The organism is Chitinophaga terrae (ex Kim and Jung 2007), assembly GCF_900107795.1.
In the GTDB taxonomy this organism is placed as follows: Bacteria; Bacteroidota; Bacteroidia; order Chitinophagales; family Chitinophagaceae; genus Chitinophaga; species Chitinophaga terrae.
This window is the reverse complement of the sequence record NZ_FNRL01000002.1, coordinates 230,686-288,356: the sequence shown is the minus strand read 5'-3', so window position 1 is coordinate 288,356 and position 57,671 is coordinate 230,686. Positions and strand designations below refer to the sequence as shown.

Here is a 57,671-nt window from a genome sequence, read left to right as displayed (position 1 = left end):
ATGATATTGCCTGATTCGTCTGTACGCAGGTTTGGATAAAAGAAGGCTGTTTCCTGGAAGTTGCTGCGAAGCGGAACTTCAGCGGCAGGCGCAGGAGCTGCAACCGTATCTAAAGCTACGGCAGAGAGGTCGGCAAGCATGCCCTGTGTTTGTATATTTGAATTGCCTCTCAACATTACTTTTTCCCTGGCCTGAACTGTCATGCGTGTAATCGCGGCCGGCGCCGGTGCGCCCGCTGCCCTGGAACCGTAAAGATTCGGGCTCATTCTCTCCAGGTAAACATAAGGGGTGAGCGTTAGCAGTTCATCATACCGGATATCGTAGTTCCCGTAGTCGACAGCGGGATAGTTAATATGCAGGCGGGATGTACTTTGCGTAAAATTATTAGTGCCTGCAAACTGGCCAGGGAACGTCACAAACGGCGTCCAATCGGGAACGCCCCAACGATTTTGAACGAACGCGTCCAAAGAAGCGTCATACATATTTGCTACCATCTCGGCGGCTACTTTACTGCCTTTATTCCCGGTAATATTTACAGTCCATTTTTCCTTTTCACCAGGCAATAATTTGTCCCTGTGCGTGGCCAGCTTTACATCAAGCATCTTGTTGGTCCAGGGCACCATCACTGTATGCATCACATTCAACACCCGGTTATCCCTGACTGCCGCATAGGCAACAATGATGTTCCCGCGATCCGATTCTTTAACAGGTATGCTAAACTGCCTGCTGCCATCAACATACAGGTTGTTCCTTTCCAACTGGTTATCCCGTCTTGCTTTTAATTCCAGTACATACAGGTCTTTAACCGATGTTGCCAGCGAATAGGTAGCAGTATTTCCCGGTTCCACGGCTTTATCGCTTGCCTGCAGCGCAAGGTAGGCCGGTACTGTCAGCGTTTTCGCTGCCGGATCAACCAGTTCAAAAGTAGTTTTCTGTGTAACCGATTCGTTATACTGATCTGTAGTCGTTACCTGAAGTTCATAAAAGCCGGGAGCGAGTTTGAGCTTTGTCCAGTCCACCGATCCATCGGCCTTTGTAACGATGGTTTGTTTCACTACCGCCTCTTTCCGTGGCCAGGTAGCCGGATCATTTTCATTCCTGTAAAGATCTGCCGGGAAGTTCCGGATATACGAAGCCTCATCCATCACAAACTGGTCGGGCATCTGCCAATACCGTGGGCGGATCAGTCTTTTCACCGGTTCCAGCGGGCTGATAGTGAGCGTAACATTGCTTTGAAGGAAGTTGCCATTCAGTCCCTGCGAAAACACCTTCACTGCGGCCAATTGTTCTTTATCCAGTTTATCCGATGCTTCTATTTTCAGTTCCAGGGATTGGTAACCAACATTAAGACGTTCATCGGCGCTTCTTGTTTCTCCATTCAGGTCGGTAACATCGGCATGAATAGAATAGGTGAATATCGGTTTGGTAGATTTATCTACCGATTCGTCAGGTAATGCAGGGAAACGGATCTCGAAGCTGCCATCTGCCTTTGTTACAGCTTCGCCATTAGCTATTTCCCGGCTGTTCCCAACAGGCGCTATCACCTTCCAGAACATCCACGGATAAGGATATCGCACGCTTCTTGAAACAGTATATTTAACAGTTGCGCCATCGATATTATTACCGGCGTATGCTACTGCTTTTCCTTTAACTGTAACGTTATCGCCTAAACGAACCTGTTGGTTCAGCGTATCGAAATTCACATAAAACTTAGGGCGTTTATATTCTTCTACCTGGAAGCCGGTATTGGCATTTGCTTTCTCATCAGCCAGGCGGAAATAGCCATTGAGCTTACCTTCCGGCAAAACAAACTTCCCGGAGTAAGAACCGTATTCGTTAGTGACCAGTTGAATGGAATCTACTTTCGAAGCATTTGCATCAAACAATGTTAAGGTTGTACGGTAATTAGGTTGTATGGTGCTTGTTCCATCCACCCCCTTCTCTGTTACAATCCCTTTAAAATAAACCGTTTGTCCGGGTCTGTAGATCTGGCGGTCTGTGAACAGAACTGTACGAAATTCTTTTTTTGCCTTCAGGCTTGGCGCATATGGCAAAGCATCGTCCAGCGCCAGTTTATCGTTCCCGTAATTCCAAACGAACAGCCGGTTCTGGTAATAATTCAGCCTGGCTCTTTTAACCTTCAGGCTACCATCTTTACCGGCAACATAGGAAGTATCTTTAACCGGCGTTTTGCCCCTTTCCTGGATGTAGATATCCAGTTGGGCGCCGGCAAGAGGTTTACCGGTTGTTCTGTCGAGCACATAATATGTATCCTGGTTAGAGATATAACTGATGGCAGATACCCAGAAAAGTTGAGTGGTCACTGCATCGCTTTTCAGGTTAAAATCCCTGCCGTTGCCCGAAACCAGGGCATATTGGCCCACCGGCAGTTCATCTATCTTTATTTCCGCGCTATGTTCCCGGTAGTCTTTAGGTTCAGGCAAATCCTGCTCCCATGATCTTACGGGGTTTTGTGCGAGAAGTATCCTGTAATACTCTTCGGGGTCTTTATAGTTTTCGCTGGCTTTATCTATTTTCTTTTTCAGATCTTCAGAAACTTTTACCAGGCGGAGGTATAGTTTGCCGACGTTCTTGTAGGTTACCAGGGCCCTGAAAGGTTTACCGGGTACGTTTACCTGCTCCGTTGTGATATTCAGGTTCTTTTCATCGATGCCTGCAATGATCTGCCGGCATTGTACCGCTCCGGCGGTTTTAGGCGCCAGTTTCGCTCCTTTCTCTGCATACTCCCTTGCCTTGATCAGCGAGAGGCTGTCCTGCTGGTTTTCATAACTCAGGGTAAGATAATGATTGGCCAGCAGTGCATAAATGCCGGTAACGCCGGGTTGATCGCCATACTGCTTCATTACTGTTTCGAGGGCTGCGAGGTATAATTGATTCTTGTCAGGCATTACGGCTACGGTGTTCATGTAGCCGATCCTTTCTGCATCTACATCCAGCAATGCCGCTGCATCGCCGGCATGGAAACGGATCAGGTCCTGGAAGATCAGTATCGCCTGGTATTGTAAAGAGCTGCTATCGGGCGTCTGGAAAGTATGAGCGGCGAATTGAGCGGCAGGCGCAAATGCAGCCGGGTCTTTCACCTGCAAAAGGTTGGCCGGCTGGCGTATTCCGGCTTCCCCTGTTTTAAAGAACCCGAGGGCGCGGTGAGCAAGCAGGTCGTATAAGGTAGGACGTACCGCCCTTCCGGTGGCTGTTCCTTTAACTATGATCGTATCATAATCGGAGACTTTCACTTTCTTTAAAGTAGCGGCATTGGCGATAGATGCCTGGTAATCGGTCCCGATCTGTTTTAAGAACTTTTCTGAAGTCCAGGTAGTGATATCGGCATCTTTATCGTCTCTGACGGTTGTACGGTTATAAAACTTATACCTGTTGTTCTGGAAATACCAATAAAGCATTTCTGCTTTCAGGCTTTGTAAAATAGCTTGCGGGGTTCCGGAACTTGCGGCTATCTCTTTATTGATCCGTTCATAGTTTATGAGCAGGCTGCTGTCTTCCACCAGCGAGGCATAGTTCAGCAGGTTTACCAGGGCTTTGATCTGTTCGGGATAATTCTTCTCTTTTTTGGCGTGGTTGTAAATATCGTCCACTACTTTAGCAGCCGATTTGGGCAATTGCTTTTCGTTATACGCGTCTACCTGTTTCCAGGCGTCTTTAAAATTAAACTGGGCCATTATCGAGTTGCTTATGAAGAATGAAACAATGAACAGTTGAAAGAATAACCTCATAGACTTGTTATTTACAGAATAGATTGTCTTTTACTTTTTCAGGATGCGGGGAAAACGTTAATTCCATATCCGGGTTAAAAAAAAGGTGAAAAGCGACGGAATGCCCTCACTTTTCACCTTTCTGAATATTGATTTGCTGACTAGACTTATGCTTTCACTTTAGACAGTACTTCTGCCATTGTTTTACCGATGTTGGCAGGGCTTTCTACAACATGAACGCCGCATTCAGCCATGATCTTCATTTTAGCAGCTGCTGTATCGTCGGCGCCGCCGATGATAGCTCCGGCGTGGCCCATACGGCGGCCCGGAGGCGCAGTCTGACCAGCGATGAAACCAACTACCGGTTTGGTACCGTGTTCCTTGATCCATTTAGCTGCATCCGCTTCCATGCTACCGCCGATCTCACCGATCATGATGATGCCTTCGGTTTCAGGATCGTTCATGAGCAGTTCCACTGCATCTTTGGTTGGAGTACCGATGATCGGGTCGCCACCAATACCGATCGCTGTAGAAACGCCTAAACCGGCTTTTACAACCTGGTCTGCCGCTTCATATGTTAAAGTACCTGATTTAGATACGATACCGATCTTACCTTTTTTGAAGATAAAGCCAGGCATGATACCCACTTTCGCTTCTTCAGCAGTGATAACGCCAGGGCAGTTAGGGCCGATCAGGCGGGTTTTGGTACCTTGCAGGAAGTTTTTAGCTTTGATCATATCCTGAACAGGGATACCTTCTGTAATACATACCACCAGAGCAATCCCAGCTTCGGTAGCTTCCATGATTGCATCAGCAGCAAAAGCCGGAGGTACAAAGATGATAGACACATTTGCACCGGTTGCTTTTACAGCATCAGCTACGGTATTGAATACCGGACGCTCCAGGTGAGTAGTACCGCCTTTACCAGGGGTAACGCCACCCACTACCTGGGTACCATATTCAATCATCTGTGTAGCATGGAATGTACCTTCAGTACCGGTAAATCCCTGAACAATCACCTTGCTATCCTTATTAACTAGAACACTCATCGCGCTTGTTTTATTGGTTTAATATTATATATCGGATTCTGGACGGCAAAAATAAGCCGATTTCACTAATTCTGCAATTTAGCACCTTTAAGGTTATGCTACCAATAGAAAAAAGCCTTTTATGGCTGCTTTCCTTCCCCTTTATTGAGCTGGTTCCGCCAATTTCCATCTTTGAACATCTCCAGCTGGCGGATCTCTTTAGCTTCCCGGAGGAACTCGGAGGCAAAGATGAAGTCATTCAACCGCTGATCCTTGCTGAAAACAATATCCTTATTGCTTCCTTCCCACTGTTTCAACCCCTGGTACATATATACAATATGATCGCCGCTTTCCATAACGGTGTTCATGTCGTGGGTATTGATAACCGTAGTGATATTGTATTCTTTGGTCAGCTCAGTGATCAGCTTATCTATCAGCAGGGAAGTCTGGGGATCGAGCCCTGAGTTAGGCTCATCGCAGAAAAGGTATTTAGGATTTAGCACAATGGCCCGGGCGATACCTACCCTTTTTTTCATACCGCCACTGATCTCGGCAGGGAATTTTTTGGCGGCGTCTTTCAGTTGCACCCTTTCCAGGCACTCGGCTACCCTGTTCTTCTTTTCCTTCAGTGTTCCGGTGCCGAACATTTCCAACGGGAACATCACGTTTTGCTCTACCGTCATACTGTCGAACAGGGCAGATCCCTGGAACAGCATGCCGATCTGCTGCCTGATCACTTTTTTCTCTTTCTCATCCATAGCAGTAAAATCCTGGTTATCGTACAGGATCTTTCCACTATCTACCCCCATCAGGCCAACAATACATTTCATCATCACGGTTTTACCGCTTCCGCTGGACCCAATGATCAGGTTCACTTTACCGGATTCCATAACGGCCGATACGCCTTTTAATATCTCCTTGTCGCCAAAGCTCTTTCTTATGTCTTGCAGTTCGATCATGATTACAGTAAAATAGCCGTTAATGCGTAGTCCATGAATAATATCAACACACAGCTCACTACCACTGCAGTAGTGCTGGCCTTACCAATTTCCAGGGCTCCCCCGCTTACATTGTAACCATAATAAGCGGAAACGCTGGCAATGATAAACCCGAAAGTATATGATTTGGCCATGGCAAAGAATACGTTGTAAGCTTTGAATTCCTGCCTCAGGCCCTGCATAAATTGTTCTGATGATATGACACCGGATAATACCCCCGCTTCCTTTCCGCCGTAGATACCCAGGAAACCCGCGCAGCATACCAGGATCGGGATCATCAATACCCCAGCCAGTATTTTGGGCATAATAAGATATCCTTTGGTATTGATGCCCATGATCTCCAGGGCATCGATCTGTTCTGATATACGCATGTTACCCAGTTCCGAAGCTATTTTGGAACCTACCACGCCTGCCAGCACAATACTGGTGAGGGTAGGCGCAAACTCAAGGATAATGGTATCCCTTACAACCTGGGCAATAGTACTTTTAGGAATGATAGGGCTAACCAGCTGATAAGCTGTTTGCAGGGTTGTAACCCCTCCCATGAACAGGGAAATAATAAACACTATACCAAACGACCCTACGCCTATATCCACACATTGCTGCATAAATTGCTTCCAATACATTTTCATGTTTTCCGGCCGGGAAAACATGCCTTTTAGCATGATCAGGAAGTTTCCGAAATGATAGAAGAATCTGAACTCCATAACTGTTCAAAGATAGGAAGGACTTTTTAATTCATACCTTAATTTAAGATATATCTTGCCGGGTTAGCGCAAACTACTGACCAGCAAACGTTTCAGGCTGCGTTCAATGATCTCTCCCATTGTTTTGCAACGGGCAAATATCGGATCATGATAATATTCTGCCAACTCGCTCCCCAACTGCTGGATCTTTTCCGGGAAAGAGACCCTGTCGGTCATAATAACATCCCTCAGATCTTTGATCCTGTGCCGCTGGGTTTTAATACGGCGGGCTATAACGGCGCGTTCTTCCTGCTGGTACTGTTTCACCACTTCCGCATTCAGATGCCTGATAGCCAGTTCCACAAAAACCCTGTTCTCTTTAAAGAATTGCGGCATATACAATGTGCGCCGGCCTTCATAGAACTGCTGGTCAAAATCGATAGCGCGGATACGGAACTGTACATCATCGAAATCCGGCGTAATGTCGAAAACGAAATTATAGGATCTCATATCTCCCAGCAACCTGACAAAACAACGCTCGTTGAACTTCACAAATTCCTTGGCTATACGTTTCGGGTTAAACTCCGGCCTGTTCAGGTAATGCTGGATGAACTGGTCGCCAGGCACGCCTGCGATATGCTCTTCCACCAGCGTAGTACCATCTACCAGGAAGTTGATCCAGAAAGGCGAAAGAATATGTTCCAGCTCCAGGCCATATATCCTGCTGGCATCTGCTTTCTTGATATAGAAGTAGTCGTATACCTCGTTATAGGTATTCACAATTTTGATCCTGAACGGATGGGAATTACCGAAAATGCAATAGTCGACCCGCTCTATAAACAGGTGTTCTTCCGCCGTCTGATCTCCCCCCGCCTTCAGGATAGAATAGATCCTTTTCAGACCCGCATGGATGTTGGCTGCCATACTCTGGGGGTAAAAGACGGTTTCCCATAAAGTATCCACACCATTCTTATCGTATACGGCCACAGACTGATCATAGTACCTCAACTCTTCATACGACAAAGGTAACCTGACCTCCCGTTCGTATAACTTCAGATAGTTGCGGAAAGCTTTGTTGATGGGAAAAAAGATCTTTTTTCGGGAGATGGTTTGCATGGTATAAAGATAAAAAAAGATCAGCGAGAACATTGCATTTCCCGCTGATCTTAATTATAGTAATGTTAAAGCAAAAACCTGTGGTTCTATTTTTTCTTTTTCTTCTTGTCTTTCGCCGGCTCCAGGGCTGCTTCCACTTTCGCTTTGCAACATTTTTCCTGGGCGTCCACCACGGCAATGTTCACCATGTTCACGATCTGCCTTACCGTACTGCCCAACTGGAGGATGTGAACGGGTTTCTTCATTCCCAGAAGGATTGGCCCGATAGCATCGAAACCAGCTACTTCCTGCAACAGGTTATAAGCGATGTTTCCTGCGGCGAGGTTAGGGAAGATGAGGGTGTTCACTTCTTCCTGCAACAGTTCTGTGAACGGATAGTTATCTTTCAATATCTCCTTGTTGAAGGCCATGGCTGCCTGGATCTCGCCATCTACGATCAATGACGGCTCACGCAATTTCACTATTTCACGCGCTTTGCTCATCAGTTGCGCTTCCGGCGTCTGGCTGCTGCCAAAGTTGGAGTAAGACAACATCGCGATACGCGGCGTAATATTGAAGTTCCTTACTTCCTTCGCTACCATGAGGGTGATATCTGCAACTTCTTCCGCAGTCGGGTTGAAGTTTACGGTAGTATCGGCCAGGAACAACGGTCCGCGCTTGGTTTGGATGATGTACATACCAGCCACGCGTTTAGCTCCGTCTTCCATTCCTATCACCTGTAAGGCCGGGCGGATGGTATCAGGATATTTGCGCGTCAGACCTGAGATCAGGGCATCTGCTTCGCCGGTTTCCACCATCATGCAACCGAAGTAGTTGCGTTCTCTCATTATTTTACGCGCTTCATAGAGGTTCAAGCCTTTACGCTGGCGTTTTTTGAAGAACAGGTCTCCAAACCGGTGACGCATTTCTTTCACCTGCTCGCTCTTCGGATCGATGATCACAACGTCGTCAATTTCGATGGCATGTTCTTCCATCAGTTGACGGATACGCGCTTCATTACCTAACAGGATCGGGAAGGCTATACCTTCGTCATTCACCACCTGCGCGGCTTTCAATACCTTCAGGTTGTCGGCTTCCGCGAATACTACTTTCCTTGGATCACGACGCGCCTTGTTACCGATCATCCTGAACAACTGGTTATCCAGTCCCAGTCGGTGGTTCAATTCATGTTTATATGCTTCCCAGTCGGTGATCGGCCGGTGCGCTACGCCGCTATCCATAGCTGCTTTTGCAACGGCAGGAGCTACGGTACTTAATAAGCGCGGGTCAAGCGGTTTTGGAATGATATATCTTGGACCAAAGAAAAGGTTCTTTTCATTGTAAGCAAGGTTCACAATATCCGGAACCGGGGATTTAGCCATTTCCGCCAATGCATGTACAGCGGCCAGCTTCATCTCTTCGTTGATGGTAGTGGCGCGAACATCCAATGCTCCGCGGAAAATGTACGGGAAACCCAGTACGTTGTTCACCTGGTTAGGATAATCAGAACGTCCGGTAGCCATAATGATGTCCGGGCGTGCAGCAATTGCAGTATCGTAGGCAATTTCAGGATCAGGGTTGGCCATGGCAAAAACGATAGGATTTTTAGCCATTGACTTGATCATTTCTGCAGTTACTATGTTGCCAACAGATAAGCCGAGGAATACATCCGCGCCTTTCAGGGCTTCTGCGAGGGTAGCTATTTTTGATGATGTAGCGAATTGTTTATGCCTGTCTGACAGGTCTTTACGGGATTTGTTCAGCACACCGTCCTTATCAAACATGATAAAGTTTTCAGGCTTTGCGCCCAATGCAACATACAATTTCACGCAAGCCATAGCAGCGGCTCCTGCACCGCTTACCACGATTTTCACTTTCTCTATCTTCTTCTTTACCAGTTCCAGTGCGTTGAGTAATGCGGCAGAAGAAATGATTGCCGTACCATGCTGATCATCGTGCATGATCGGGATGTTCAGTTCTTTACGCAGCCTGTCTTCAATTTCAAAACATTCAGGACTTTTAATGTCTTCCAGATTGATGCCGCCGAATGTCGGAGCGATCGCTTTTACAGCAGCAACAAATGAATCGGGGTCCTTAGCATCCAGTTCGATGTCGAAAACGTCGATATCTGCAAATATTTTAAACAATACAGCTTTCCCTTCCATTACTGGTTTTCCGGCTTCAGGGCCTATGTCTCCCAGGCCCAATACTGCGGTACCATTACTGATAACGCCTACCAGGTTGCCTTTAGCGGTGTACTTGTAAACATTTTCCGGATCGTTGTAGATTTCTTTGCAAGGCTCTGCTACTCCGGGAGAGTAAGCGAGTGAGAGGTCCCATTGTGATTTGGTGTTCTTTGTAGGTATAACTTCAATTTTACCCGGCCTGCCCATAGCATGATAGTCTAATGCATCCTGCTTATTCAGTTTCTTTGCCATATCAAGTTTAGATTGTTGTTGTTGGGCGTGCAATATACGAAGTATTGCATTACCGCCATTTCCCCCTAATGTGTCAGATAACCGGTAGAACAGGTATATTAACCGTTAAAAAATACTTACTTTTACAACGTTAAACATTCACAAATAACATGATACAACGCATTCAGAGTCTTTATCTGCTCTTAGCTGCAGCTGCCTGCACTGCCGCTTTGTCTTTCAATATCTGGAAAGCAACCCTCTCCGGCAACCCTAATCCCGTGACTGTTAATGCTTCCAGCAACTATTTGCTCTTTGTATTATATATCATTATTATATTGTTGAGCGTGGTAACAATTTTCCTTTTTAAGAAGCGGAAATTACAGTTCCGGCTCACGATTTTTAACATTCTTTTTGCTATTGCTGCGTTGGCTTACCAATATGTAGTAGTTCAAAATACTGCCAATAAACTTAGCCAGGGAGGTACAACTATCGTTTCAGCCTCATACCTGCCCGCCTCCTTCCTGCCAATCGTGGTCATCATCCTTTTATTCCTGGCCGCACGCGGCATCTACAAAGACGAGAAGCTGATCAAATCCCTCGATCGCCTGCGGTAGTTTCACGCGGAGGTTTCACGCAAAGGGGCATAAGAAAGCAAAAGAGGCAAAGATTTTTTTTTAAGAGAAATTAAGATAGCAAAGGGGTTGAGGATTATGTTATATAACAAATCTTCAACCCCTTTGCTATCTTAAAATTCGCTTCGGTCCAATTTCTTTGTCCCTTTGCTATCTTAATTTCTCTTAAAAAAAAATCTTTGCCTCTTTTGCTTTCTTATGCCCCTTTGCGTGAAACCTCCGCGTGAAACTATTTTAGGAAGCGTGCAGTATAGCTTTCTTTCACGGATTTGAGGCCTTCGGGTACGCCGGCGTAGAGCAGGTTTCCTCCGTTGGCGCCGCCTTCAGGGCCAAGGTCTATCAGCCAGTCGGCGCTGCGGATAACGTCCAGGTTATGTTCTATTACCAATACGGTGTGGCCCTGGTCTATCAGGGCGTTGAATGAATCGAGCAGTTTCCTGATATCATGGAAATGGAGGCCGGTTGTTGGTTCATCAAAGATGAACAGGATGTGGCCCTGCGCCTTTCCTTTACCCAGGAAAGAAGCCAGTTTTACGCGTTGCGCTTCACCGCCTGATAGGGTATCGCTGCTCTGGCCGAGTTTTACATAACCCAATCCTACGCTGCTTAACGGGCGGATCTTATTGCAAACATCCTTTTCTTCTTTAAAGAATTCCAAGGCTTCATCCACTCCCATTTCCAATACGTCGTAGATGTTTTTGCCTTTATAAGTGACTTCCAGCACTTCGTCTTTAAACCTTTTTCCGCCGCAGCTTTCACAGAGCAGGTGTACATCGGCGAGGAACTGCATTTCCACGATCACTTCCCCTTCCCCTTTACAGGCATCGCAACGCCCTCCATCTACGTTGAACGAGAAATGTTTAGGCTGGAAGCCGCGCATTTTGCTCAATGGCTGACGAGCAAAAAGATCCCGGATCTCGTCGTACGCCTTGATATAGGTTACCGGGTTGGAACGCGACGATTTACCTATCGGGTTCTGGTCTATCATTTCAATGGCGGTGATGTCATCTACCGCGCCTGTCAATGCTTTATAGTTCCCTACTTTTTCTGCAAATTCTCCTTTGAGCTTCATCAGCGCAGGGTAGAGTATCTGCTTTACCAGGGTGGTTTTCCCCGATCCGCTAACCCCGCTGATCACTGTAAGTACCCCCAACGGGAAATCGACGGTGATGTTTTTCAGGTTGTTCTGCCGGCACCCTTCCAGTGTGATGGCCTTTTTCCATTTTCTTGTTTTAGCAGGAGGATCGATGCTGAGGTTTCCGCTGAGGTATTTACCTGTAAGGCTTTTAGGGTCTTTCAGGATCTGCTGGTAAGTACCAGCAAACACCACTTCACCCCCTAAATGGCTGGCAAGAGGCCCCATGTCGATAATGTAATCGGCTTCCTCCATCATCAGTTCATCGTGCTCTACTACCACTACCGTGTTACCCAGGTCCCTCAATTCCTTTAGCACGCCAATCAGGCGGTTGGTATCTCTCGCATGCAGGCCTATACTTGGCTCGTCGAGGATATACATGGAATTGGTAAGGTTGCTGCCCAGGGTCCGGGTAAGCTGGATACGCTGGCTTTCGCCGCCACTCAACGTATTGGCTACACGATTCAGGGTAAGGTATCCTAAGCCTACGTCCAGCAAGGTTTTGAGACGATGATTTATTTCCAGCAGGATACGTTTGCCGATTTGCTGATCAAATTCGTTGAGAGTGAGCTGATCAAACCATTCTTTCAGGTCTGACACCGGCATTTCTACCAGTTGCGCAATCGTTTTATCGTTTATTTTGATGTAGAGCGCTTCCTTTCTCAACCTCGCCCCTTCGCAGGTAGGACAAACAGTGCGCCCCCTGTAACGCGCCTGCAGCACGCGGTATTGCACCTTATAGAGGTTCTGTTCTACCATTTTGAAGAACTCGTTCAGCCCATAGAAGTATTCATTCCCGGTCCAGAGCAACTCTACCTGCTCGTCTGTTAATTCTGCAATTGGCTTGTGTACAGGGAAACCGAATTTACGGGCCGATTTGATCAGGGCCTCTTTGTATTCGCCCATTTTCTCTCCTCTCCACGGTGCGATGGCGCCTTCGTATACGCTTAACCGTTTGTCGGGAATTACGAGGTCTTTATCCAGCCCCAGCACTTGTCCAAAACCTTCGCAGGTCGGGCATGCGCCGTAAGGGTTGTTAAAGGAGAAGAGGTTGGGAACAGGTTCTTCAAACACAATTCCATCCAGTTCAAAACGGTTGGAAAAATGTATAGGCTCTTTTCCGTCAACTTCTATAAAGCAATCGCCTTCGCTTTCATAAAAAGCTGTTTGAACGCTGTCTGCTATCCGGTGCTTATCATCTTCCTCAAAGTCCTTTGCTACAAGGCGGTCTATCAATACCCAGGCTCCTTCCGGCACAGAAACTTTCTTCTGTTCCAGCAGTTCTTCTATCCTCAGCAAACTGTTGTCACTACCGGGAACGTATAAACGGGAAAAACCTTTCTGCAAGAGTATATTCAGTTCTTCTTTTGCATCACGTTTGGCGTGGCGGCGGAAAGGAACTATGATAAGTACTTTGCTCCCGGTTTTCAGTTTCAGGATAAAATCAACAACGTCGCTTACCTCGTGTTTTTTTACCAGCTGGCCGGAAACAGGCGAATAGGTTTTGCCTATGCGGCCGAATAACAGGCGCAGGTAATCGTAGATCTCGGTCATCGATCCGACGGTTGATCTTGGAGTACGGGTAATAACTTTTTGTTCTATCGCGATAGCGGGACAAATACCTTTGATGTAATCGACATCCGGTTTGTTCATCCGCATGAGGAACTGGCGGGCATAGGAGCTGAGACTTTCGGCGTACCGGCGTTGTCCTTCTGCGTAGAGGGTGTCCATAGTCAGGGAAGATTTCCCGGAACCAGACACACCAGTTACCACTACCAGCTTATTACGGGGAATACCAACGCTTACGTTCTTAAGATTGTGTACCCTGGCCCCTTTTATAAAAATATTGTCCTGCGGGCTAACTTCCTGAGGATCAATTGCACTCGTTTGTTTCTTAACTTTTGTTGCCATGACAGAACAAATTTACGTGAAAAGATGTTAGTTGAGGAGTTAGCCTTTTACAAACAGAACCCTAAATCGACGGAAGCTCACACCTGAAAAGGAAAAGCTATTTTTAATATTTGTTTTATTGAACTATTCTGTTATATTTGCATAGGACCGGATCTATCTCGCATGGGTTTACCGTAACAATTTTTATTCTAAACCAAAAACTGCTACTTATCGCTTAAACTCTACTTAATCAAACAACCGAACTGGCTGTAAAGTCTGTAAACTTATTTACTAACCCGCCTAGTTGTAGAAGTTTATGCAAGTAATGTACAAATTGTGCGATGAGCAGTTGATCACCCTATTCAAAAAGGGACATTCTTCCGCATTAGAAGAGTTGGTTCACCGTCATAAAGACAAGGTGTTCACCTCCATCCTGTTACTGGTAAAAGATCCCTTTCTGGCCGAAGACATCTTCCAGGACACCTTCATTAAAATTATTGATACAATCAGGGCAGAACGATATACTGAAAAAGGCAAGTTCTTACCTTGGGCAATGCGTATTGCACACAACCTCTGTGTGGATCATTTCCGGAAGATCAAACGTACGCCCATGATCAGAACAGGTGATGATAAAGATATTTTTGACGTGTTAGGTTTCAGTGATAGCTGTGCTGAGGAAAAATTGATTACCCGCCAGAGTCATGACCGTGTTCGCAGGATGTTGGACATGCTGCCGGACGAACAGCGGGAAGTCATAATTTTACGGCATTACGCGGAACTTAGTTTCAAAGAAATTGCCGATCTTACGCAAGTAAGTATCAACACAGCATTGGGCCGTATGAGATATGGCCTGATCAATCTCCGTAAAATGATGACGGAGAAACAAATCTGTCTATGATGAACCCTTTTTTTGCTTGCCAGCAACGAGCGGCCGGATGTAATGTCCGACCGCTCGTGTTTTATGGGGCGCCCTCATTATACTTTTTCGAATATAATTGCTGCGCCCTGCCCTACGCCCACGCACATGGTTGCCAGCCCGTAACGCGCCCCTGCCCTGCGTTTCATCTCATGCAACAAGGTTGTTGAAATACGTGCGCCGCTGCATCCGAGCGGGTGCCCCAATGCAATAGCCCCCCCGTTTACATTCACGATCGCCGGGTCAATTTCCAGGTCGCGCACACATGCTAACGCCTGTGCAGCAAAAGCTTCATTAAATTCTGCCAGGTCGAGCTGCCTGATACCGATGCCCGCCCTGGCCAAAGCCTTCCTGGTAGCGGGAACCGGGCCAATGCCCATGACAGAAGGATCTACGCCGGCAACGGCCATGCCTATCACTTTCGCCATCGGCTTCAATCCATATTCTTTCACTGCGTTCCCCGACGCTACCAATACCGCCGCGGCCCCGTCGTTGATGCCGGAAGAATTGCCCGCGGTTACCGTACCGTTCTTAACAAAAGCCGGTTTCAGGCCTGCCAGTTTTTCAATGGTAGTAGCGCGGGGATGCTCATCTTTCGATATCAGCACCTGCTCTCCTTTATCGCTATTGACCTCTACAGGAATAATCTCATCGTTCCATTTACCTGCATTGTATGCCTGCTGATACAGGGTTTGACTGCGCAGGGCAAAAGCATCCTGCTCTTCCCGGCCGATCTTCCATTGGTTAGCAACGTTTTCCGCTGTTTCGCCCATGGAATAAGGATGATAGAGTTCTGCGAGTTTGTTATTGATGAACCTCCAGCCTATTGTGGTATCAAATATTTCTGCTTTACGGCTGAAGGGCGCATCCGCTTTGGCCATTACAAAGGGGGCCCGGGTCATGCTTTCCACTCCCCCGGCGATAAACAGGTCGCCGTCGCCGCACCTGACAGCTCTTACAGCGTCCATAATTGCCTGCATGCCCGAGGCGCAGAGGCGATTGACAGTATTTCCTGCAACTGTAACCGGCAACCCGGCCAGCAAAGCGGCCATGCGGGCTACGTTACGGTTGTCTTCTCCCGCCTGGTTAGCTGCACCGGCTATCACATCTTCCAGTAAATTAACATCGATACCTGGTTGACGCCGGATCAGTTCCCGGATAACAATGGCCAGCAGGTCATCCGGCCTCCGGGTGCTTAACGCCCCGCCATAACGGCCGATAGGCGTACGCACCGCGTCAACAATGTAAGCTTCTTGCATTTGGTTGTTTTGGTTTATATGAAAATAAAGTATTTCCCCCGATCTGGTCAATTTTCCTTCCCGCCCTCCGGGATGTGCATAACTTTGTGGCTTGCAAGAAACAACGTATCTTTGCAGCTACTTCCGACTGCCGTAAGGCAGCCAATTGCTCATTTAACGGTCAATAATGAAATCTGACAATCAAAATATCCGACATCTTACTTTACCTGCATTACAAGAATATTTCGGTTCTATAGGCGAAAAAGCCTTCAGGGCCAAGCAAGTGTACGAATGGATCTGGCAACGTCATGCACAAAGCTTCGACGATATGACCAACCTCTCTAAAGACTTGAGAGCCAAGCTTTCCGAACACTTCGTATTGCCTGCAGTGAAAGTGGATGCCATACAGCAGAGTAACGATGGTACTATCAAAAGCCGTTTCCGCCTGCACGACAATCACCTGGTCGAGGGAGTATTAATTCCTACCGACAGCCGGCAAACAGCCTGTGTATCCAGCCAGGTAGGTTGCAGCCTCAGCTGTAAATTCTGCGCCACGGGTTATATGGACCGTAAACGCAACCTGGAATACGATGAGATTTTTGACGAAGTAGCCCTGATCAACCAGCAGGCCCAGGAATCTTATGGTAAAAAATTAACAAATATTGTTTTTATGGGAATGGGCGAACCCCTGCTCAACTATAAAAACGTATTGAAAGCGATAGAAAGGATCACCGCACCGGATGGCCTGGCTATGTCGCCGAAACGCATCACCGTTTCAACGGCAGGAGTAGCTAAAATGATCCGCCAGCTGGGCGACGATAAAGTACGCTTCAACCTTGCCCTTTCACTGCATGCCGCAAATGATAAAAAACGCAGCGAGATCATGCCGATCAACGATTCCAACAACCTGAAAGAACTGATCGCCGCATTGAACTACTTCTACAAAGAAACAGGCAACGAGATCTCCTTCGAATATATCCTTTTCAAAGATTTTAACGACAGCAAAGCCGACGCTGATGAGCTGATCAGGATCTACCGGCAGGTACCTGCCGACCTGGTGAATATCATAGAATATAACCCTATTGATATGGCGCTCTTCAGGAAACCTGATGCACAAACGGCTGAAGAATTTATGGAGTACCTGGCTAAGAATAAAGTAAATGCCCGGTTGAGAAGAAGCAGGGGGAAAGATATAGACGCCGCATGCGGACAATTAGCCAACAAAGGTTAATTCAACAACACTAATACAACAAGATCATGTGTTCATGATCAACTAATCTATAATACATTATGAAGAAGAATTTACCTGCTAAGAAGGGAAGTGGCCCCGCCAGGGACAAGAAATTTGGTAACGGCAACAAACCGGCAGGCTCCCGCAATCGTCCTTTCACCGGCAAAGACCAGGGTGAAAAGACCACTGCAAAAGATGATCAATCTTCCTCGCCTTTCAAGAGAGAACGCAAGTTCGGCGGAAAATCATTTGATAAAGGCGCCGGAGGTTTCGACAAACCAGACAATAAATCCAGGAAAGCTGACGACAAGCCAGCGTTCATAAATAAGTTCGACAAACAACCGGGCGACCAGGAAAGAACCGGCGGATTTGGCAACAAACCAAGGAAAACCGACGATAAACCAGCTTTCAGAAGCAAGTTCGATAAACAACAGGGCGAGTCTGCAGGCGATCGCCCGCTGCGCAAGCGTACCTATAAAAACGGCAACGACGACAGCGCTTTCCATTTCCACGGCGATAGCAAAAAAGGAGGAAAAGAAACTCCAAGCGGCTTTAACCGCCAGAAATTTTTTGATAAAGCCAACGAACGCTTTGCAGACAAACAGGAAAGGAAGATCCAGCGGAAAACAGAAACTTCAGGCGCTAAACCGGCAAAAGAGCCTAAACAAAGCAGTTTCGGACCCGGCGAAATGCCGCTGAACAAGTTTGTTGCGCACTGTGGTCTTTGCTCCCGCAGGAAAGCCGTTGATTATATCAAAGAAGGAAAGATCAGCGTGAACGGCGCCGTGGTGTTTGAACCGGCTACAAAGGTAACTGCCCAGGACGTGGTAACCATGCAGCAAAAACGGATCACGCCAACCAAGAACCTGGTCTACATCCTCCTGAATAAACCTAAAGGATATATCACCACTACCGACGATCCGGAAGGCCGCAAAACGGTAATGGACCTGATAGAGGAAGCTGCGGAAAACGAGCGCGTATACCCAGTGGGCCGCCTCGACCGCAATACTTCAGGCCTCCTGCTGCTCACCAACGATGGAGAATTAGCCCAACGTCTTGCTCATCCTAAACATAATATTAAGAAAATTTACCAGGTAGAACTGGATAAACCGCTTACCAAAACGGACTTCGACAAGATCCTGGCCGGCGTTACCCTGGAAGATGGAGTAGCAGTGGTAGATGCCCTGGGATATGTAGATCCGCGCGACAAAAAGCAGCTGGGTATCGAGATCCATAGCGGCAAAAACCGCATCGTACGCCGTATTTTCGAGCACCTGGGTTATACAGTAGAGAAACTGGACAGGGTTATGTATGCAGGCCTGACGAAAAAGAACTTGAACCGCGGCCAGTGGCGCTTCCTGACAGAAAAGGAAGTGATAGTACTGAAACATTTCAAAACCAATCTATAATCCCGGATGCGTTTAGCTGAACATATTATACTTGAGACACCCGATTTTGTAGTAGTCAACAAACCATCTGGCGTACTGACCTTGCCAGACCGCCATGATAACGAACTTACTTCGCTGATCGCTATCATGAAAAAAGCGTATGGCGAGATCTATACTGTTCACCGCTTAGACCGCGATACCAGTGGCATTATCCTTTTTGCCAGAACAGAAGCGGCTCATAAATATTTTTCCCAGCTTTTTGAAAGCAGAGATGTAAAGAAATTTTACCTGGGCATTGTAAGTGGAGAATTGGCCACCAAACAGGGAAATGTGAGCGAAGGAATAATGGAGCACCCGGTTCAGAAAGGCAAGATGGTAACCAACCGCAAGGGCAAGGCGTCGTCGACCGATTATGAAGTACAGGAAGAATTCGGACTGTATAGCCTCGTCAGGATGCAGATCCACACGGGTCGTACCCACCAGATCAGGGTTCACATGAAATTCCTGGGGCACCCCATTGCGGTAGATGAACTTTATGGCAGCGCCGAACCTATCCGCCTCTCTGCCATCAAGAAGAAATTCAAGCTGGGAAAACATACAGAAGAGGAACGCCCGTTGTTAAGCAGGCTGGCATTGCACGCTTCAACGCTGATGTTTAAAGGACCCGACGGCCAGGAATATACCATCGAGGCTCCATTGCCGAAAGACATGGCAGCCGTATTAACACAGTTGCGCAAACACAAGGGGAAGAGTTTCACGCAAAGCGGCCAAGAAGGCTAAGAGACGTAAGATATTTTTAATAAGGGACATAAGATATTTTAAGGGATATTTTAAGGGATATTTTAAGGGATATTTTAAGAGATATTTTAAGAGATATTAAAGAAAAAGAGAGGGGAAGATTGTATGCAAACAGTCTTCCCCTCTCTTTTTCTTATAAATCTTATATCTCTTAAAAAATCTTACGTCTCTTAGCCTCCTTCGCGCCTTTGCGTGAAATAAAAAAACGGGGAGAAATCCCCGTTTCGTAAAAATCAAAAACCAACCATTAAAAAAAATTTTATATAATAGCCCGTTAAGGCTTTATCAGCTATTTGTTAGGCTGAGGCGTTGTTCTCAAATAAGGCTTAATGATCTTGTGCCCTTTTGGAAAACGTGCCGGAATATCAGCCGTTGGCACTGCAGCGGTAACGATTACGTCTTCACCATCTTTCCAGTCTGCCGGGGTAGCTACGCTGTATTGTGCAGTTAATTGCAGTGAATCCAGCACGCGCAGTACTTCATGGAAGTTTCTGCCAGTAGAAGCCGGGTAAGTGATAATCAGTTTAATCTTCTTGTCTGGCCCGATAATAAACAGTGAACGAACAGTAAATGTTTCAGAGGCATTTGGATGGATCATATCATACAAATTAGCCACTGTTCTATTTTCGTCTGCAATAATAGGAAAAGTTACGTCACAATTCTGAGTTTCGTTGATATCGTTTATCCAGCTTAAGTGTTTATCAACCGGATCAACGCTGACAGCCAACACTTTAGTGTTACGTTTCGCAAACTCATCTTTCAATAAAGCTGTTTTTCCCAGCTCTGTAGTACAAACCGGAGTGAAATCTGCCGGGTGTGAAAAGAGTATTCCCCAACCGTCTCCAAGGTATTCGTAAAAATCAATCTCCCCTAAAGAGGTATTCGCTTTGAAATTGGGTGCTATATCGCCAAGTCTTAAACTCATGGTTTTGCGGTTTTAGAGAATCAAAAATAGCATTTTCCTACAAGATTTATAGACTTTTGGGCTTTTTTTTTACTTTTTCATCGTTTTTTAATATACAGGGGAAAAAATCGCCTTGAAATAGCCTGGTAACGGGTCTTAGAGGCAACTTGCTCCGCTATACTTTCCAAGAGAGAGGGAAATTTTTAAGAAATATGGATTTTCAGGCGCCCGGGAATGCGATAAAGCCTCAAAAAGGCTAAAGGTTCCTGTGGCTTTACCAGGAACCTTTAGGCTGATTAATCGGGGTCAACAAACAACAGGTAGGTTAATAAACAAACAATAGGCAAGGGTTATCAATGGATAAAATCAGGGGGTTAACAACAAGGATGTCAGGAAAATGGATACAAGGGGCTTAACCTTTAGAGGTATAAAATTGCCAGGCATAATAAGCCATACTGAAGCGGTTATCGTCTTCCAGGCCGGCCTTTAGCCTGGCTACTCCTTCCTCCAGTTCCACCTCCACGTATCCCAGGTATAGGTTATAGGTATCAGCAAGCAGCTTTACACCGTAGTCGATGGCCGCCGCTTTATCGTTCAGGGCGCAGGTTTCTTCCTTTGCAGGCATTGCCGGGCAAGCGGCAACACTTTCAATGAAATAACACAGGTCCTCTGTATAAGCGTCTAAATCGCCCGCCGGGCTTTGCAGTTGGAAAACCAGGTTATCAAATACCACCGGGTTGCCTAGTTCTGCTTCCAGGTCAATGATATCCGGCACCCTGCACATGGTTTCCAGTTTATGCACAATGCTCATCTGCACAGCTTCATGTTTGTCTAAACTGAAACGCAGCATCGTGTTCATTACTTCGTAGGTCGTAACCAGGTCGCAGGTTTTCCAGGCGCCGTCGGCCTGCAACACCTTTCCCCAAAGGGTCAAATAATTGGAATCGTCTAAAATTATCTGGCCAATTGAAATGGCTTGTACCTGCATATTTGCCGCAGTTGTATGTAGCTTATTCATAACCATTACGTTTAAGAACAATACAAAAGTATCCGGCCTCCACGCATAGAATTTGCGTAGTGAATATTTGTTTTAAATTTTTTTAATGACCCCCATAAAAGAGGGAAATATGTATTTTTATGACCTAAATTTTATCTTTTGCCAAAGAATAAAGACGCGGTGTCACGCTACCGGTGGATCGACGAACGCCTGCGCAGTAAGCAGAAACCTAAACCCACCCTTGAGAACCTCATAGAATATGTTTCCGATAAAATGGGGGTAGATGTATCTGTACGCACTATTCAGAAAGACATCCAGGATATGCGTCATGATCCTGAATTGAATTACATGGCGCCCATCGTTTACGACCGCAGCAGCGGTACCTACAGGTATGCCGACGAGAGTTTCTCCATCAACAACTCTCCTATTGAAGAAGCTGACCTGCAGGGATTGGAAATTGCTATCGGCATCCTGGAACAATTCCGCAGCCTTCCTGTCATCAGGCAGTTTGAAGACGCTATCCTGAAAATAGCCGCCAGCCTGAAAACAAACAGGGAAGCGCTGCAACATAAAGGATTAATAAAATTTACCCGCAGCTCACAGTATAAAGGCGCCGAATTTATCCCGGAAATTGTTGACGCCATCAAAAACCTGGAAGTAATACGCCTCGCCTACCAGAGTTTCGATAGGGATAAGCCTAATGAACACTGGGTAGAGCCCTATCATTTACGGGAATACCAACACCGCTTTTACCTCATCGGCAAAAGCCAGAAACGAAATGCCGTACTCACTTTTGCACTCGACAGGGTGGTAAAGCTATGGCCAACCAACAAATTCTTTGATGAACAGAATTTTGACGATGCCAGCTATTTCAAACATGCTATCGGGATCACGGTACACGATGCCGATCCTGAAAATGTACTGCTCAGCTTTACCCCAAGGCAGGGCAAATACGTAAAATCACAACCTATACATACTTCCCAGCAGATCGTTGAAGATACGCCGGACGAATGTCGTGTATCCCTCAACGTTGTGATCAATCCCGAACTGATCATGACCCTGTTAAGCTATGGCGCCCAGGTAAAAGTACTGGCTCCGGCACACCTGGCAGAGAAAGTAGCTGAAGAAGCAAAAGCAATGGCAGCCCTGTATCAATAGATCAGGATTCGTTAGCTTTACAGCATGAATACTTTCAACATTTCAGGCAACCTGGTAGATATATTCGCTAAAGACATCTACCCCGCTACCCTTCATATTACAGATGGCAGGATCACGAAGATAACCCGCGATGCACAGCCATATGATCATTATATTTTACCGGGCTTTACTGATGCACATGTGCATGTAGAAAGCTCCATGCTCATACCTTCCGAATTTGCCAGGCTGGCCGTTGTTCATGGTACGGTAGCCACGGTAAGCGATCCTCATGAAATCGCCAATGTAATGGGTGAAGCAGGCGTTGAATTCATGCTGCAAAACGGCAAACAGGCGCCTTTCAGGTTCTGTTTCGGCGCTCCCAGCTGCGTTCCGGCCACTACTTTCGAAACAGCCGGCGCTGCATTGGATGCAAACGCTGTTGCCAGGCTGCTGCAACGCCCGGATATCGGCTACCTTTCTGAAATGATGAATTTCCCCGGAGTGCTAGATCACAACCCGGAAGTAATGGCAAAAATTGCAGCGGCAAAAGCAGTGAATAAACCTGTAGACGGGCATGCCCCCGGGCTCAGGGGCGCTGCGGCCAAAGCATACGCCGAGGCTGGCATAAGCACCGACCATGAATGCTTTACACTAGAAGAAGCATTGGAAAAAATGCAGTACAATATGCATATCCTCATCCGTGAGGGCAGCGCCGCCAGGAACTTTGAAGCACTGTATCCCCTGCTGCACGAACATGCAGAAAAGGTGATGTTCTGCAGCGACGACAAACATCCCGACAGCCTCGTGGAAGGACATATTAACCTCCTGGTAAAACGGGCGCTGGACAAAGGGATTAACCTGTTCAACATTCTCCGTGCCGCCTGCATAAACCCTGTATTGCATTACAGGTTGCCTAACGGGTTGCTGAGAGAAAATGACCTGGCAGATTTTATCGTAGTAGACGATCTTCAAAACTTCAATGTGCTGGCTACCTATATCGGCGGGCTTAAAGTGGCTGAAAACGGCCATACCCTGATCCAATCTGTAGCCGCCACTCCTGTTAATAACTTTACAGCCAACGAAGTAACGCCAGCTGATTTCGCAGTACCTGCGGATGATAAAGCAACAGTAAAAATAATTGAAGCAATAGATGGTGAACTGATCACTAATGCTATCGACGGCACCCTGCCTGTGGAAAACGGTTTTGTGCAGCCCAACCTGGCAGATGATATCCTGAAGCTGGTAGTGGTGAACCGTTATAACCCAGCTCCCCCCGCCGTTTCATTCATAACAGGATTCGGCCTGCAGGAAGGCGCTATTGCTTCCTCGGTAGCGCACGACAGCCATAATATCATTGCAGTGGGAACCAGCGATGAGCTGATCGCAGCGGCAGTAAATGCAGTGATAAGGGAACGGGGCGGCATAAGCGTGGCCACCGGTACAGGTACGCAGGTATTGGCACTCCCCGTGGCAGGATTAATGAGTAACCTGGACGGATATACGATAGCTGAACAATACAGCCGGTTAGATCATGCGGCCAAAGCAATGGGCTCGAAGCTGGGCGCGCCTTTCATGACATTGTCGTTTATGGCGTTGCTGGTGATCCCACATTTAAAACTGAGTGATCTGGGCCTTTTCGACGGCGACCAGTTTAAATTACTGTGATCACCTGCGTGATCACAGTAATGTGATTTTATTTGCTTATCCAAAGAGCCCCGTTAACAGAGCTGGCAGAAGCTCCTGTAACAGAGTCCATTACATTTTCTTCCTGTCTCCAGCGCAAAGTACCTATGAACGCCATAATAAGCGCCTCTTTAAATTTAATCAGCTGCGCATCCGGTACTTCTACCGTAATGTTCAATGGCGTCAGCAGTTCTTTCAACCTGGTTACCAGGAAGGTATTAAAAGCTCCTCCACCTGTTACCAGCATGCTGGAAGTTTCGGTATTCTCTCCTTTCAAAGCGCCGGCTGCATTGGCAATTTGCCGGGCAATATGTTCCGTATAGGTCCTTAACTTGCCCTGAACAGAAATTTTCAGTTCATTGATCAGCGGCAGTACGATATCAGTACCGAAATCGTTGGCTAATGATTTAGGAGAAGGAGCTGAATAATATGGCAGGTTATTCAACTGTTCCAGCAATGCGTTATCTATTGTTCCCCCCGCTGCCAGTGCGCCCCCGTCATCGTATGGGCGGTTCAGGCCTGCTGCCAGGCTGTCTAACACCCTGTTGGCAGGGCACACATCAAACGCAATATAATCGTTGCCTACTGCAGAGATATTCGCGATTCCGCCCAGGTTCAGGTAAAATTGATGTCCTGCAAGCAGGAATTTTTCGCCTATTGGCACCAGTGGCGCCCCCTGTCCGCCGAGGGCTACATCCACAGACCTGAGATCGGTGATCACCGGCAAGCCGGTAACCGCTGTGATAGCGGCTCCATCTCCGAGTTGCGCCGTCATTTTTTGGGAAGGGATATGAAAAGTTGTATGGCCGTGAGAGGCAATAAAATGTACTTTATGATCCAGTTGATGACGTTCGATAAAAGCGAGTATCTGCTGGCCTGTATAATGGCCATAAGCTGTATGCAGCAGCAGGTAATCCCTGGCCGGCAGGTTAACTGCATCTGCCAGTTGAGCCTTCAGGGCAGGTTCGTAGGGAATGCTTTCCGCTGCCTTGATCTCGTAGGTCCACTGCCCTCTTATTTCAGTAAGAACTGCAAATACTATATCCAATCCATCCAATGAACTGCCCGACATAGTGCCGATCACATTATAAACCATCTGCTTAAAAAATTTGAGCAAAGGTAAATTATTAACTTTTAAGCTGCCAGCCGGCGGCCCAATTCCATAAATTTTTCGGTATTTTGCGACCCAAATAAATCGCTCATGATTATTAATCTCAGTGAAACCAATTCATTGGTTGGAGAATGGTTAAGTGAAATAAGAAGTATTGACGTACAGCAGGATCGTATGCGTTTCCGGCGCAATATGGAAAGGGTTGGTGAAGTGGCTGCGTACGAGATCAGCAAAACATTGGATTACGAAGATAAGGAGGTAACTACCCCGCTGGGTATCGCTACCTGCCGGGTTCTGAAATCGCAGCCTGTACTGGCTACTATTTTACGGGCCGGCCTGGCGCTGCACCAGGGCGTGTTGCACTATTTCGATAAAGCTGACCATGCTTTTATTTCCGCCTACCGCAAACATAATCATGACGGCTCGTTCGACATCAGCCTCGAATATGTAAGCACTCCTTCGATTGACGGACAAGTACTTATACTTTCTGATCCGATGCTGGCAACCGGCGCATCACTGGTTAAAACCATTGAGCACCTGGAAGAAATTGGCAAGCCCAGCCATATTCACCTGGTAGTGGCCATTGCCTGCACCGTAGGGATTGAATATGTACTTAGGAATACTAAGTCTCCTATTACCATCTGGGCCGGTGATATTGATGATGAACTGACTGCGAAGGGGTACATTGTTCCGGGCCTTGGAGATGCCGGAGACCTGGCTTTTGGAAATAAATTACAACAATAATAAAAAAATAACGTTTTCGGATAGTGATTCCGTATCTTTTGATACGAAATTGCTATCCGTTTTTTATTGCATAGATGATACAATACATGATTTTTATTTGAGATATGATTTAATTAACGTACCTTCACCAGCATATACCTATGATGCTTTTTTTAAGCTAGAACACTATGAAAAGAGCTTTACTATTCTTGACCATATTACTTTATTTTAATCCTTTGCGGGCCCAGGATCCGCACTTTTCCCAGTTTTTTGCTTCACCGCTCACCCTTAACCCAGCTTTTACAGGTTTATTTTCCGGCGATTACCGCATATCGGGCAACTATCGTTCTCAATGGCGTAGCATATCTTCTCCTTTTGTAACCGGAACAATGGCTGTGGATTTTGGTATCCTGAAAAACGTGATCTCGTATACGGATATCTGGGGAGTAGGATTGATGGCGATGTACGACAGAACAGGAGGCGGAGCGTTAACTTCTACCTACCTTTCTGCCAGCACTGCGTACCACAAAGGACTTGACCCTGAAGGCAATCATACGCTGGCCATCGGGTTACAGGGTACTTTTGTACAGAAGAGAATAGACAATACCAAGTTGCAGTTTGAAAACCAGATAGATAACAATGGCTATAATCCGGCCATTCCCAGTAACGAAACATTGGTAAACCCGAAGATCTCGTACTTCGATCCTAATATCGGCATCCTGTATAACGGGTTAATAGGAGAATCGTCGAACATTTACCTGGGCGCCTCCTATTACCATATTACCCAGCCTACCGAGTCGTTCATGAACCTGACACAGAATCGATTAAGCTATCGCTGGACTGTTCATGGCGGCGGCTCTGTTCCTGTAAACGGGCGTGGCGACAGGTTTCACGGAAGTGTTCTGTACATGAAGCAAAGCACGGCCAGCGAATTCACATTCGGCGGAGCTTACGGATTTATGCTGAACGATATGGACGATAACCCTACCACTTTTTACCTGGGCAGCTGGTACCGGTTGAAAGATGCGGTTATTCCGTATGTGGGACTGGAAATTAAAGGATTCCAGATCGGCCTGACTTACGATACCAACGTATCTACTTTAAAACCTGCATCCAACTACCGCGGAGGTGTGGAGATCTCTGTTATTTACATCCGCACCAAGAACGAGAACAACAAGTATAAAACACTTTGCCCCAGGTTCTAGCTCATACAACATAGGGGTTTAGTAGGAAAGAATACAGTAAAATCTGTATTCTTTATTCGTATTTCGTAATACTTTCCTTAGTTTGCAACTTCTTTAACCGTGAACAAAATTAATTCCGTCACACTAAAATCGTAGAGGCGTTGTTTTCATTCAGAGAAGTACTGTCGGCTATTCAGTCATACGGGAAGGCCCATCAATTCATTATGAAGCATAAATTATGGAAATGGATACTCATCCCCGGCATAATTTACTGCATACTGTTTATACTGGGCTTTTATTTCGTTTGGGGTTATTCCGGCGCTTTTGTGGAGTGGCTGACCAGGCTTTTACATATTACCGACTGGGTGCAGGACCTGGAAAGCAGCTGGGTAAGTTTTCTTTTTATCCTGGTAGGCTTTTCTGTGCAGGTGATATTTGTTTACTGGTATTTCTCCTATTTCAAATATTTGTTTCTCATAGTCGCATCGCCTGTTTTTTCTTACCTGTCCGAAAAAACAGAAGCGATACTTGAACATAAAGAATTTCCATTCAGCTGGTCGCAACTGGGCCAGGATATTATGCGTGGCATTAAAATGTCGTGCAGGAATATCGTTTACCAGACCGGCGCAATACTGGCCTTGCTGCTGGTATCGTTTATCCCGGTTGTTGGATGGCTTACGCCGATGATCGGTTTCTTTATTGAATCATATTTCTATGGGTTCGCGATGATGGATTACAGCTGCGAAAGACACCGGCTGAATATGTCGCAAAGCATCAGCTTCATCCGGCAGCACAGGGGTATGGCTCTTGGCAATGGAATGGTGTTCTATATTTTCATGTTGCTCCCCGTTATAGGCTGGATGCTGGCTCCCTCTTACGCGGTAATAGCTGCTACTATCGATTTACAGGATAAAAGATTGCGATAATGAGCAAGGAGACCGGAAGCGTATATTTAATTCCTACCGTTTTAAGCCCGGATACATTATTTGCCATCCCCGCTTATGTAACTGCCATCGCGCAGCAACTGACGGTATTCTTTGTAGAGAACGAAAGAACTGCCCGCAGGTACCTGAAAGCGCTGGACAAGCAGATCAATATAGACAATCTCCTGCTTGTTCCCATGAACGAGCACCAGGCGCCCGACATCGCCCTGGCAAAAAAACTTCTCACAGAAGGAAAAGACATCGGGGTGATGAGCGAAGCCGGCGTACCGGCCATTGCCGACCCAGGCAACCTTGTTGTAAAAGCTGCGCATAGTATCAATGCGCCTGTTATCCCGATGGTAGGGCCCAGCTCTATCCTGCTCGCATTAATGGCCAGCGGCATGAATGGACAGAATTTCCAGTTTGTTGGCTACCTGCCGGTTAAAGCGCCTGAAAGAGTGAAAATGCTGAAGGAACTGGAACATGATTCTGAAAGAAAAAGGCAAACGCAACTCTTTATTGAAGCTCCCTATCGTAACAATCAACTGCTGAAAGATATACTAGATAACTGTAAGGAATATACGCAGCTTTGCATAGCCGTTGACATTACAGGACCTACTGAATTCATCAAAACAAAAAGTATCCGGGATTGGAAAAAACAATCGCCGGACCTTCATAAGAGACCGGCGATTTTCCTTTTATACGCTGGGAGAGAATAGATCACGGGATCTGCGCTCCCGTATTGGCATCTCTGATAGAAATAATACTGTCTACAATAAATGGGCTGAAACCTCTCCAGGGTATAGCCCCCAGGTATTCCTTATAGTGAAGTTCTACCGCTTTTCCGCTGGCATTCATCAGGCGCTGGGCCACCCGTTCATCGGTCACTGAAAACTCGAACTCGTTAGACTGTATGGTACCAGCCACTTTTCCGCGATAACCTGACTGGATCAGCTTTCCTTCATAGGTTTTAAAAATGTATCCTTTCTGTACAAAGTAGTTGAGCTCCCCGGCTTTTACGCCTTTACCGAATACGAAATAGAACTTGTAGAAGAACCCTCCGCCGAGTAATACTACAATAACAAGGATTACAATAAATAGAAATCGGCCCATAGATTGTTTTTATTTACCAGGATTAAAAGTATTTATCTACAAGATAAATGAATCCTGCCATACCTACCGCACCTAATTCCAATTCGCGTTTGTTTACGCCTTCGAACACATCATTGGCAGCGTGGTGAACATCAAAATAACGCTGGGAATCAGGAATTAGTTCAGCCATCGGCGTATCAAGCAGTCTATGCAGTGGACCAATGTCGGTACCGCCGCCATCTTCACTGAAATCATATACTCCATACGGCTCCAGCAACGGACGCCATTTTTGTATCACCGCCTTTTTCTCTGCACTCATGGAAGAGGCAAAACCTCTGGGCGTAAACCCGCCGGCATCACTTTCCAGCGCCAGGATATGCGTTTCATTCTTTGCCTTTGCCACTTCCGCATATTTGCTGCCTCCGCGGGCTCCATTCTCTTCATTGGCAAACAACACAAAACGGATAGTCCTGGATGGTTTAATCCCCGCTGCTTTATACGCCCTCAGCACTTCTATGGTTTGCACGCAACCGGCGCCGTCGTCCTGCGCGCCTTCACAGATATCCCACGAATCCAGGTGCCCGCCAACCGTGATGTATTGGTCGGGATGCTGACTTCCCTTTATTTCTGCAATTACGTTATGCCCGATAGTATCCTGTAACATCTGGCAATTTGTTTTGAGGAAGATATTGGCAGAAGGATCGTCTTTTAATCTTGCACTCAGCATATCGGCATCTTCCAGTCCTATAGCTACAGCAGGTATTTTGGCGTAGGCCGTATCATAATGCGTACCTCCTGTATGCGGGAAGTTATTGGCGCCATGCGACATGGAACGAACGATCACTGCCACAGCTCCGTATTTTGCAGCCCTGCTGGGGCCATTTGAGCGGTATTTTACCGCATCCCCGTAAGCATGGAAGGTCTTAATAAATCGCGGGTTGAAATGATAGTTGTAGAAAACTATTTTTCCTTTCACCTGGTCTTTCTTTGCTTCCAGTTCATCAAAGGAACCGATCTCAATTACCGGCGCCGTCACTCCTTCGGGGCTGGTAGCCACGGAGTTACCTAAGGCAAGTATGTTCAAAGGGGGAATAAAATCACGGCGTTTGGAAATGATCCTCGCTTCTTCCTTTTCACCTCTTACCCAGTGAGGCACCATGCATTCCTGTAAATAAACGGTATCGGCGCCTGCGGCTTTAAAAGCTTCCACGCCCCATTGTTCGGCCTTAACCATCTGGGGAGAGCCGGCCAGCCTGCCTCCGATTTGCTTTGTCAATACTCTCAGGTTTTCATAAGCCGTGCTATGAGTTAAAACTTCATCGGCTATCTTTCTGATGGTGAGTGAGTCGCCATTTCGCCCCATTGCTAAAATCGGCATAGCGCAGGCACATAAAACTGGCATCAGGTACTTCTTCATACGTTTCGCTAACACAGGTTAATAAATCATTAAAACTAATCAAAAAATAGGGATTAAAAGGCTTCAAAAAACTTCAACTTCTCTTCAAAATCCGTTGTTATACGGGTAGCTTTTTCATTAAAAATGATGTAAAATTAACAGACTGATGACGGAGCTGGGGAAACGGGGAGTTAATATCCAATTTGCTTTTATGTACCTTTGCAGAATGCTAAAAAGATACTCATGCGCATAGGAATAGTATGTTACCCGACTTACGGAGGTAGTGGGGTATTGGCCACAGAGCTGGGTAAAGCTCTGGCAGATAAAGGCCATATGGTTCATTTTATCACTTATCAGCAGCCGGTGAGGCTCAATGCGTTCCACGCAAACATATATTACCACGAAGTTCAGGTTCCGACATACCCGTTATTCGATTTCCCGCCTTATGAATCTGCCCTGAGCAGCACAATGGTAGATGTGATCATTAACCAGAAACTGGACCTCCTTCATGTTCACTACGCCATCCCTCACGCTTCTACAGCCTATATGGCAAAACAGATCGTAAAGAAACATGGCAGAACAGTTCCGTTCATTACAACACTGCACGGTACCGATATTACACTGGTAGGAAAAGACAAGACATATGAACCGGTGGTGACCTTTTCCATCAACGAATCTGATGCTATTACAGCGGTATCAGAAAACCTCAGGGACGAGACGTATAAATCTTTCCCTATTGAAAAAGATATAGCAGTGATCTACAACTTTGTGGATACCCAACGTTTCAGCCGTCGCGAGCTGCCTCATTTCAGGCAGGCAATTGCGCCGAACGGCGAGAAAATACTATTGCACGTTTCCAACTTCCGTAAAGTTAAACGGGTACCCGATGTAGTAAAGGTTTTCGCATTGGTACGTAAAGAGATCCCGGCAAAATTGCTGCTGGTGGGCGATGGTCCGGACCGGCCGTCGATCGAGTGCCTGTGCAGGGAATTAGGTATTTGTGAAGATGTAAGGTTTGTTGGTAAACAGGAACAACTGGAAGATGTGATGTCGATCAGCGACCTTTTCCTCTTACCATCTGATTACGAGAGCTTTGGACTGGCTGCACTGGAAGCAATGGCGGCAAGAGTGCCTGTTATCTCTTCCAATGCCGGCGGGTTACCGGAGATCAATATTCCCGGCCAGACTGGTTATATGAGCAATGTGGGAGATGTTGAAAACATGGCTGCCAATGCACTGAAATTGCTGAAAGATGAAGCTTTGCTTGAAAAAGTAAGACAAGGTGCATGGGAGCAGGCGCAACGTTTCCATATCGACAATATCATACCTAAGTATGAGGCATTGTATGAAGAAGTTTTACAAAACCAGGTACAGTTGCTCTAACGACGACGTATCCAGCTTTCAGGATTTTGTTTAGTCATATTCCGGTATACCTGTAGTTCTATCTCTCCGTTACTTCCGCCCGACGCCGGCGCCGCAGAGCCAAGAACATGCCCTCGCTTTACAGAGGCGCCCTTACTTACCTGGACGTTGACAAGCCTGACATAATTGGTGAAATATTTTCCATGGCGCAGGGTAACCATATATCCTGCGCCTGGCACCTGGAACACCATAATAACTTCCCCGTCGAAGATCGCCTTTACAGGCGCGCCCTGTGCGGTGGCGATAATAATACCGTTGTTATCCACATCTATCTTCCCTACTCTTCCGGCTCCGAAATGCCCTGTTATCCTGCCCGCATCTACAGGCCAGGGCAACCGCCCTTTATTGGCTTCAAAATCATGCGCCAGGGATAAGGCTTCGGGCGTAGCAACCAACGCTTCTTCGGAAGTCATTTTTACCGGCGTCTCTTCTTCCGGTTCTTCCGCTTTCTTTTCCGGAAGCGGTTTAACCGGTTTATGCGCTTTCTTTGCAGCTGCAATAGCGGCTTTTCTTCTTGCTTCCTCTGCCTGTTTCCTTTTCAGGGCTTCCGCTTTTCTCCTGGCCAGCGCCTGTGCTGCGGCTTTTCTGCGAGCTTCTTCAATTTCTCTCCTGATCGCGGCCTGGATGGCCTGATCCACTTTCTTTGCGGCTATCTTGTTGGCTTCTATTCGTTGTTGCAGATCTTTTTCCTGGTCTTTGAGCTGGGCAATGGTCTGGTCGGTTTCTTTCTTGTCGGCTACCAGAACATTCCGCTGCTGTTGCTCTGAACGGAGTGCAGTTGCTTTCTTGGCTCTCTGGGTTTCAAGGTCCGCCAGTTTCTGGCTCAGCAACGAGCGTGTAGATAAGAGGCTTTCGGCCTGGCGGCGCCGGCTCTCCCTGTACTGGCGCAGGTACTGGTACCTGCGTATGGCATCATTGAAGCTGTTGGCAGAGAAGAAGAAGCTAAGCACGTCGTAGCTATCCCTCGATTTGTAGGCGTAAACCAGCAACTCGGCGTACCTGGCCCGGAGTGAGTCCACTTCCTTTTCCAGCGTACGTACGTTATCGTTAGTTGAGCTGATATCTCCCTCTATTTCTTTCAGTTCCCGGTTAATGTTATTGATCTGGGCATTACGGTTGGCGATCTTTTGCTCCAGCTCCCGTTGTACTGCGAGGTTTTGTTTTGCTGATCTCCTGTTCGCCTGCAAAGCCTTGTTAGCCTCGGCTATTTCTTTCAGCAATTGTTCTTTTTGTTTCTCAAGGGAAGCGCGCGCCTGTTTGGTACCTCTCTGCGCATACAACAGAGCAGGCAACAGCCATAAAGCCATCAGGAGAGGGATCAACTTTCTCAAAAACAAGTGCATTTGGTTAGTAAGTACTATGGAAGGCGATTACCTTCTGCGAATCCATTGTTCCGGATTCTGTTTATTCACACCTTTCCATATCTGCAGTTCAACTTCACCGGTGTTTTCAATATCATTGGTGCTGGCTGTACCAATTATCTGGCCAGTTTTTACCATGTCCCCTTTTTTCACCCGGGTAGTTTGCAAACGTACATACGTAGTAAAGTATTGTCCGTGACGAATAATAATCACGTAACCTGATCCAGGCATTACTACTACGGATTTTACCTCGCCATCAAAAATTGACTTCACTGCTCCTCCCTTCGTGGTAGCAATAACAATTCCGTCGGAAGGTACCTGTATGTGTTCCATTACCGCGTGTTGGTGAATGCCAAAGTGCTCGATAATATTTCCTGCATCTACAGGCCATGGAAGTTTTCCCCTGTTTGCTTCAAAGCTTTCTGACAGCGCAAGGGCTTCCGGAGTAGCCTCGAGCACGTTCTCTGTACGTGTTGCTGGTTTCTCTGGTTCAGGCGCTGCAGGTTTAGGAGCTGCAGGAGCCGGGGTTGGCGTAGCCGGTGCAGGGGTTGCAGGTGCATTGTTATTATTTGCAGCGGCAGCGGCTTTTTCTCTTTCCGCATCGGCCAGCGCAGCTCTCCGCGCTTCTTCTTCCCTTTTTCTCTTTTCCTCAGCAGCTTTACGGCGCGCAGCTTCTTCTTCGGCAGCCTTACGGCGGGCCTCTTCAATTTCTTTCCTGATCACCGCCCTGATGGCCGCCTGAACTTTCTGTGCGTCTTTCTTTCGCTGGTTAATATCAGCCACTAATTCTTTTTCTCTTCCTTTCAACTTATTTAGCACTTCATCCTTCTCCTTCTTATCCTGCTCCAGGGTAGCCCGTTGTTCCTGTTCTGTTTTCAGGGTTTCGGCACGTTTTACCTTTTGCGACTGGAGATTGGCTACTTTCTTATTCAGCTGTTCCTGGGTAGAAAGGATATTATCGGCCTGGCGACGGCGATATTCGCGGTACTGCCTTAAATACTGAAAACGTTTCACCGCATCGTTAAAACTTTCTGCGGAGAACACGAAGTTGAGCATGTCGTAAGAGGAACGATACTTATACGCATATACGACAAGTTGTGCATATTGCGCTTTCAGCGTGTCCAGGTCTTTCTGCAGGGTTTTGATATCCCTTGTTGCAGTATTGATATCACCGTTGATGAAATTGATCTCATCGTTGATGTTATTGATCAAACGGGTACGTAGTGTGATCTTGTCTTTTAACGCCCTTAGCTGGCCAAGGCTTTCTTTTGTAGATTTCTTTGTTTCCTTCAGTTGTTCGTTGGCTTCATCAATCTCACGCTGCAATTCCCTTTTCATACGTTCCAGGTCTTCGCGCGATTGTTGCTGTGACTGGGCAGGCGCCTGGGCAACCAGCATGGTCGGCATTAACCAGATGATTAACATGAACGGGAAAAGCTTCTTCAAATACAACATGACTGAATTATAACTATAAATTTATTTACAAGATACAACCTTTCTAAGTTAATGCACTACATCCTTTTGTAGGAGGATGGCATACTAAAAGGAAATGTTAAAGGGATATCAAAATCGTAACGGGTGAAGTCTAACGACACCTTGGTCACATTCTTTTCTTCTACATAAATTCTCCGGGTTGTGGGGAATTTACGGCCGGCTACTTTGGCATAGTCGCCATAGGTCAGTTCGCATGAACGCCTCACTGGCGCGGTGCTGTCTTTATCTATCACTTTGCTTTGCTGCAGTACGTAATCGTCGGCATATACGTTGAACAAACTGGTGAACTTATTATGATCGCAACTGAACGAGATGATGGAAGGCGTTTTGATCACCTGGTAAACGGAGTCTGTCAGGTACACCGGGTTACCGATAAGCATATCCTGCAGGGTCTGAAAATCGAAAGGAATATTGAGCAGTTCTTCTGCATCAGCCATTCTTCTCAGGTATAACTGTTTATCCAGCCGGTTATACATTTTCAGGCTGTCTGGCGTGATCACTGCCCTGATCACTTCGTCTACGATCGGTGCAGAAACCGAGATCCAGATGATGCTGTCTTTCTTTATGCGGAAAGTTGCATTCAGGTTGTTATGGCTTTTCTTGTCAGTTTCAAATGCCAGTTTCATTTTGCCTGAAAAGGTATTGAAATTGATATGGTTGGCCTGTATTCCTTTTAACATCTCTGCAGTGAACTGTTGCATGGCTTTAATAGCAGCGCTGTCTTCCGTTTTTACAACGGGGCTTTTGCTGGTATCTGCAGCCGGGAACGTGTTCCTGGCCAGCTTGCGGGGATGGCGGCACGCCATCATAACGGTTATGCTAAAAAAAATTAAAAGTGTAATGGTTATGTTTCTCTTCATCGAGTAAATGATCTTAAAGCTAAACGCCTATTGAATATATCTTTTCTCAGCGATCTTACGGGCCAGGTCAACAGAAGATGCACCTTTTTCTTTTGCCTTTTGCCAGTACTCCACTGCTTTTGTTACTTCTTTCAGATTATAAAGGATATCCCCATAATGCTCTAAGACATTCGGATTTTTCTGGGCGTCCGGATATTGAAGGGCCTTCTCTATCCAGATCTTTGCCTCTGCATATTTTTCCTGTCTGAACAAGATCCAGGCGTAGGTATCCATATAAGTCGGGCTCTCCGGTTCAATTTCCAGCGATTCCCTGGACATCTGCTCTGCTCTTTCGAGGTTTTCGCCTCTTAAAGAAAGATAGTAGCTGTAGTTATTCATGATCAGCGCGTCTTTAGGCCTGTAGCGTAACGCGGTTTCATAACTACTGTCCGATTGGTGATGTTGCCCTGTTGCATGATAGGCATCGCCTAACAGGGAATAAATATCTCCCAGAAATCTTCTTTCCCCGTTTCCAATTTCCAGCGCTGTATTCAGCGAACTGATAGCGCTTGGATATTGCTGTAACAGGAAACTGGCTACCCCTTTAAAATAATAGCCCATGAACTCCCTGGGGAATTTGTTGGTGACGTTGTTACTAAGCGCCAGTAAAGCGGCAGGATCATTTTTCCTGCTATAGATCCACATCAGCTGGTACCAGACAGAAAACCTGGTATCATCCAGTTGTATGGCTTTTTTATAATTCACTTCCGCACTGTCCAGCAAATCGGCCTGCGAAAACATATCGCCCCGCAGTGCATACGCTTTGGCATCTTTAGGATGCGCTTTGATGATCAGGGAAGTGAGCTTTAATCCTTCTCCTAACTTGGTAGAATCCAGGTTCATCATCTGCAGGTAAGGATACACATAAGCTACTTTTTCGTCTATGCTATAAGATGGATTGGCAAAAGCTTTACTAAGGTTAGACCAGTAGCCCTGCTGATCATTGTTCTTTTTTGCGTAGGAAGAAAGCGCAATCAATGCCCTGGCGTTGTCAGGGTCTTTCGACAGGATCTGGCGATACACTTTGGAAGCCTCTTCTGTAAGGTCATTGGCGTCGTAGATCTCTGCCAGCAACAGGTAATACCTGATCTCATCAGGGCTTCTGTCAATAAGTTTCTTCACTTCTGCCGCTGCTTCATTCACCATACTCAGTCTCAGCAACAGACGTTGTTTCTGGTAGATGATCTCTTCAACGGGTCCGACCTTATCTTCCAGCTGGCTGAATACAGCGAGGGCCGAAGCGAATTTATTGGCTTTCGCCAGCGAGATACCTTTATTGTAGAGGTAATCTTCGTTGTCGGGGAATTGATGCGTTAATTTATCGAATACAATGGCGGCGCTGTCGAATCGCTCGTTGACTGCATAAGCGTCTGCCAGCGTTACTGACATCCAGTGGTTGCCGGGATCCAGTGCCACTGCCTGACGGGCATAGTTTAAGGCAGCAACCGGATTTTGCAGTTCCATATGCAGCCTTGCCAGTTCATAATAAACAGTAGCATTCTGTTTGTTTAACCGCAGGTAATCTGAGTATTGAACAACCGCTGTTTTATAATCGCCCAGCATTTTGGACCGTTGTGCGGCGAAAAAGAGGCTGTCGGCCCTTTGTGCCAGCACGGCAGCGTTCCTGGCTGCAACGCTTCGGGAAGTATGTTTACTTCCACTGCAAGCCGCCGCCAGCAATACTCCAGTTAGCCCTATTACGGTTAAGTAGATCCTCATTCATTAGGATTTGCCCGTATGACCAAATCCTCCAGTGCCCCGAACAGTTTCTGTCAGTACCGTAACCGGTTCAATAACTGCCTGCACAAAAGGAGCGATCACCATTTGTGCAATACGATCGCCTGGCTGGATGGTTTGCGGTTCGTTTGATAAATTGATCATAATTATCTTGATCTCGCCACGGTAGTCGGCATCAATGGTACCGGGCGTATTCAGCAATGTTAATCCCTGCTTGATCGCAAGTCCGCTACGGGGCCGGATCTGGGCTTCATATCCCGCAGGCAGTTCCATGAACAATCCTGTAGGAATTAACATTCGTTCCAATGACTGTAATGTAACAGCAGTTTCCAGGTGCGCGCGCAGATCCATTCCTGCTGCGTCGGCTGTTGCATAAGCCGGCAATTCATTACCGGACTTGTTAATGATTTTCACTATGATATCCGCCATTGGACAAAGATATTTTAAATAATTACGAATTACGAATGGAGTAGCGCCTAATACATCAGCGGTTGTTCCTTAACCCGGAAGATGCTCCAGCAACACAACTGCATGGGCTGTTACGCCTTCTTCCCTTCCTACAAAACCCAACTTCTCTGTTGTTGTAGCCTTGACAGAAACATCCTCCACGCTAATATGCAATATTTTTGCTATAACCTCCTGCATCGCCGGCACATAAGGTTTGATCTTAGGCGCCTGCAGCAGCAACGTACTGTCGACATTCACAACCTGGTAGCCTTTTTCACCGATCAGCTGTGCGCATTTAGCCAGCAATATTTTACTATCGATATTTTTATAGGTATTGTCGGTATCCGGGAAATGAACCCCGATATCGCCCAATGATAACGCTCCTAACATAGCATCGCAGATGGCATGCAATAATACGTCCGCATCGCTGTGTCCTAAAGCGCCTTTATGATGTGGTACCTGTACCCCTCCAAGCCAGAAGTCACGTCCTTCAACCAGTTGATGAAAATCGATTCCCAGACCAATTCGAATCCTGCTCATAATTTAATTTTTAGTTTCCTGCCAATTTGCAAGGTAAGGCAATAAAAATAAAAATCCCTCCGTCTGCCGGAGGGATTCTATCATAAAATTTTGTTATTTAATCATTTAACAGAACTCCTTACCAGCCGGTGCGGCTTTCTTCATCCCTGGGGCCCAGATCAAAGGTCAGGGTGAAGCGTAAGGTGTTGGAGAGCGGGTTGCGCTGAGTTCCGGTGCCGCTTGGAACCAGATAAGAGAAGTTAAGGCCGAAGATGTCGTATTTCACACCCATACCGGCTGTAAAATACTTCCTGTTACCTTTATACTTATTCTCGTTAAAATACCCCGCCCTTACTGCAAATACCTTGTTATACCAGTATTCCATACCTACGGAATACATCAGTTCCTGCAGTTCTTCTTTCATACCTCCCGGTGCATCGCCAAAAGAACTGAAGATCCCTTCCAGGGTGCCTTTGGATTTATAGTTACCGCTGGAATCAGGGGTTGGTACCAATAGTTTACTGATATCCAGGGCAAAGGTCAGGTCATTTTTTTCGTCGAGCGCCACGGTATATGCGCCTCCCAATGTGAGGTTGGTAGGCAGGAAGTCTTTATACTGGGCAGAACTGGTGTAAGAAAGTTTAGCACCCAGGTTGGAAATAGCAAAACCCAGGCTCAAACGGTTAGACAGTCCATCGTCTTTTTCAAAATCTTTGGTATAGAAACCGGAGAAATCTACGGCGAAAGTTTGCGCGGGTTTGATCACCACGTTATCCCTTGTCTGGCCGCCAGCGAGGTTAGAATATATATAATGCCCGGTTAAGCCCAGCGAGAAATGTTCTCCAAGTTTGCGGGCATATCCTGCATCCAGGGCAAATTCTCTTGGCCTGAAATCGCCGGTTGGCACACCGGTAACATCTGTAAAATTGATAGTTCCTAAAGAGAAGTAGCGTAAGGAACCTGAAACTGCCTGTACATCATCCAATTTCGTATACCCTGAAACTGAGGCCAGGAATACGTCATTTACCAGTTCCTTTAACCATGGTGTATAGGTTACTGCAATACCAGCATTTTTTTCCGCGAATGGCAGTTTGGAAAGATTGTTATAGATAGAATAAGCATCCGGCGAAATAGCTACTCCTGCATCTCCCATTGCACCGCTGCGGGCATCCGGGGTAATTCTCAGAAATGGTACGGCTGTATTCACCACATTAGTACGACCATCTATCTGCCCCGTAGTGATTTGCGCTGAGGTATTAAAACTTAAGAAAGTACAGTAAACGAGCGCGAAGCCCATTATTACCTTTCGGATCATGCAGATTTTGTATTTGATAAAAATGTAAAAATAATCTAATTTATTAAAATATAACAGAAAGGGGGTTTATTGGGATAATGGTAAAAATTATTTTCCTGCATAGGTTATAAAATAACCAGCTTTCCGCCCTTAACTTTTGCTCCTTTGCTCGATTTGATCGTTAACCGGTACAGATATAACCCGGTTGATAATCTTGCTCCCGAATCATTACGACCATCCCAGGGCATTCCATCAAAACGACTGTTGGCCGAAATTATTGTATCTCTCAACGTTTTTACCAACTTTCCTTCCAATGTAAAAACCTGTAAGGTAACCGCTAACTCTTCTCCCGGCTGGTTGTGAATAAATGAAAAACGTGTGTAACCCTGAACAGGATTAGGATAATTCTTCACATCCTCAACGGCCAGCGTATTATCTGCAGCAACAGTAAAGTTAATGGTAACTTCAGACTTATTATTATAGTTGTCCCATGCCTGAATTGTAATACTATGTAAGCCTGTCGACAATCTGCTCAAAGGATACCGGATGTTTCCCTTTTGAAAATTATCCAAATATGCCTCAAAAAAATCATTTAGCACAATATAATCTATGCCATCGACAACCGCTATGACCCGGTGGGCCGGATCTCTCCCACTGATGTTGATGCCGCTGTTATCTGCCAGGTCTACCAACAAGGTAGGCGTTGGCCCGACTATATCATAATTATTGAAACGGCGGCTATCTACCCAGGCGTTTATAACGGGTCCGGCTATATCTGCCGGAACATTGGCGGCCTGCCCTCCGGTTATAAAACCGTTTACAGATCCGGCGCCATCTGTTTGACTGTTGTTGGCATAGTAGCTTATCGTTCCCTTTCCATCTCCGGAGCTGATGTCTTTGGGCGTCACAAAGGTAAAAGAAAAATAACCGTTTGTGATAGTTTGGGACCCCTGAAATAAGATATTTTTTTGCTGTTGCCAGGCTGCAGGGATGCTTCCTGCGTCATTTCCCCTGGTTTGAGAGGTTAGCGGCTGGTCGTAAATTATCGTGTATAGCGTACCATTAAAATCATTTACGGGGGTTCCGGATCCGGAGGCTATATGTCCTTTCACGACGTAGGTACTTAACGCCTTCAGGGAATCTATTCCCACTGCCCCGTTGATGCTGTCTGTGACCACTTTATAACGGGGATAGGCTAAACGAAGCGCAGGATCGCCAAGCAGCTGGAATTTACGGTTATTGATAAAATCGTTCGACTGCTTAAACGTATTGTTCTTGGCTGTTTTTGCCGCTTCTCCCAACCCGCCGCCGGTAGCTGTCAATAAAGCTTTTAAATAATTTTCGTTCATCAGGCGGTTGGATGCCGCAACTACCGCCCTTGTAGTGGTCATTAGGCCAATGGCGCCTCCATCCCTCATGAAAAGGATCTTATGGCCTAACGACACGATCCCCGGATCATCGAACGGCGCGAAATCGCAGGTTGCCGTTACAAACAAAGGTAGCCTATCCCCATTCTGCCATTTCCCCAGGCTACCTGCATCAACCACGCTTTCCGCCGCCAGCCTTGCATTGCTGCCGTGCCCTGTATAATTCACTATCAATACGCCATCATTGATCTTTTTGTTAATAGCATCGTTCACTTCCGGGGAAGTTACTGCTCCGTTTACCGCAACCTGCGGGTAAGCATCTACATAGATCTTATTCAGGTGCAGCAAAGGCGAAACCTGTTCCATCGTTGCTGCCAATTGCTCTGCATCGTTAAAATGAAGGTTGTTATCTTCGTCATCTGCTACCAGCATCATTTCATTTCTCCATCTGCCAAGCGTGGCAGGATCAGTGTACCGGATGATCTTATCAACAGCACTAACAGCTTCGCTTACACTGGTTGCCGGGATTCGGCCTACCCCTAGTTCCAGCTCATCGGCTTTGTCGAGCCGGTTAATATCTCCTCCATCTTCCAGGATCGCGTAAAAATCGTCGGACGCGTAAGAGCGTAATCCATCCAGGCTGGCTTCACTTTGCCAGGTAGGAACCAGGTTGGTATTGTTTTTCACCCGGTTCCTGTAGTCGTAAGATGCAGCGCCGAACAATAAAAGATACCTGGGAGCTTTGCCCTGGTCGGCAAACTTTTTCACATAATTGCGGATTGCCGCAGGGTCGGGCGCCCCGCCGGCAAATTCATTATACACCTGCTCCGTAGTGCTAACATGAACGGTCAGTTGGTCATGCCCCCTGTGGAAGGCGGCCAGTCGTTCGGCCTGGGGCAGGAAAAGCGGGTGAGTCACAATTAGCATGTCGGCGGCTCCCTGCCCGTGCAGGTCCTGCATAGCTACAGGCCCGTTGATTCCGGGCGTCAATACATCCGAAGGCCGGAATGCCACGTACTCTCTCAGGCTTTTACCAGCGCCTGTAAAGGCAAGCGTATCGCCTGTTACTGCAACCGGCATCCGCATGGGTTGAAGGGGATTACTGATATCCCATACTTCCGTGTTTGCGTCGCCTTTATAAAGTGCATAACGCAGCGCCGGTAGCGCTAAAGACCGGCTGCTCCTGAATTCCAGCGCCCCGGAACCCGGCATAACGAGGCCGCAACGTCCCTGTATTTCGAGGTAGTCCAGCCACCCTTTATCGTTAATATTATCGGGGGCCAGGCTTACCCCAACAGACAACTGGCTTGCGTTTACGCTAACCTGCCCCTCGCCCTCGGACGATGATGCCACGCCTTCAAATACATTATCTGTAACCGGCAACAGGTACAGGTCTTTGATAGCGCTTTGCCCGTTGACAGTGATATTGAAATTACAGCCTCCCCTGCTGCGGCCTGCCACCCTGGCCTTCACCTGCACGTCGCCTACCGGGTTTGCCGGAAGTGTAAAGAGATAGGTCCGGGACAGCCCTACCACGTTGCTGAATTCCTGTCCCCACCATTGTTTGCCGCTGTTTAAAAAATTAATACTGTCTCTTTCATAGAACAGGTGAAAGTCAAAAGCGTTTTCGGTAACCAGGGGAAGCGGCGCCGGGGGAGCCATTTGTACCCGCAACCCGTTGGGGGCGTCTATGTTCAGGTAATAATAAGCTGTATCGGTATAGAGGTTGGGCAGGTGCCGGAAGTTCCCCTGGTCGTCTGCTCCCCAGCGATGAGGGCCGGGAGCGTAAAAAAGCAGCCGGTCGTTATTATTGAACAACCCATCCCCATCGTCTGTCACGGAAACCGCTATTTCCGGCAGGTCGTCTATATACGGGGCGCTGGTTCCTTCTCCCAGCATTGCGCCTCCTGTACCATACAGGTGTATGGTATTGCTTTGAAGATCGTTTGCAGGAATTCCCAGCCGCTGCAGGAAGGGCAGATCAATTTTATAGATCCCCGGCTGGCTGATGGCCAGTTTATACCAGGACCCTTTCGCTAAAACTGAATTTTCCCGGTACCGGCGATTTCCTTCCTGGGCGGATAATTTCCCGAAAGAATTAGAAAATAACAAAAAGCAAATAAAAATGTAGCTGAGTTTCATTATTTTAATCGCCGTTTTCTGCCAAAACATCAAGACAGATATAGGTATAGCCTATACGAATGGCAGCAAATTACAAATTAATTTTTTTCGCCATAAAATAAAAAAGAGTACATTTGCGTTTACTGTAAATATACTCGACTAAAGCTGTATCGCATGCGTAGATTAACCTCTTTATCATTGCTCGTAGGTACCAGCGTAATGCTATCCATGAGTGCCTGTCATAAAGACGGCGGGGGACTTTTCGGTAAGAAGAAGCAGACTTCTTCCGCTACCGGCTGGAACTATAACGACCAGAAAATGGGTGGTTTCAGCGTAGCAAAGAACAAGGATCAACAAACTGGTCCGGGCCTTGTATTTGTGCAAGGCGGTACGTTTGCCATGGGAGCAACAGAACAGGATGTAATGGGCGACTGGAATAACATTCCACGCCGTATCACTGTTTCCTCTTTCTACATCGATGAATCTGAAGTAGCTAACGTTCATTACCGTGAATACCTGTACTGGCTTAACCGTGTATACGGTGAGTCATTCCCTGATGTATACCGCAATGCTTTGCCCGATACCCTGGTATGGCGTAGTGAACTGGCTTACAACGAACCGCTTGTAGAATATTATTTCCGTCACCCGGCCTATAACGACTACCCGGTAGTAGGCGTAACCTGGAAACAGGCAACCGATTACTGTAAATGGCGTTCCAACCGTGTGAACGAGAAACTGTTGATGGATAAAGGCTTGCTTTCCAAAGCTGATGTCAACAACCAGTCAGACGATAATACTTTCGACACCAAATCATACATGGCCGGCCTTTACGAAGGCACTCCCGGTAAAATGTCTAAAGATGCAAAGAACCAGTTCAAAAATGCAGACGGTACTCCGCGTAACGCTGCTTTTGAAGATGGGGTAATGCTTCCTAACTACAGGCTCCCGACAGAAGCTGAATGGGAATATGCCGCACTGGGTTATATTGGTCAGAACCCTGGTCCTTCCAAGAAAGAAGGCAAACACGGGGAAGAGTTGATCATGAACAAACAGGTTTATTCCTGGGGAACCAATACCAGCGGCTTGCGTGATATTCGTCGCGGCAATATGCAGGGTCAGTTCCTGGCTAACTTCAAACGCGGATCAGGTGATAACATGGGTGTGGCCGGAGGCTTGAACGACCGTGCATCTATCCCTGGGCCTACCCGCTCTTTCTATCCTAATACTTTCGGTATCTATAATATGTCTGGTAACGTATCAGAATGGGTACTTGACGTTTACAGGCCATTGAACCCGATCGATGGTGAAGACTTCAACTACTTCCGTGGTAACAAATTCCAGACTGTTTACCAGAACGAGAACAAGGAGTTTGAAAAAGACAGCCTTGGTCACCTGAAAATGAGAGATGTTACAGATGAAGAAAGCGCCAACCGCCTGAACTACCAGAAGGGTGATGTGATCAATTACCTGGATGGCGACTCTTTATCACAGGTTGAATACGGTTACGGCGTTACTACCCTGATCAACGATAAATCCCATGTGATCAAGGGCGGTAGCTGGAACGACCGCGCTTACTGGCTCTCACCAGGTACCCGCCGCTTCATGCAGGAAGATATGGCTACCAACACCGTAGGTTTCCGTTGCGCTATGGACCGCGTAGGCAGCCCTGAAGGTAACAAATTCAAGACCGGTAACCTTTTCCGCAAACAACGCCAGAAACGGTAGTTTCACGCAGAGGTTTCACGCAAAGACGCAAAAGAAGCAAAGAAGCATAAGATATTATTTTAAGGAAAATAAGAAAGCAAAGGGAGTGAAGACTGTGTTATTTATAACATATTCTTCACTCCCTTTGCTTCTTAAAATTCGCTTCGGTAAAAGTTCCTTATGCTTCTTTGCTTCTTATGCCCCTTTGCGTGAAACCTTTGCGTGAAACCTTTGCGTGAAACCTATTTCCAGAGTTCCAGGATTTGCTCGGTTTGGTTTTGGGTGTCTGGTTTTTTGATGATGTGAGCGATCTTGCCTTTCTCATCGATCAGGAAAGTGGTTCTGTGAACGCCATCGTATACCCTGCCCATCATTTGCTTCTCGCCGAATACGCCGTATTGGTTCACTATCTTTCTATCTTCATCTGCCAGCAAAGTAAATGGCAGTTCATATTTGGCGATGAATTTCTGATGGCTTTGTTCACTATCTGTACTTACGCCAATTACAACATAACCCAGTTTCAGTAACTGGTCGTAGTTATCCCTGAGGTTACATGCCTGTGCAGTGCAGCCGGGCGTCATATCTTTCGGGTAGAAATAAAGAACCACCCGTTTTCCCTTAAAATCTGTCAGGGAAACAGTTTTACCGTTCTGGTCTTTACCTTTAAAAACCGGCGCTTTATCTCCTTCTTGCAAGTGTGTCATATAAAAACAGTTTAAATCTTTTTATTAACGTTTAAAGGTTAAGCGGTAAGAGCCAACATTGCCGGCAATATCCGTTACTTTCATTACCAGTACATGGCTGCCTGGCCCGCAATGCTCGTCGAATGTATAGGTGAGTACATTTCCTTTCCTGGAGAACATAAGCCACTTGCCGTCCAGTTCCGCCCTGTATTCTTTAATGCCGCTGGCATCGCTCATGGCAAAAGATAATTTCGATGCCTTAGCCAGGTTTGCTCCGGGCTTCACAGCTAACGGGGTAACCTTTGGCGCTACCGTATCAATTTCCAGGTGAAAGTTACCAAAATCCCTGAATGAACCCCTATACCAGCCATTTTCAAGGGTAGTGCCGGAAGCGTTGCTGCCCTGTCCTTCCCTTACCATTACGACTTTTGACTGCAGCCCTTCAGGTATATTCCTGGTAGGTTTCAGCAATACATTGAAGAAGCTGTGAACGGGGATCAGCGCATTATGCAGCTGGTAAACATTGGAAACATATTTTGCGCTTTCTGCTGGCAGTTCCTTGTACCGGAAGCAGATTTCATCATACAGCGCAGCTTCATCCAGGTAAAATTCTACCTGGTTATTCTCAAAAATATTACGGGAATCAGCATACATGGTATTGGCGCATGGAGTAGCCGGCGCTTCAGGCCCGCCTTGCTGTACGCCGAATTTCACAACAGAAGTATTGCCATAGGCGTCTTTAACCTGGAGGGTGATATGATGCACCTGGCCATCTGTCAGATCCACTGACCCATCGCCGTTCAGATCGTTGTAGATGCTCAGCTGGTTGCCGGGTAATGAGAACAACAACTGGTAGTAAGGACCACCGCCTTTCTTGATCTTATAATCGATATGCGCGTTCAGGTAACGCGTTTCATCGTAGCCGATATTATCCAACTGGAAATCGATGTTCGGCTTACCGTTGTCGAGCATCGTTACCTCGTAGATCCCATAGATATTACCTGAGTTCATCCTGTCGATCGCATTGATGCCAAAGCCTACTTTGGCAGCATTGATCTTAATAACGGGGTTCGTGGTAACATATTCCCCGTTCACCTTTTTAACAGGCAGGATGATGGGTTGTTGTTCGTATATACTTCTGTCCCGGTCGTACAGTGCGATGCGGTAAACGTCGGGAGCATGGGTATCTGCAATATTGAAACCGAAGAGCAGCCCGTTGAGGGGTTTTTCCGTTTCGGTGTTGCGGATCTCGAAATGCAGGTGAGGGCCGGCAGATCCGCCGGTGTTGCCGCTATAGGCAACAAAATCGCCTTTCCTTACCGGGAAGGCTCCTGGCGGGATTTTGATATCGGTAGCCCAGCTTTCCGCCTGGTACTGTTGTTTTTTTACGTACTGCTGCAGGGCAGGAAAGAAGCTGTTAAGGTGCGCATAAACGGTCGTATAACCGTTGGGGTGCGTAATGTACAAGACATTCCCGAAGCCGGTGTGGGAAACGCCTATCCGGCTAACATAGCCGTCTGCTGCTGCATGAACAGGCAGGTTCTCTCTTTGCTGGGTTTTTATATCCAGCCCTGAATGGAAGTGATTAGGCCTTAACTCGCCAAAGTTGCCGGCCAGTTCAATCGGAACATTCAACGGATTTCTGAAATAGCCTTGCGGGTAATCCTTTACCGGAATGGATTGCGCTTGTAACAATTGCGGTAATAAGCAAAATAAACCAATGACTCTCTTCATAGTACGGCAAAGGTAGAGAATTACCTATTAAACCGGCATTTCCCGGCGTATAGTCGTTGGCGTACTAAAAAGAATTGTTTATAGTACCTTATCAGCAGTGCGCAGAGGGATTTAAACAGGTGTTGAAAGCAGGCAATAAAATGTTAAAATTTATTGATACAGGGGAAGAAACACCCTGCCGGGCCCCGCAGATCAAGGATCAGGAGAGGTAAAGCAATCCCGGCATTAAACAAAGAAATAACCTGTACAGCAAGGAAATTATAGTACTTTAGTTGCCGCAAAAATGATAAAGCATTAATGTCTATCCAGGTATCAGCATTAAGTAAAGTATATGGAGAGCAGCGGGCAGTAGACGCCATTTCCTTTGAATTGAAAAAGGGAGAGATCACCGGCTTCCTCGGGCCTAACGGTGCAGGGAAATCTACTACCATGAAAATGATAACTGGCTTTCTGCCGCCTACCAGCGGTACTGCAACAGTTTGCGGGTTTGATATCGTTACCCAGTCGCTGGATGTCCGTAAACGGGTGGGTTACCTGCCGGAATCCAATCCCTTGTATTACGATATGTACCTGACAGAATTCCTCCGGTTTATTGCAGGAATCCATCGTATGGGGGCAAATGCGTCAAAACGTATAGATGAAGTGATTAGCCTGACAGGCCTGCAACCTGAAAGGAATAAAAAAATCGGGGCTTTATCCAACGGGTATAAACAAAGGGTAGGCATTGCCCAGGCATTGCTGCACGACCCGGAGGTGCTGATCCTCGACGAACCTACTACAGGATTGGATCCCAATCAGTTAGCAGATATACGCCAGTTAATCAAGACGTTGGGCGCCAGTAAAACGGTGATCCTGTCGACCCATATAATGCAGGAAGTGGAAGCGATCTGCGACCGGGCGATTATCATTAACAAGGGGAAGATCATTGCCGACGACCGGTTATCGGCGCTCCAGCAGCAGGGAACCGCCTCGGGGCATATCCTGGTCCGGTTTGCAGAGCCCGTTACCGCTGAAGAACTGGCGGGCATACCGGGAGTTACGCGGGTAGCGGCCCCCGACGAGCAACATTGGCAGCTATTTTCCAACGAGGTAGACGAGGTTAGAAAAAACCTGTTACAATTTGCTTTGATTAATAACAGGAACATACTTTCTTTGCAGAGCAATTCGCAAAGCCTTGAAACTATATTCCGGGAATTGACGAAACGTGTGTAAGGTTTCCCCGCAAATGGATTACGAGGGGAAAGCTGCATCCATCCATAAATAAATAATTATTCGATTATGAGTACTATTTCATCAATCCATGCCAGGCAAATACTCGACAGCCGCGGTAATCCTACTATTGAAGTTGACGTAACCACTGAAGATGGTCATTTTGGCCGTGCAGCGGTTCCATCCGGTGCATCTACAGGTAAACACGAAGCAGTTGAACTCCGTGACAATGACAAGAGCGTTTACATGGGTAAAGGCGTTTTACAGGCCGTTAAAAATGTTAACGAGATCATTGCTGAAGAATTAATTGGTTGGGAAGTAACAGACCAGGCAGGCATCGATAAATTGCTTATCCAACTGGATGGTACTCCAAATAAAGCTAAACTGGGCGCTAACGCTACCCTGGCTGTAAGCATGGCCGTAGCCAAAGCTGCCGCAGAAGAATGCAACCAGCCCCTGTACCGTTACCTCGGCGGCGTAAATGCATTCACCCTGCCAATTCCCCTGATGAACATCATCAACGGCGGCGTACACGCAGATAACAAGATCGACTTCCAGGAGTTCATGATCGTTCCTGTTGGCGCTCCAACCTTCTCTGAAGGTCTGCGCTGGGGAGTTGAGATCTTCCATCACCTGAAATCTGTATTGAAAAAGAAAGGATACAGCACTAACGTAGGTGACGAAGGCGGTTTTGCCCCTGAGATCCAAAGCAACGAAGAAGCTATCGAAACAGTGATCGAAGCTATCAAAGTTGCCGGTTATGAGCCAGGCAAACAAGTGGCTATCGCTTTAGACGCTGCCAGCAGCGAAATGTTCGATGATGCCGCTAAAACTTATAAATTCTATAAGAGCTCACAGAAAGTTATCAGCAGCGATGAAATGGTAGCTTACTGGACTGAGTGGGTAAATAAATATCCTATCGTTTCCATCGAAGATGGTATGGCGGAAGATGACTGGGATGGCTGGAAAAAACTGACTGAAGCCATCGGCGACCGTTGCCAGCTGGTAGGTGACGACCTGTTCGTAACCAACGTAATCCGTCTGAAAGAAGGTATCGAAAAAGGTATCGGTAACAGCATCCTGATCAAAGTAAACCAGATCGGTACTTTAACCGAAACTATCGACGCGGTTAACATGGCTCACAAAGCTGGTTATACTTCTATCATGAGTCACCGTTCCGGCGAAACCGAAGATACAACCATCGCCGACCTGGCTGTGGCACTGAACTGCGGTCAGATCAAAACCGGTTCTGCTTCACGTACCGATCGTATGGCTAAATACAACCAATTGCTCCGTATCGAAGAAGAACTGGGCGAAGTGGCTGTATATCCAACCAACTCAATCGGCGTTAAATAATCAGATTTTAAGATACAAATACGGGTTTGTGAGGCCGGGATGCTTCCAAACCCGTATTTTTTTTGTAATTTGCTGGTATGTCCAGATTCCAATCCATAAAACTGCCCAAATTCATAAAGAATAAATTCTTTATAGCATTTGCTGCATTTACAATATGGATCTGCTTTTTAGACAAAACTAACCTCATGTACCAGTACCAGTTCTGGTCTGAAGAGTCGAAACTGGAATCTCAAAAAAAATTCTTCATTAAAGAGATCCAGCAAACAAAGGAAGAACAACAGGAATTACTGTCGAGCCCTGAAAAACAGGAGAAATTTGCCAGAGAGAAGTACTATATGAAGAAGGATGATGAAGACCTTTTCATCATTACACCCGCGCCCCCCGCAAACCCGTAGAGACCCGGCCTTGTAAAAAATTATCATAATTTAACAATAGATTCTCCTTTTATATCGTTATAAAAACAGAACCTATTTTTTGGTATTAAAACAAATCTGCATGAGTAATTTTACACTTTCTGTACTTTCAACCCTGTGTCTTGTTACCAAAAATGATATCAAACAACAGGAAGAACTTTCCTTAACCCGGGAAGAACAAGCTAACTTCGAGGACACTAAAACAGCACTGAACACGCTTCGCTTTTCTCCCAGAACTACTACCCTTCAACAGATCTTCGAATACGCAACTAGCCAGGAGAAGGGGGAAGAAAAATAGTATCTTTACGGCATGACTCAAAAAGAGCGTTACGCATTTGTACTCAATTACTTTGAGACACATTCTCCTAATGCCGAAACCGAATTGATTTACGATAATCCCTACCAATTGCTGGTAGCGGTGATCTTATCGGCCCAGTGTACCGACAAACGGGTGAACATGACCACTCCTGCTATCTTTGAAAGATACCCGGATGTTTACGCGTTAAGCAAAGCCACATTCGACGACCTTTTTCCCCTGATACGCAGTATCAGCTATCCCAATAACAAAACAAAGCATCTTATTGGAATGGCCAATATGGTGGTAGAGGAGTTTAACGGCGAAATACCCGCTACAGTGGCCGAACTGGTGAAACTGCCCGGCGTGGGCCGTAAAACGGCTAATGTAATTACTTCGGTGATCCATCATCAACCTAATATGGCTGTAGATACCCATGTTTTCAGGGTAGCTGCAAGAATAGGGCTGACCCATAATGCCAAAACACCTTTACAAACGGAGTTGCAACTCATTAAGAATATACCGAAAGACAAGATCCATATCGCCCATCACTGGCTGATCCTGCATGGCAGGTATATCTGCGTTGCCCGCACTCCCAAGTGTGAAGAGTGCGGCTTACGCCCTGCCTGTAAATACTATGCTAAACTGGTGAAGGCCCAATAAATAAAAAATATGCGCCCGTTCCTGACAGCCAACTGGACCAACCTGCTGCTGTTGAATTTCGAAGCAGATAAGGAAGTATTGAAACCCTATGTTCCCCGCCATACAGAGCTGGACGATTACCAGGGTATCACTTATGTAAGCCTGGTAGGCTTCCTCTTTGAAAATACCAGGGTGAAAGGAATAGCAATGCCCGGCCATCGCAACTTCGAAGAAGTGAACCTCCGTTTCTATGTACGTTATAAAGAAGACGGTAACTGGAAGCGGGGCGTGGTATTCATCAAAGAACTGGTCCCTAAACCGTTGATCACATTTGTGGCCAACACCCTCTATAAGGAGAACTATGCAACCCTGCCAATGGCCCATAATTTCCAGCAGTTACCCGAAGCCAATTTCGAGGTGAGCTATAAATGGAAGCTAAATAATCACTGGAACCATATTTCCGCGGTTGCAGATAAAGCCGCAGTGGCAATTCCTGCCGGTAGTGAAAGCGAGTTTATACTCGAACATTACTGGGGCTATACCCAGCTCGGCCCCGGCATCACCGGCGAATATGAAGTGCAGCATCCCCGCTGGAAAGTTTTCCCGGTAAAGGATTATAATTACCACTGCGATACCTTAAATTTATACGGTGAACAATTTGTACCTGTCCTGAAGCAGGCGCCACGCAGCGTTATGCTGGCAGCAGGGTCTGAAATTGCCGTAATGCCAGGCAGAAAAATAAAAGGTTAACTATTTAAACTCTGAGAGTTTCTTCTATCCATCAATATTTCAATGTAGCAGTTATTAAAATTTATTAATTTAAGCGGTTCATCTTAGTTTCAAAAATATATATCGTCGTATGAAATCAGCTGTAAGGGTACAACTATCGTTTATGATGTTCCTCGAATTCTTCATTTGGGGAGCATGGTTCGTGACTCTGGGAACATTTGTGTTAAAAAACCTGCACGCTTCAGACACCGAAGTAGGTGTAGCTTTCCTGACCCAATCCATCGGTGCGGTGATCGCACCATTCATTGTTGGCATCATTGCCGACCGGTTTGTTTCTGCCCAGATCATCCTGGGTATTATTCACCTGATCGGGGCAGCGCTGCTCTGGGTGATGTCGGGGCAAACGGATTTCGCCACCTTTTACCCGATCCTCCTATGGTACATGGTTTTGTACATGCCTACACTGGCGTTGGTAAATTCCATTTCGTTCAGGCAGATGAAAGATCCAAGTAAGGAATTCTCTTTCATCCGCGTGTTCGGAACAGTTGGATGGATCATTGCCGGTTTGTTGATCGGCTGGTTAAAATGGGAGAAATCCAACACCCTGGAATTGACATTTAAAATGGCGGCTATTGCATCGTTATTGCTGGGTTTATTCAGCTTTACACTGCCTAAAACGCCTCCTGCCAAAAAAGGAACGCAGATCTCAGTACGGGAGATTTTAGGCCTTGATGCTATCCGCATGCTGAAGAACAGGTCTTACCTTCTTTTCTTCCTGGCATCTGTGGCTATCTGTATTCCGCTGGCGTTCTACTACAACTTCACCAATCCGTTCCTGAACGAAATTGGCATGGACGCCGCTGCCGGCAAGCAATCTATGGGGCAAATGTCTGAATTCCTCTTCATGCTTGTAATGCCATTGTTCTTCTCCCGCCTCGGCGTTAAAAAGATGCTGGCTTTAGGTATGCTGGCCTGGGTGATCCGTTATACCTTATTTGCCAACGGAAACGTAGACAGCAACTACTGGATGCTGATAGTAGGTATTCTTTTACATGGTATCTGTTACGACTTCTTCTTCGTTACCGGTCAGATCTATACAGATAAAGTAGCGGGTGAAGAATTCAAAAGCTCAGCCCAGGGCTTTGTAACGCTGGCAACTTATGGTGTGGGTATGTTGATAGGCTTCCTCATTTCAGGGCCTATTGTAAATGCTTACAAAACCAGTGCAACGGCTCACGACTGGCACAGCATCTGGCTGATCCCTGCTGGTATTGCCGCAGTAGTATTAGTACTGTTCATGCTCTTCTTTAAAGATAACAACAAATAATCTCTTCATTTCCAGCCCTGCAGCCACGTTGCAGGGCTTTAAATCAAAGTATTATGGCAAACATAGCAATGCTTGGTTCTGGCTTTATTGCACGTTTCTATGCCGATTCCATCGTTGGACAAAGAAGTCGCGATTCCATAGTAACTGTCTATTCACGTCGTGAAGAAAGTGCGAAAAAATTCGCGGACGATTACAAGGTAGCATTCCAGACAACTGATATGGAAGCTGCAATTGCCCGCCCGGAAGTTGACGTAGTGTGTATTTCGTTACCGAATAACCTGCATGAAGCCGCAGTAAATCTCTGCTGTAAACATAAAAAGGCCGTTATCTGCACCAAACCGCTCGGAAGAAATGCTGAAGAAGCCAAACGTATGTTGGAAGCGGTAGAAAAGGCGGGTATTTTCCATGGTTATTTAGAAGACCTGGTATACACTCCTAAGTTTCTGAAAGCATTGCAAAGCGTGCAGGAAGGCGCTTTAGGCCGCATCCTCTGGGCCAAGTCAAGAGAAACGCATCCTGGTCCGCACAGCGAGTGGTTCTGGGATAAAGAGCAGGCTGGCGGCGGTTGCATCCTCGACCTGGGTTGCCATTGCGTGGAGATCGGACGCAGCTTTATTGGAAAGGATATCAAGCCAATAGAAGTAATGTGCTGGGCAGATACACAAGTAAAACCTATTGATGCCGAAGACCATGCCATTGGTTTGGTGAAGTATGAAAACGGCGCTATCGGCCAGTTTGAAGTAAGCTGGACTTTCCGCGGCGGACTGGATCTGCGGGACGAAGTAATGGGAAGTGAAGGAACTATCTGGCTGAATAACTTCCTGCGTACAGGCTTCGATATGTTTACTACCGGCAAAGGCGCAGACTATGTTGCAGAAAAAGCTGAAAGCAATTCAGGCTGGTTATTCCCCGTGGGCGACGAATTAAACGACCTGGGTTATAACCACATGTTCACAGATATGTTCAACGCTATGGAAAATGGCGGCCAGGCCCGTGAAACATTCTACGATGGCTATGTTGTAAACGCCATCCTGGACGCTGCTTACAAAAGCGCTGCCAGCAAGCAATGGGAGCCTGTGAAACTGGATATCTGGCGCGGACAGGAAGGGTTGTCCAAAGCCAAAACGCTGACCGATTATAACGATCAGTATTACCTGGTGAAAGAAGAAATGACGCACTTCGGCGCGAAGAAACTGATCCTGAAAGATAAATCAACAGGGCAGATAATTGAACAAACTGTTTAAAGCATACCTGGCAGGGCTATTAATAAAAAATAGCCCTGTTTTTTATTACGAAAAATGATAATTATGGAAGAAAAAAGCGAAGAATGGCAGTCGTTCAATGGCACCATAGATATGCTGAAGAAGAATGCGGCAACCGATACCCATCCGCTGAGCGATAAGGACATTATGGAGTTCCTGGATGTTGATGCAGCAACGTATGAACATTACCAGGCTACAGACCAGGCGCCTGAAGAGATCTTCACGCAACTTTATGCCACGTATAGGAAATACCTTCCTGCTATCGTAACAACAATACGGATAACATCGTGTCATTACCCGGATGATGACGATATCTTCAGCTGACTTTCACAAACACCGCCTTTCCAAAAGTGTGGTTCACTTCTACCTGCACCAGTACGCCGTTTTCGTATTTATAGACGTTCTTTCTTCCTTCAGGAAGCGAAAGCTCATACGACCCTCCGCCCAGGGATTTGACCGGCAGGAAGCGCCCTAAGGTTTCAGAAAATACGCGATGTACCTGCTTGGGTTCAGCAAAATACAGATCGGCCACACAGGATACGATCTCCGGTTCTTCCAGGACAGATTTCTCCCCGTTCACCACTATCGTATACTCTTTACCGTTACGCTTCGTTGTGGTTTGCTTATCCTCCCCGCTTTTACCTGAGATACGTGAAGACGTGGCCTGCGTGAGGATGTTGTTGTTGTACTCATTAATGATGTCGCTGTTCACTTTGGATAACATCACCTGAATACGCGTCTTGATAACGATGCTTTTTGAAGGTCCGCTCAGCTTTCTATTAGCTTCTATAGTGCCTACAGGGCGGTTGGCTACCCGTACTTCAAAGGTATTGGTCTGGGCCAACGCGATCTGTAAACTACCTACAGCTACTGCAACAATGGTGAGCAATACTCGAAAATAACTTTTCATACTCATAAACTTAAACTACCGGAAATTGGGGGGAGAGTAGCTGTAATATCTTCCCACATATGGAAAATACAAAAAATCCTGCCACGAGGGCAGGATTTTTTATTGTGTCATATCATTGTTTTTATACCCGGGAACAGCCTAGGCAAGCATTTCTTTGATCTTGGTAACCAGTTCTCCTTTGGTAATAGGCACTCCCATGATCTTATTATAGCCTTTTGCATCGATCAGGTACTGATCCCTGATGATCTTAATAAGCTGTCCGTTGTTGATCTCCGGAATTAACACCTGGTCGTAGCTATGCAGGATTTCGCCAAGGTTCTTAGGGAACGGACGCAGGTGCCTTAAATGCGCATGCGCCACTTCATGACCTTCAGCTATCAGTTCCAGCACTGCGCTTTTGATAGCTCCGTAGGTGGAGCCCCAGCCGAGTACCAGGATCTTACCTTTTTCAGGACCCAGCTCAATTTTTTGCAACGGGATGTGATCAGCGATCTTATCTACTTTCTCCTGGCGGATCTTCACCATCAACTGGTGATTCTCAGGATCATAGCTTACGTTACCGGTGATATTCTGTTTTTCAAGGCCGCCGATACGGTGTTCCAATCCCGGGGTACCAGGAACGGCCCAAGGGCGAACAAGGTTTTCGTCGCGGTGATAAGGCAGGAACTGCTCCTCTCCTTCTTCCAGGCCTTTTTTGAATTTCACCTGGATGGAAGGCAAGTCGGCAGCCTTAGGGAAACGCCATGGTTCTGCACCATTGGCGATATAACCGTCGCTCAGGAAAATAACCGGGGTCATATGCTGAACAGCGATGCGGAAAGCTTCGAAGATGGCTTCGAAACAGTCGGCCGGCGTGGATGCAGAGATCACGGGCATCGGACACTCGCCATTCCTGCCGTAGTATGCCTGTAAAAGATCAGATTGTTCTGTTTTGGTAGGCAAACCGGTAGAAGGGCCTCCACGTTGTATGTCTACAATCAGCAGTGGAATTTCCAACATAACCGCCAGACCCATTGCCTCGCCTTTTAGTGCAACGCCGGGGCCGGAGGTAGTGGTAACGCCCATATGCCCGCCGTAAGAAGCGCCGATGGCGGATGCAATACCTGCAATTTCATCTTCCGCCTGGAAAGTTCGGATTCCGAAGTTCTTCAGTTTACTCAGTTCATGCAGGATATCGGAAGCGGGGGTGATCGGGTAAGTACCGAGGAACAGCGGCAGGTTGGCTTTCTGAGACGCCGCTACCAGGCCGTATGCCAATGCGGTGTTACCGGTAATGCTGCGGTAAGTACCTGGTTCCATGCGGGCTTTCTCTACCCTGAAACGAGTGGAAAACGCTTCCACGGTTTCAGCAAAGTTGTAGCCAGCATGCAATACTTTCAGGTTACTTTCCAATATTTCAGGTTTCTTGCTGAACTTATCACGAAGGAAATTCTCTGTACTTTCCATGTTGCGGTCGTACAGCCAGTAAAGGAAGCCCAGTACAAACATGTTCTTTGCACGGTCTTTCTCTTTCATTCCTAAAGTGGTGTCTTTCAGCGCTTCCCTGGTCATTTTGGTCACATCCATGGTGTGTACCTGGTAAGCTGCCAGGGATCCGTCTTCCAATGGATTCACTCCTTCAGGGTAGTTGGCTAACCTGAGGTTTTTGGCGTCGAAACCATCGGTATTGGCGAGGATGATCCCTCCTTTTTTCAGTCCTTTCAGGTTCGCTTTCAATGCGGCAGCGTTCATGGCTACCAGCACATCGCAGGCATCGCCCGGGGTAAAGATCCTATTTGAAGAAAAATGAAGCTGGAAACCGCTCACACCGGGCAAAGTTCCTATTGGGGCGCGTATTTCGGCAGGGAAATCAGGGAAAGTGCTTAAGTCATTGCCCACTAAAGCCGTATTATTAGAAAACTGGGTACCTGTCAACTGCATTCCGTCTCCACTGTCGCCTGCAAATTTGATCACTACATCCTCCAGTTGTTGAATCGAAGTATTAGGCATCTATTGATCTTTTAATTAATCGTTTTGAAAGTGTAAATTTAGGTAATCGGCCGCTAGTAATCCAATTACATTTGAATAAAGCCCTTTTACACCACAAAAGTACACAACTTTAGTAGACTATTATAATAAGAAACAGGCTTTCCCATTACTTCTTGTTATGGGTTATAACGGGAGGTTATCAGATATAAAATGTTAATTTTGCAGCGAAATGACCTGGAAATTACTGTAGTAAATATTCAAATCGTATTTTTAACCATAAAATTTCAATTATTCTTATGGCACTATTTCAATCGAACAACCCTGTACTGAAACCTAGTATTTTCGACAAGGCTCCGCATCTGACAGGCGAATCTATGACTGTTAAAGGCACTGTAGGAAAAATGGCGTTCCTGCTGGCAATGGTAATGGCGGCGGCTGTATTTTCATG

Annotated in this window: 48 protein-coding genes (2 of these 48 only partly in view); 23 read left to right on the top strand and 25 right to left on the bottom strand. The window is 46.6% G+C overall.

What is annotated here, in order from left to right; translation table 11 throughout:
* The 6 genes from BLV62_RS03300 to BLV62_RS29090 form a co-directional block, all read right to left on the bottom strand.
* Positions 1-3,749, bottom strand: partial view of an alpha-2-macroglobulin family protein gene (locus BLV62_RS03300; RefSeq protein ID WP_089758674.1) — the 5' portion only. The gene continues 2,254 nt to the left of window position 1, outside the view; 3,749 of the gene's 6,003 nt are visible here — the first part of the coding sequence; the start codon lies at positions 3,747-3,749; the stop codon falls past the left edge of the window.
* Positions 3,750-3,895: 146 nt separating this feature from the next.
* A complete protein-coding gene (gene sucD, locus BLV62_RS03295; RefSeq protein WP_089758672.1) occupies positions 3,896-4,777 on the bottom strand; it encodes a succinate--CoA ligase subunit alpha in 882 nt (293 codons plus the stop codon).
* 119 nt (positions 4,778-4,896) lie between these two features.
* Positions 4,897-5,715: an ABC transporter ATP-binding protein gene (locus BLV62_RS03290; RefSeq protein ID WP_089758670.1), complete on the bottom strand. Its 819-nt coding sequence runs from the start codon at positions 5,713-5,715 to the stop codon at positions 4,897-4,899.
* A 2-nt stretch (positions 5,716-5,717) separates the two neighbouring features.
* Complete coding sequence (locus BLV62_RS03285) at positions 5,718-6,461, bottom strand: MlaE family ABC transporter permease (protein WP_089758668.1); 744 nt, start codon at positions 6,459-6,461, stop codon at positions 5,718-5,720.
* 63 nt (positions 6,462-6,524) lie between these two features.
* On the bottom strand, positions 6,525-7,556 hold the full coding sequence (locus tag BLV62_RS03280) for a hypothetical protein (protein WP_089758930.1): 1,032 nt from the start codon (positions 7,554-7,556) through the stop codon (positions 6,525-6,527).
* Positions 7,557-7,642: 86 nt separating this feature from the next.
* Positions 7,643-9,973 carry an NADP-dependent malic enzyme gene (locus BLV62_RS29090; RefSeq protein WP_089758667.1) on the bottom strand — a complete coding sequence of 777 codons (2,331 nt, stop codon included), beginning with the start codon at positions 9,971-9,973 and terminating at the stop codon, positions 7,643-7,645.
* A 149-nt stretch (positions 9,974-10,122) separates the two neighbouring features.
* On the opposite strand from BLV62_RS29090, the gene BLV62_RS03270 reads away from it, so the two are divergent.
* The gene (locus tag BLV62_RS03270) at positions 10,123-10,566 is read left to right on the top strand and encodes a DUF4293 domain-containing protein (protein ID WP_089758665.1); all 444 of its coding nucleotides are present in this window, start codon (positions 10,123-10,125) and stop codon (positions 10,564-10,566) included.
* A gap of 247 nt (positions 10,567-10,813) precedes the next feature.
* Here the strand turns inward: BLV62_RS03270 and uvrA are convergent, their stop codons facing one another.
* Positions 10,814-13,630 (bottom strand): excinuclease ABC subunit UvrA, encoded by a 2,817-nt coding sequence (uvrA, locus tag BLV62_RS03265; RefSeq protein WP_089758663.1) that lies wholly within the window; start codon positions 13,628-13,630, stop codon positions 10,814-10,816.
* Positions 13,631-13,925: 295 nt separating this feature from the next.
* On the opposite strand from uvrA, the gene BLV62_RS03260 reads away from it, so the two are divergent.
* Positions 13,926-14,507, top strand: a complete 582-nt coding sequence (locus BLV62_RS03260) for a sigma-70 family RNA polymerase sigma factor (protein WP_225889554.1) — start codon at positions 13,926-13,928, stop codon at positions 14,505-14,507.
* 77 nt (positions 14,508-14,584) lie between these two features.
* On the opposite strand, the gene BLV62_RS03255 is transcribed toward BLV62_RS03260, so the two are convergent.
* On the bottom strand, positions 14,585-15,784 hold the full coding sequence (locus tag BLV62_RS03255) for an acetyl-CoA C-acyltransferase (protein WP_089758659.1): 1,200 nt from the start codon (positions 15,782-15,784) through the stop codon (positions 14,585-14,587).
* Between the two features lie 166 nt (positions 15,785-15,950).
* Between BLV62_RS03255 and rlmN the strand changes: the two genes are divergently transcribed.
* Genes rlmN through BLV62_RS03240 form a run of 3 tightly spaced genes read left to right on the top strand, consistent with a single transcriptional unit; the run spans position 15,951 to position 19,162 of the window.
* Positions 15,951-16,994 carry a dual-specificity RNA methyltransferase RlmN gene (gene rlmN, locus BLV62_RS03250; protein WP_089758657.1) on the top strand — a complete coding sequence of 348 codons (1,044 nt, stop codon included), beginning with the start codon at positions 15,951-15,953 and terminating at the stop codon, positions 16,992-16,994.
* A gap of 59 nt (positions 16,995-17,053) precedes the next feature.
* Positions 17,054-18,403, top strand: coding sequence for a pseudouridine synthase (locus BLV62_RS28750; RefSeq protein WP_089758655.1), 1,350 nt, complete (start codon positions 17,054-17,056; stop codon positions 18,401-18,403).
* Positions 18,404-18,409: 6 nt separating this feature from the next.
* Positions 18,410-19,162, top strand: a complete 753-nt coding sequence (locus BLV62_RS03240) for an RluA family pseudouridine synthase (RefSeq protein WP_089758653.1) — start codon at positions 18,410-18,412, stop codon at positions 19,160-19,162.
* A 307-nt stretch (positions 19,163-19,469) separates the two neighbouring features.
* Here the strand turns inward: BLV62_RS03240 and BLV62_RS03235 are convergent, their stop codons facing one another.
* Together BLV62_RS03235 and BLV62_RS03230 are read right to left on the bottom strand one after the other, a co-directional pair.
* On the bottom strand, positions 19,470-20,105 hold the full coding sequence (locus BLV62_RS03235) for a peroxiredoxin (protein WP_089758651.1): 636 nt from the start codon (positions 20,103-20,105) through the stop codon (positions 19,470-19,472).
* A gap of 391 nt (positions 20,106-20,496) precedes the next feature.
* The gene (locus tag BLV62_RS03230) at positions 20,497-21,102 is read right to left on the bottom strand and encodes a hypothetical protein (RefSeq protein WP_139169901.1); all 606 of its coding nucleotides are present in this window, start codon (positions 21,100-21,102) and stop codon (positions 20,497-20,499) included.
* A 138-nt stretch (positions 21,103-21,240) separates the two neighbouring features.
* Here BLV62_RS03230 and BLV62_RS03225 point away from each other — a divergent pair, with 138 nt between their 5' ends.
* On the top strand, positions 21,241-22,239 hold the full coding sequence (locus BLV62_RS03225; protein WP_089758647.1) for a helix-turn-helix transcriptional regulator: 999 nt from the start codon (positions 21,241-21,243) through the stop codon (positions 22,237-22,239).
* Between the two features lie 24 nt (positions 22,240-22,263).
* The gene (ade, locus tag BLV62_RS03220) at positions 22,264-23,883 is read left to right on the top strand and encodes an adenine deaminase (RefSeq protein ID WP_089758645.1); all 1,620 of its coding nucleotides are present in this window, start codon (positions 22,264-22,266) and stop codon (positions 23,881-23,883) included.
* A gap of 28 nt (positions 23,884-23,911) precedes the next feature.
* On the opposite strand, the gene BLV62_RS03215 is transcribed toward ade, so the two are convergent.
* Positions 23,912-24,997 (bottom strand): anhydro-N-acetylmuramic acid kinase, encoded by a 1,086-nt coding sequence (locus tag BLV62_RS03215; RefSeq protein WP_089758643.1) that lies wholly within the window; start codon positions 24,995-24,997, stop codon positions 23,912-23,914.
* Between the two features lie 105 nt (positions 24,998-25,102).
* Here BLV62_RS03215 and upp point away from each other — a divergent pair, with 105 nt between their 5' ends.
* The 4 genes from upp (at position 25,103) to BLV62_RS03195 (ending at position 28,561) form a co-directional block, all read left to right on the top strand.
* Positions 25,103-25,756 carry a uracil phosphoribosyltransferase gene (upp, locus tag BLV62_RS03210; RefSeq protein WP_089758641.1) on the top strand — a complete coding sequence of 218 codons (654 nt, stop codon included), beginning with the start codon at positions 25,103-25,105 and terminating at the stop codon, positions 25,754-25,756.
* Positions 25,757-25,923: 167 nt separating this feature from the next.
* On the top strand, positions 25,924-26,940 hold the full coding sequence (locus BLV62_RS03205; RefSeq protein ID WP_089758639.1) for a PorP/SprF family type IX secretion system membrane protein: 1,017 nt from the start codon (positions 25,924-25,926) through the stop codon (positions 26,938-26,940).
* Between the two features lie 140 nt (positions 26,941-27,080).
* Positions 27,081-27,845 carry an EI24 domain-containing protein gene (locus BLV62_RS03200; protein WP_089758637.1) on the top strand — a complete coding sequence of 255 codons (765 nt, stop codon included), beginning with the start codon at positions 27,081-27,083 and terminating at the stop codon, positions 27,843-27,845.
* Complete coding sequence (locus BLV62_RS03195) at positions 27,845-28,561, top strand: SAM-dependent methyltransferase (protein ID WP_089758635.1); 717 nt, start codon at positions 27,845-27,847, stop codon at positions 28,559-28,561. The genes BLV62_RS03200 and BLV62_RS03195 overlap by 1 nt, the downstream gene beginning before the upstream one ends.
* Before the next feature lies 1 nt (position 28,562).
* On the opposite strand, the gene BLV62_RS03190 is transcribed toward BLV62_RS03195, so the two are convergent.
* On the bottom strand, positions 28,563-28,955 hold the full coding sequence (locus BLV62_RS03190; protein WP_089758633.1) for a hypothetical protein: 393 nt from the start codon (positions 28,953-28,955) through the stop codon (positions 28,563-28,565).
* Positions 28,956-28,977: 22 nt separating this feature from the next.
* Entirely contained in the window at positions 28,978-30,312 is a 1,335-nt protein-coding gene (locus BLV62_RS03185) for a M20/M25/M40 family metallo-hydrolase (protein WP_258522406.1), read from the bottom strand.
* 261 nt (positions 30,313-30,573) lie between these two features.
* Here BLV62_RS03185 and bshA point away from each other — a divergent pair, with 261 nt between their 5' ends.
* The gene (gene bshA / locus BLV62_RS03180) at positions 30,574-31,713 is read left to right on the top strand and encodes an N-acetyl-alpha-D-glucosaminyl L-malate synthase BshA (RefSeq protein ID WP_089758629.1); all 1,140 of its coding nucleotides are present in this window, start codon (positions 30,574-30,576) and stop codon (positions 31,711-31,713) included.
* Here the strand turns inward: bshA and BLV62_RS03175 are convergent.
* From BLV62_RS03175 to porU, 8 genes are all read right to left on the bottom strand, one after another.
* Positions 31,710-33,083: a murein hydrolase activator EnvC family protein gene (locus BLV62_RS03175; protein WP_168927793.1), complete on the bottom strand. Its 1,374-nt coding sequence runs from the start codon at positions 33,081-33,083 to the stop codon at positions 31,710-31,712. The genes bshA and BLV62_RS03175 overlap by 4 nt on opposite strands.
* 39 nt (positions 33,084-33,122) lie before the next feature.
* Positions 33,123-34,568 carry a murein hydrolase activator EnvC family protein gene (locus tag BLV62_RS03170; RefSeq protein WP_089758625.1) on the bottom strand — a complete coding sequence of 482 codons (1,446 nt, stop codon included), beginning with the start codon at positions 34,566-34,568 and terminating at the stop codon, positions 33,123-33,125.
* A gap of 56 nt (positions 34,569-34,624) precedes the next feature.
* Positions 34,625-35,416: a lipoprotein insertase outer membrane protein LolB1 gene (locus tag BLV62_RS03165; protein ID WP_168927792.1), complete on the bottom strand. Its 792-nt coding sequence runs from the start codon at positions 35,414-35,416 to the stop codon at positions 34,625-34,627.
* Positions 35,417-35,494: 78 nt separating this feature from the next.
* A complete protein-coding gene (locus BLV62_RS03160; RefSeq protein ID WP_089758621.1) occupies positions 35,495-37,225 on the bottom strand; it encodes a tetratricopeptide repeat protein in 1,731 nt (576 codons plus the stop codon).
* Between the two features lie 3 nt (positions 37,226-37,228).
* A complete protein-coding gene (dut, locus tag BLV62_RS03155; RefSeq protein WP_089758619.1) occupies positions 37,229-37,672 on the bottom strand; it encodes a dUTP diphosphatase in 444 nt (147 codons plus the stop codon).
* Between the two features lie 69 nt (positions 37,673-37,741).
* On the bottom strand, positions 37,742-38,230 hold the full coding sequence (gene ispF / locus BLV62_RS03150) for a 2-C-methyl-D-erythritol 2,4-cyclodiphosphate synthase (RefSeq protein ID WP_089758617.1): 489 nt from the start codon (positions 38,228-38,230) through the stop codon (positions 37,742-37,744).
* Positions 38,231-38,348: 118 nt separating this feature from the next.
* The gene (gene porV / locus BLV62_RS03145) at positions 38,349-39,524 is read right to left on the bottom strand and encodes a type IX secretion system outer membrane channel protein PorV (RefSeq protein WP_089758614.1); all 1,176 of its coding nucleotides are present in this window, start codon (positions 39,522-39,524) and stop codon (positions 38,349-38,351) included.
* Positions 39,525-39,628: 104 nt separating this feature from the next.
* Positions 39,629-42,982, bottom strand: coding sequence for a type IX secretion system sortase PorU (gene porU / locus BLV62_RS03140; RefSeq protein ID WP_168927791.1), 3,354 nt, complete (start codon positions 42,980-42,982; stop codon positions 39,629-39,631).
* Between the two features lie 183 nt (positions 42,983-43,165).
* Here porU and BLV62_RS03135 point away from each other — a divergent pair, with 183 nt between their 5' ends.
* Positions 43,166-44,716: an SUMF1/EgtB/PvdO family nonheme iron enzyme gene (locus BLV62_RS03135; protein ID WP_089758610.1), complete on the top strand. Its 1,551-nt coding sequence runs from the start codon at positions 43,166-43,168 to the stop codon at positions 44,714-44,716.
* 221 nt (positions 44,717-44,937) lie between these two features.
* Here the strand turns inward: BLV62_RS03135 and bcp are convergent, their stop codons facing one another.
* The gene (bcp, locus tag BLV62_RS03130) at positions 44,938-45,399 is read right to left on the bottom strand and encodes a thioredoxin-dependent thiol peroxidase (RefSeq protein ID WP_089758608.1); all 462 of its coding nucleotides are present in this window, start codon (positions 45,397-45,399) and stop codon (positions 44,938-44,940) included.
* Positions 45,400-45,423: 24 nt separating this feature from the next.
* Entirely contained in the window at positions 45,424-47,112 is a 1,689-nt protein-coding gene (locus tag BLV62_RS03125) for a M23 family metallopeptidase (protein ID WP_089758607.1), read from the bottom strand.
* Positions 47,113-47,409: 297 nt separating this feature from the next.
* Here BLV62_RS03125 and gldA point away from each other — a divergent pair, with 297 nt between their 5' ends.
* From gldA to BLV62_RS03080, 9 genes are all read left to right on the top strand, one after another.
* Entirely contained in the window at positions 47,410-48,324 is a 915-nt protein-coding gene (gene gldA, locus BLV62_RS03120; protein WP_089758604.1) for a gliding motility-associated ABC transporter ATP-binding subunit GldA, read from the top strand.
* Between the two features lie 66 nt (positions 48,325-48,390).
* A complete protein-coding gene (gene eno / locus BLV62_RS03115) occupies positions 48,391-49,677 on the top strand; it encodes a phosphopyruvate hydratase (RefSeq protein WP_089758602.1) in 1,287 nt (428 codons plus the stop codon).
* Positions 49,678-49,754: 77 nt separating this feature from the next.
* Positions 49,755-50,072: an FtsB family cell division protein gene (locus BLV62_RS03110; protein WP_089758600.1), complete on the top strand. Its 318-nt coding sequence runs from the start codon at positions 49,755-49,757 to the stop codon at positions 50,070-50,072.
* A gap of 100 nt (positions 50,073-50,172) precedes the next feature.
* Positions 50,173-50,388: a hypothetical protein gene (locus BLV62_RS03105; protein WP_089758598.1), complete on the top strand. Its 216-nt coding sequence runs from the start codon at positions 50,173-50,175 to the stop codon at positions 50,386-50,388.
* A gap of 12 nt (positions 50,389-50,400) precedes the next feature.
* On the top strand, positions 50,401-51,048 hold the full coding sequence (nth, locus tag BLV62_RS03100; RefSeq protein ID WP_089758596.1) for an endonuclease III: 648 nt from the start codon (positions 50,401-50,403) through the stop codon (positions 51,046-51,048).
* A 9-nt stretch (positions 51,049-51,057) separates the two neighbouring features.
* Positions 51,058-51,777 carry a YqjF family protein gene (locus BLV62_RS03095; protein WP_089758594.1) on the top strand — a complete coding sequence of 240 codons (720 nt, stop codon included), beginning with the start codon at positions 51,058-51,060 and terminating at the stop codon, positions 51,775-51,777.
* Between the two features lie 109 nt (positions 51,778-51,886).
* Complete coding sequence (locus BLV62_RS03090) at positions 51,887-53,083, top strand: nucleoside permease (protein WP_089758592.1); 1,197 nt, start codon at positions 51,887-51,889, stop codon at positions 53,081-53,083.
* 53 nt (positions 53,084-53,136) lie between these two features.
* Entirely contained in the window at positions 53,137-54,327 is a 1,191-nt protein-coding gene (locus BLV62_RS03085; protein ID WP_089758591.1) for a Gfo/Idh/MocA family protein, read from the top strand.
* Positions 54,328-54,390: 63 nt separating this feature from the next.
* Positions 54,391-54,669 (top strand): hypothetical protein, encoded by a 279-nt coding sequence (locus BLV62_RS03080; RefSeq protein WP_089758589.1) that lies wholly within the window; start codon positions 54,391-54,393, stop codon positions 54,667-54,669.
* Here BLV62_RS03080 and BLV62_RS03075 read toward each other — a convergent pair.
* Entirely contained in the window at positions 54,662-55,255 is a 594-nt protein-coding gene (locus BLV62_RS03075; RefSeq protein WP_089758587.1) for a DUF6134 family protein, read from the bottom strand. The two genes, BLV62_RS03080 and BLV62_RS03075, sit on opposite strands and share 8 nt — an antisense overlap.
* A 138-nt stretch (positions 55,256-55,393) precedes the next feature.
* Positions 55,394-57,244 carry a 2-oxoacid:acceptor oxidoreductase subunit alpha gene (locus tag BLV62_RS03070; protein ID WP_089758585.1) on the bottom strand — a complete coding sequence of 617 codons (1,851 nt, stop codon included), beginning with the start codon at positions 57,242-57,244 and terminating at the stop codon, positions 55,394-55,396.
* A gap of 275 nt (positions 57,245-57,519) precedes the next feature.
* Between BLV62_RS03070 and BLV62_RS03065 the strand changes: the two genes are divergently transcribed.
* Positions 57,520-57,671, top strand: partial view of a Bax inhibitor-1/YccA family protein gene (locus tag BLV62_RS03065; RefSeq protein WP_089758583.1) — the start only. It continues 589 nt past the right edge of the window; the window shows 152 of its 741 coding nt (coding positions 1-152); its start codon is at positions 57,520-57,522; its stop codon lies off the right edge, out of view.

Bases quoted from the DNA above. Each gene is read 5' to 3' on its own strand.
- BLV62_RS03205 (WP_089758639.1), top strand. From the start codon at position 25,924: ATGAAAAGAGCTTTACTATTCTTGACCATATTACTTTATTTTAATCCT.
- ispF (WP_089758617.1), bottom strand. From the start codon at position 38,230: ATGAGCAGGATTCGAATTGGTCTGGGAATCGATTTTCATCAACTGGTT.
- BLV62_RS03080 (WP_089758589.1), top strand. From the start codon at position 54,391: ATGGAAGAAAAAAGCGAAGAATGGCAGTCGTTCAATGGCACCATAGAT.
- BLV62_RS03290 (WP_089758670.1), bottom strand. From the start codon at position 5,715: ATGATCGAACTGCAAGACATAAGAAAGAGCTTTGGCGACAAGGAGATA.
- BLV62_RS03070 (WP_089758585.1), bottom strand. From the start codon at position 57,244: ATGCCTAATACTTCGATTCAACAACTGGAGGATGTAGTGATCAAATTT.
- BLV62_RS03095 (WP_089758594.1), top strand. From the start codon at position 51,058: ATGCGCCCGTTCCTGACAGCCAACTGGACCAACCTGCTGCTGTTGAAT.
- BLV62_RS03280 (WP_089758930.1), bottom strand. From the start codon at position 7,556: ATGCAAACCATCTCCCGAAAAAAGATCTTTTTTCCCATCAACAAAGCT.
- upp (WP_089758641.1), top strand. From the start codon at position 25,103: ATGATTATTAATCTCAGTGAAACCAATTCATTGGTTGGAGAATGGTTA.
- rlmN (WP_089758657.1), top strand. From the start codon at position 15,951: ATGAAATCTGACAATCAAAATATCCGACATCTTACTTTACCTGCATTA.
- sucD (WP_089758672.1), bottom strand. From the start codon at position 4,777: ATGAGTGTTCTAGTTAATAAGGATAGCAAGGTGATTGTTCAGGGATTT.
- BLV62_RS03255 (WP_089758659.1), bottom strand. From the start codon at position 15,784: ATGCAAGAAGCTTACATTGTTGACGCGGTGCGTACGCCTATCGGCCGT.
- BLV62_RS28750 (WP_089758655.1), top strand. From the start codon at position 17,054: ATGAAGAAGAATTTACCTGCTAAGAAGGGAAGTGGCCCCGCCAGGGAC.
- BLV62_RS03240 (WP_089758653.1), top strand. From the start codon at position 18,410: ATGCGTTTAGCTGAACATATTATACTTGAGACACCCGATTTTGTAGTA.
- uvrA (WP_089758663.1), bottom strand. From the start codon at position 13,630: ATGGCAACAAAAGTTAAGAAACAAACGAGTGCAATTGATCCTCAGGAA.
- bshA (WP_089758629.1), top strand. From the start codon at position 30,574: ATGCGCATAGGAATAGTATGTTACCCGACTTACGGAGGTAGTGGGGTA.
- BLV62_RS03270 (WP_089758665.1), top strand. From the start codon at position 10,123: ATGATACAACGCATTCAGAGTCTTTATCTGCTCTTAGCTGCAGCTGCC.
- BLV62_RS03260 (WP_225889554.1), top strand. From the start codon at position 13,926: ATGCAAGTAATGTACAAATTGTGCGATGAGCAGTTGATCACCCTATTC.
- BLV62_RS03230 (WP_139169901.1), bottom strand. From the start codon at position 21,102: ATGAATAAGCTACATACAACTGCGGCAAATATGCAGGTACAAGCCATT.
- porV (WP_089758614.1), bottom strand. From the start codon at position 39,524: ATGATCCGAAAGGTAATAATGGGCTTCGCGCTCGTTTACTGTACTTTC.
- BLV62_RS03075 (WP_089758587.1), bottom strand. From the start codon at position 55,255: ATGAAAAGTTATTTTCGAGTATTGCTCACCATTGTTGCAGTAGCTGTA.
- BLV62_RS03165 (WP_168927792.1), bottom strand. From the start codon at position 35,416: ATGATGGCGTGCCGCCATCCCCGCAAGCTGGCCAGGAACACGTTCCCG.
- BLV62_RS03160 (WP_089758621.1), bottom strand. From the start codon at position 37,225: ATGAGGATCTACTTAACCGTAATAGGGCTAACTGGAGTATTGCTGGCG.
- nth (WP_089758596.1), top strand. From the start codon at position 50,401: ATGACTCAAAAAGAGCGTTACGCATTTGTACTCAATTACTTTGAGACA.
- BLV62_RS29090 (WP_089758667.1), bottom strand. From the start codon at position 9,973: ATGGCAAAGAAACTGAATAAGCAGGATGCATTAGACTATCATGCTATG.
- eno (WP_089758602.1), top strand. From the start codon at position 48,391: ATGAGTACTATTTCATCAATCCATGCCAGGCAAATACTCGACAGCCGC.
- BLV62_RS03195 (WP_089758635.1), top strand. From the start codon at position 27,845: ATGAGCAAGGAGACCGGAAGCGTATATTTAATTCCTACCGTTTTAAGC.
- dut (WP_089758619.1), bottom strand. From the start codon at position 37,672: ATGGCGGATATCATAGTGAAAATCATTAACAAGTCCGGTAATGAATTG.
- BLV62_RS03105 (WP_089758598.1), top strand. From the start codon at position 50,173: ATGAGTAATTTTACACTTTCTGTACTTTCAACCCTGTGTCTTGTTACC.
- BLV62_RS03185 (WP_258522406.1), bottom strand. From the start codon at position 30,312: ATGCCGATTTTAGCAATGGGGCGAAATGGCGACTCACTCACCATCAGA.
- BLV62_RS03110 (WP_089758600.1), top strand. From the start codon at position 49,755: ATGTCCAGATTCCAATCCATAAAACTGCCCAAATTCATAAAGAATAAA.
- BLV62_RS03135 (WP_089758610.1), top strand. From the start codon at position 43,166: ATGCGTAGATTAACCTCTTTATCATTGCTCGTAGGTACCAGCGTAATG.
- BLV62_RS03170 (WP_089758625.1), bottom strand. From the start codon at position 34,568: ATGTTGTATTTGAAGAAGCTTTTCCCGTTCATGTTAATCATCTGGTTA.
- BLV62_RS03235 (WP_089758651.1), bottom strand. From the start codon at position 20,105: ATGAGTTTAAGACTTGGCGATATAGCACCCAATTTCAAAGCGAATACC.
- BLV62_RS03190 (WP_089758633.1), bottom strand. From the start codon at position 28,955: ATGGGCCGATTTCTATTTATTGTAATCCTTGTTATTGTAGTATTACTC.
- BLV62_RS03090 (WP_089758592.1), top strand. From the start codon at position 51,887: ATGAAATCAGCTGTAAGGGTACAACTATCGTTTATGATGTTCCTCGAA.
- bcp (WP_089758608.1), bottom strand. From the start codon at position 45,399: ATGACACACTTGCAAGAAGGAGATAAAGCGCCGGTTTTTAAAGGTAAA.
- BLV62_RS03085 (WP_089758591.1), top strand. From the start codon at position 53,137: ATGGCAAACATAGCAATGCTTGGTTCTGGCTTTATTGCACGTTTCTAT.
- BLV62_RS03285 (WP_089758668.1), bottom strand. From the start codon at position 6,461: ATGGAGTTCAGATTCTTCTATCATTTCGGAAACTTCCTGATCATGCTA.
- BLV62_RS03125 (WP_089758607.1), bottom strand. From the start codon at position 47,112: ATGAAGAGAGTCATTGGTTTATTTTGCTTATTACCGCAATTGTTACAA.
- gldA (WP_089758604.1), top strand. From the start codon at position 47,410: ATGTCTATCCAGGTATCAGCATTAAGTAAAGTATATGGAGAGCAGCGG.
- ade (WP_089758645.1), top strand. From the start codon at position 22,264: ATGAATACTTTCAACATTTCAGGCAACCTGGTAGATATATTCGCTAAA.
- BLV62_RS03215 (WP_089758643.1), bottom strand. From the start codon at position 24,997: ATGGTTTATAATGTGATCGGCACTATGTCGGGCAGTTCATTGGATGGA.